The 43,850-nt window shown below is 73.6% G+C and carries 46 protein-coding genes and 1 tRNA gene; 23 read left to right on the top strand and 24 right to left on the bottom strand.

Annotation, left to right across the window (positions count from 1 at the left end; genetic code table 11):
- Positions 1-138: 138 nt before the first annotated feature.
- From ACWDVG_RS27445 to ACWDVG_RS27435, 3 genes are all read right to left on the bottom strand, one after another.
- Entirely contained in the window at positions 139-1,035 is an 897-nt protein-coding gene (locus ACWDVG_RS27445; RefSeq protein ID WP_451702933.1) for a DMT family transporter, read from the bottom strand.
- Between the two features lie 32 nt (positions 1,036-1,067).
- A complete protein-coding gene (locus ACWDVG_RS27440; RefSeq protein WP_451702932.1) occupies positions 1,068-1,775 on the bottom strand; it encodes an ArsR/SmtB family transcription factor in 708 nt (235 codons plus the stop codon).
- A gap of 158 nt (positions 1,776-1,933) precedes the next feature.
- Positions 1,934-2,599, bottom strand: a complete 666-nt coding sequence (locus tag ACWDVG_RS27435) for a TetR/AcrR family transcriptional regulator (RefSeq protein WP_451702930.1) — start codon at positions 2,597-2,599, stop codon at positions 1,934-1,936.
- A 67-nt stretch (positions 2,600-2,666) separates the two neighbouring features.
- Here ACWDVG_RS27435 and ACWDVG_RS27430 point away from each other — a divergent pair, with 67 nt between their 5' ends.
- The 3 genes from ACWDVG_RS27430 to ACWDVG_RS27420 all read left to right on the top strand — a co-directional run bounded on the left by ACWDVG_RS27430 (position 2,667) and on the right by ACWDVG_RS27420 (position 4,889).
- Positions 2,667-3,818 (top strand): acyl-CoA dehydrogenase family protein, encoded by a 1,152-nt coding sequence (locus tag ACWDVG_RS27430; protein WP_451702928.1) that lies wholly within the window; start codon positions 2,667-2,669, stop codon positions 3,816-3,818.
- A 94-nt stretch (positions 3,819-3,912) separates the two neighbouring features.
- Positions 3,913-4,200: a YiaA/YiaB family inner membrane protein gene (locus ACWDVG_RS27425; RefSeq protein WP_451702926.1), complete on the top strand. Its 288-nt coding sequence runs from the start codon at positions 3,913-3,915 to the stop codon at positions 4,198-4,200.
- Between the two features lie 59 nt (positions 4,201-4,259).
- Positions 4,260-4,889, top strand: coding sequence for a TetR family transcriptional regulator (locus ACWDVG_RS27420; protein WP_451702925.1), 630 nt, complete (start codon positions 4,260-4,262; stop codon positions 4,887-4,889).
- 70 nt (positions 4,890-4,959) lie between these two features.
- Here ACWDVG_RS27420 and ACWDVG_RS27415 read toward each other — a convergent pair whose 3' ends face one another.
- Positions 4,960-5,421 (bottom strand): MaoC family dehydratase, encoded by a 462-nt coding sequence (locus tag ACWDVG_RS27415; protein WP_451702923.1) that lies wholly within the window; start codon positions 5,419-5,421, stop codon positions 4,960-4,962.
- A gap of 105 nt (positions 5,422-5,526) precedes the next feature.
- Between ACWDVG_RS27415 and soxR the strand changes: the two genes are divergently transcribed.
- On the top strand, positions 5,527-6,012 hold the full coding sequence (gene soxR, locus ACWDVG_RS27410; protein ID WP_451702922.1) for a redox-sensitive transcriptional activator SoxR: 486 nt from the start codon (positions 5,527-5,529) through the stop codon (positions 6,010-6,012).
- 106 nt (positions 6,013-6,118) lie between these two features.
- On the opposite strand, the gene ACWDVG_RS27405 is transcribed toward soxR, so the two are convergent.
- From ACWDVG_RS27405 to ACWDVG_RS27395, 3 genes are all read right to left on the bottom strand, one after another.
- Positions 6,119-6,730 carry a hypothetical protein gene (locus ACWDVG_RS27405; protein WP_451702920.1) on the bottom strand — a complete coding sequence of 204 codons (612 nt, stop codon included), beginning with the start codon at positions 6,728-6,730 and terminating at the stop codon, positions 6,119-6,121.
- Positions 6,731-6,932: 202 nt separating this feature from the next.
- Complete coding sequence (locus ACWDVG_RS27400; protein WP_451702918.1) at positions 6,933-8,246, bottom strand: serine-threonine protein kinase; 1,314 nt, start codon at positions 8,244-8,246, stop codon at positions 6,933-6,935.
- Between the two features lie 200 nt (positions 8,247-8,446).
- Complete coding sequence (locus ACWDVG_RS27395) at positions 8,447-9,709, bottom strand: exo-beta-N-acetylmuramidase NamZ family protein (RefSeq protein ID WP_451702916.1); 1,263 nt, start codon at positions 9,707-9,709, stop codon at positions 8,447-8,449.
- Positions 9,710-9,951: 242 nt separating this feature from the next.
- On the opposite strand from ACWDVG_RS27395, the gene ACWDVG_RS27390 reads away from it, so the two are divergent.
- Together ACWDVG_RS27390 and ACWDVG_RS27385 are read left to right on the top strand one after the other, a co-directional pair.
- Positions 9,952-10,707 carry an SDR family oxidoreductase gene (locus ACWDVG_RS27390; RefSeq protein ID WP_451702934.1) on the top strand — a complete coding sequence of 252 codons (756 nt, stop codon included), beginning with the start codon at positions 9,952-9,954 and terminating at the stop codon, positions 10,705-10,707.
- An 85-nt stretch (positions 10,708-10,792) separates the two neighbouring features.
- Positions 10,793-11,386, top strand: coding sequence for a TetR/AcrR family transcriptional regulator (locus ACWDVG_RS27385; protein WP_451702915.1), 594 nt, complete (start codon positions 10,793-10,795; stop codon positions 11,384-11,386).
- 154 nt (positions 11,387-11,540) lie between these two features.
- On the opposite strand, the gene ACWDVG_RS27380 is transcribed toward ACWDVG_RS27385, so the two are convergent.
- Together ACWDVG_RS27380 and ACWDVG_RS27375 are read right to left on the bottom strand one after the other, a co-directional pair.
- On the bottom strand, positions 11,541-12,755 hold the full coding sequence (locus ACWDVG_RS27380) for an acyl-CoA dehydrogenase family protein (RefSeq protein WP_451702913.1): 1,215 nt from the start codon (positions 12,753-12,755) through the stop codon (positions 11,541-11,543).
- A gap of 6 nt (positions 12,756-12,761) precedes the next feature.
- On the bottom strand, positions 12,762-13,790 hold the full coding sequence (locus tag ACWDVG_RS27375; protein ID WP_451702911.1) for a phosphotransferase family protein: 1,029 nt from the start codon (positions 13,788-13,790) through the stop codon (positions 12,762-12,764).
- A gap of 165 nt (positions 13,791-13,955) precedes the next feature.
- On the opposite strand from ACWDVG_RS27375, the gene ACWDVG_RS27370 reads away from it, so the two are divergent.
- Positions 13,956-15,254 carry an enolase C-terminal domain-like protein gene (locus ACWDVG_RS27370; RefSeq protein WP_451702909.1) on the top strand — a complete coding sequence of 433 codons (1,299 nt, stop codon included), beginning with the start codon at positions 13,956-13,958 and terminating at the stop codon, positions 15,252-15,254.
- Between the two features lie 16 nt (positions 15,255-15,270).
- Here the strand turns inward: ACWDVG_RS27370 and ACWDVG_RS27365 are convergent, their stop codons facing one another.
- Positions 15,271-16,182 carry an MBL fold metallo-hydrolase gene (locus ACWDVG_RS27365; protein ID WP_451702908.1) on the bottom strand — a complete coding sequence of 304 codons (912 nt, stop codon included), beginning with the start codon at positions 16,180-16,182 and terminating at the stop codon, positions 15,271-15,273.
- 149 nt (positions 16,183-16,331) lie between these two features.
- Entirely contained in the window at positions 16,332-16,628 is a 297-nt protein-coding gene (locus tag ACWDVG_RS27360; protein WP_451702905.1) for a hypothetical protein, read from the bottom strand.
- A gap of 139 nt (positions 16,629-16,767) precedes the next feature.
- On the opposite strand from ACWDVG_RS27360, the gene ACWDVG_RS27355 reads away from it, so the two are divergent.
- Positions 16,768-17,697, top strand: coding sequence for an NADP-dependent oxidoreductase (locus tag ACWDVG_RS27355; protein WP_451702903.1), 930 nt, complete (start codon positions 16,768-16,770; stop codon positions 17,695-17,697).
- A gap of 24 nt (positions 17,698-17,721) precedes the next feature.
- Here the strand turns inward: ACWDVG_RS27355 and ACWDVG_RS27350 are convergent, their stop codons facing one another.
- Genes ACWDVG_RS27350 through ACWDVG_RS27330 form a run of 5 tightly spaced genes read right to left on the bottom strand, consistent with a single transcriptional unit; the run spans position 17,722 to position 20,470 of the window.
- Complete coding sequence (locus ACWDVG_RS27350) at positions 17,722-18,066, bottom strand: DUF202 domain-containing protein (protein WP_451702902.1); 345 nt, start codon at positions 18,064-18,066, stop codon at positions 17,722-17,724.
- Positions 18,063-18,455 (bottom strand): YidH family protein, encoded by a 393-nt coding sequence (locus ACWDVG_RS27345; RefSeq protein WP_451702900.1) that lies wholly within the window; start codon positions 18,453-18,455, stop codon positions 18,063-18,065. Before ACWDVG_RS27345 ends, ACWDVG_RS27350 begins: the two co-directional genes overlap by 4 nt.
- 9 nt (positions 18,456-18,464) lie before the next feature.
- Positions 18,465-19,019, bottom strand: a complete 555-nt coding sequence (locus tag ACWDVG_RS27340) for an NUDIX domain-containing protein (RefSeq protein WP_451702898.1) — start codon at positions 19,017-19,019, stop codon at positions 18,465-18,467.
- Between the two features lie 12 nt (positions 19,020-19,031).
- Positions 19,032-19,796, bottom strand: a complete 765-nt coding sequence (locus tag ACWDVG_RS27335) for a glucose 1-dehydrogenase (RefSeq protein ID WP_451702895.1) — start codon at positions 19,794-19,796, stop codon at positions 19,032-19,034.
- Positions 19,793-20,470, bottom strand: a complete 678-nt coding sequence (locus ACWDVG_RS27330) for a TetR/AcrR family transcriptional regulator (RefSeq protein WP_451702893.1) — start codon at positions 20,468-20,470, stop codon at positions 19,793-19,795. Before ACWDVG_RS27330 ends, ACWDVG_RS27335 begins: the two co-directional genes overlap by 4 nt.
- A gap of 94 nt (positions 20,471-20,564) precedes the next feature.
- Between ACWDVG_RS27330 and ACWDVG_RS27325 the strand changes: the two genes are divergently transcribed.
- Complete coding sequence (locus ACWDVG_RS27325) at positions 20,565-22,220, top strand: FAD-binding dehydrogenase (protein ID WP_451702891.1); 1,656 nt, start codon at positions 20,565-20,567, stop codon at positions 22,218-22,220.
- A 117-nt stretch (positions 22,221-22,337) separates the two neighbouring features.
- On the opposite strand, the gene ACWDVG_RS27320 is transcribed toward ACWDVG_RS27325, so the two are convergent.
- Both ACWDVG_RS27320 and ACWDVG_RS27315 read right to left on the bottom strand, forming a co-directional pair.
- Positions 22,338-23,735, bottom strand: coding sequence for a GntP family permease (locus ACWDVG_RS27320; protein ID WP_451702889.1), 1,398 nt, complete (start codon positions 23,733-23,735; stop codon positions 22,338-22,340).
- 44 nt (positions 23,736-23,779) lie between these two features.
- The gene (locus ACWDVG_RS27315) at positions 23,780-24,304 is read right to left on the bottom strand and encodes a gluconokinase (RefSeq protein ID WP_451702886.1); all 525 of its coding nucleotides are present in this window, start codon (positions 24,302-24,304) and stop codon (positions 23,780-23,782) included.
- 155 nt (positions 24,305-24,459) lie between these two features.
- Between ACWDVG_RS27315 and ACWDVG_RS27310 the strand changes: the two genes are divergently transcribed.
- The 4 genes from ACWDVG_RS27310 (at position 24,460) to ACWDVG_RS27295 (ending at position 28,676) form a co-directional block, all read left to right on the top strand.
- Positions 24,460-25,161: a FadR/GntR family transcriptional regulator gene (locus tag ACWDVG_RS27310; protein WP_451702883.1), complete on the top strand. Its 702-nt coding sequence runs from the start codon at positions 24,460-24,462 to the stop codon at positions 25,159-25,161.
- Positions 25,162-25,359: 198 nt separating this feature from the next.
- Complete coding sequence (locus tag ACWDVG_RS27305; RefSeq protein WP_451702881.1) at positions 25,360-26,826, top strand: amino acid permease; 1,467 nt, start codon at positions 25,360-25,362, stop codon at positions 26,824-26,826.
- Between the two features lie 135 nt (positions 26,827-26,961).
- On the top strand, positions 26,962-28,047 hold the full coding sequence (locus tag ACWDVG_RS27300) for an S-(hydroxymethyl)mycothiol dehydrogenase (protein WP_451702879.1): 1,086 nt from the start codon (positions 26,962-26,964) through the stop codon (positions 28,045-28,047).
- On the top strand, positions 28,047-28,676 hold the full coding sequence (locus ACWDVG_RS27295) for an MBL fold metallo-hydrolase (protein ID WP_451702877.1): 630 nt from the start codon (positions 28,047-28,049) through the stop codon (positions 28,674-28,676). Before ACWDVG_RS27300 ends, ACWDVG_RS27295 begins: the two co-directional genes overlap by 1 nt.
- Here ACWDVG_RS27295 and ACWDVG_RS27290 read toward each other — a convergent pair.
- Entirely contained in the window at positions 28,660-29,589 is a 930-nt protein-coding gene (locus ACWDVG_RS27290) for an RluA family pseudouridine synthase (protein ID WP_451702874.1), read from the bottom strand. The genes ACWDVG_RS27295 and ACWDVG_RS27290 overlap by 17 nt on opposite strands.
- A 51-nt stretch (positions 29,590-29,640) precedes the next feature.
- Positions 29,641-29,728, bottom strand: a tRNA-Leu gene (locus ACWDVG_RS27285).
- A gap of 205 nt (positions 29,729-29,933) precedes the next feature.
- On the opposite strand from ACWDVG_RS27285, the gene ACWDVG_RS27280 reads away from it, so the two are divergent.
- The 3 genes from ACWDVG_RS27280 (at position 29,934) to ACWDVG_RS27270 (ending at position 32,587) form a co-directional block, all read left to right on the top strand.
- Positions 29,934-31,259 carry a M20/M25/M40 family metallo-hydrolase gene (locus tag ACWDVG_RS27280; RefSeq protein WP_451702873.1) on the top strand — a complete coding sequence of 442 codons (1,326 nt, stop codon included), beginning with the start codon at positions 29,934-29,936 and terminating at the stop codon, positions 31,257-31,259.
- Positions 31,260-31,386: 127 nt separating this feature from the next.
- Positions 31,387-31,620 carry a chaplin ChpH gene (chpH, locus tag ACWDVG_RS27275; protein ID WP_123450641.1) on the top strand — a complete coding sequence of 78 codons (234 nt, stop codon included), beginning with the start codon at positions 31,387-31,389 and terminating at the stop codon, positions 31,618-31,620.
- 157 nt (positions 31,621-31,777) lie between these two features.
- The gene (locus ACWDVG_RS27270; RefSeq protein ID WP_451702871.1) at positions 31,778-32,587 is read left to right on the top strand and encodes a chaplin; all 810 of its coding nucleotides are present in this window, start codon (positions 31,778-31,780) and stop codon (positions 32,585-32,587) included.
- Positions 32,588-32,661: 74 nt separating this feature from the next.
- Here ACWDVG_RS27270 and ACWDVG_RS27265 read toward each other — a convergent pair whose 3' ends face one another.
- Complete coding sequence (locus tag ACWDVG_RS27265) at positions 32,662-32,850, bottom strand: DUF5703 family protein (RefSeq protein ID WP_015032473.1); 189 nt, start codon at positions 32,848-32,850, stop codon at positions 32,662-32,664.
- A gap of 48 nt (positions 32,851-32,898) precedes the next feature.
- Here ACWDVG_RS27265 and ACWDVG_RS27260 point away from each other — a divergent pair, with 48 nt between their 5' ends.
- Positions 32,899-33,588 (top strand): hypothetical protein, encoded by a 690-nt coding sequence (locus ACWDVG_RS27260; protein ID WP_451702869.1) that lies wholly within the window; start codon positions 32,899-32,901, stop codon positions 33,586-33,588.
- A gap of 59 nt (positions 33,589-33,647) precedes the next feature.
- Here ACWDVG_RS27260 and ACWDVG_RS27255 read toward each other — a convergent pair whose 3' ends face one another.
- Both ACWDVG_RS27255 and ACWDVG_RS27250 read right to left on the bottom strand, forming a co-directional pair.
- Positions 33,648-35,885, bottom strand: a complete 2,238-nt coding sequence (locus tag ACWDVG_RS27255; protein WP_451702867.1) for a helix-hairpin-helix domain-containing protein — start codon at positions 35,883-35,885, stop codon at positions 33,648-33,650.
- Positions 35,882-36,859: an aldo/keto reductase gene (locus ACWDVG_RS27250; protein ID WP_451702865.1), complete on the bottom strand. Its 978-nt coding sequence runs from the start codon at positions 36,857-36,859 to the stop codon at positions 35,882-35,884. The genes ACWDVG_RS27255 and ACWDVG_RS27250 overlap by 4 nt, the downstream gene beginning before the upstream one ends.
- A 129-nt stretch (positions 36,860-36,988) precedes the next feature.
- Here ACWDVG_RS27250 and ACWDVG_RS27245 point away from each other — a divergent pair, with 129 nt between their 5' ends.
- Together ACWDVG_RS27245 and ACWDVG_RS27240 are read left to right on the top strand one after the other, a co-directional pair.
- Complete coding sequence (locus ACWDVG_RS27245; RefSeq protein WP_451702864.1) at positions 36,989-38,038, top strand: LLM class F420-dependent oxidoreductase; 1,050 nt, start codon at positions 36,989-36,991, stop codon at positions 38,036-38,038.
- A gap of 224 nt (positions 38,039-38,262) precedes the next feature.
- A complete protein-coding gene (locus ACWDVG_RS27240) occupies positions 38,263-39,048 on the top strand; it encodes a ferritin-like domain-containing protein (RefSeq protein ID WP_451702862.1) in 786 nt (261 codons plus the stop codon).
- Positions 39,049-39,093: 45 nt separating this feature from the next.
- On the opposite strand, the gene corA is transcribed toward ACWDVG_RS27240, so the two are convergent.
- Positions 39,094-40,089 (bottom strand): magnesium/cobalt transporter CorA, encoded by a 996-nt coding sequence (gene corA / locus ACWDVG_RS27235; protein ID WP_451702859.1) that lies wholly within the window; start codon positions 40,087-40,089, stop codon positions 39,094-39,096.
- A gap of 65 nt (positions 40,090-40,154) precedes the next feature.
- Here corA and ACWDVG_RS27230 point away from each other — a divergent pair, with 65 nt between their 5' ends.
- The 4 genes from ACWDVG_RS27230 (at position 40,155) to mshC (ending at position 43,727) form a co-directional block, all read left to right on the top strand.
- The gene (locus ACWDVG_RS27230; RefSeq protein ID WP_451702856.1) at positions 40,155-40,844 is read left to right on the top strand and encodes a histidine phosphatase family protein; all 690 of its coding nucleotides are present in this window, start codon (positions 40,155-40,157) and stop codon (positions 40,842-40,844) included.
- Between the two features lie 67 nt (positions 40,845-40,911).
- Positions 40,912-41,502, top strand: a complete 591-nt coding sequence (locus tag ACWDVG_RS27225; protein ID WP_451702854.1) for a DUF3090 domain-containing protein — start codon at positions 40,912-40,914, stop codon at positions 41,500-41,502.
- Complete coding sequence (locus ACWDVG_RS27220; RefSeq protein ID WP_451702851.1) at positions 41,499-42,302, top strand: SCO1664 family protein; 804 nt, start codon at positions 41,499-41,501, stop codon at positions 42,300-42,302. Before ACWDVG_RS27225 ends, ACWDVG_RS27220 begins: the two co-directional genes overlap by 4 nt.
- Positions 42,303-42,497: 195 nt before the next feature.
- Positions 42,498-43,727 (top strand): cysteine--1-D-myo-inosityl 2-amino-2-deoxy-alpha-D-glucopyranoside ligase, encoded by a 1,230-nt coding sequence (mshC, locus tag ACWDVG_RS27215; protein WP_451702849.1) that lies wholly within the window; start codon positions 42,498-42,500, stop codon positions 43,725-43,727.
- Positions 43,728-43,850: the final 123 nt, after the last annotated feature.

Genomic DNA, 43,850 nt, shown 5'->3' with positions numbered 1-43,850 from the left:
CACCTACCCTCCCCTACACCCCCTCTTCCCCTCCCCGCCGTCCTTCCCTTGTGGTTTTTCCGTCCGCCGGGAGGCCGGGCCGGCGGGGGCCCCCGCGCGGCGGCCCCACCCCCGGGCGCCGGGCCCCGGGCCCGGCGATCAGACGGGCTCGGTCGCCCGGACCCGGCGCGGGCGCGACCTGGCCACGGCCACCCCCGCCAGGCACAGCGCGCCCCCGGCGAGGGTCAGCGCGCCCGGCAGCTCGCCGAGGAGCACCCACGCCATCACCACCACCAGCGCGGGGACGGCGTAGGTCGTCGCTCCCATCCGCCCAGCGGTCGTACGGGCCAGGGCGTACGCCCAGGTCGTGAACGCCAGCGCCGTCGGGAAGACGCCCAGGTACACCATGTTCAGCGTCGCCGGGAGCGGGGCCCGCGCCGCCTCCGTCACCAGCTGCCCCGCGAAGGGCAGACAGGCCGCCGCGCCCACCAGGCACCCGAACGTCGTCACCTGGAGCGCGCTGCCGTGGGCGAGTGCGGGCTTCTGGGCGACGACCCCGCCGGCGTACGCGACGGCCGCGAGGAGGCAGAGCGCGACGCCGAGCACCGAGGCGTGGCCCTCCCCCGACATCGACAGGCCCACCGCCACCGCGCCCGCGAACGACACGGCCATCCCCGCGACCAGCCGGGGCGGCAGCGACTCCTCGAGGAACCGGGCGCCGAGCAGCGCGATCAGGACGGGGCCGATGTTCACGACCATCGCGGCGGTGCCCGCGTCGACCTCCTGCTCGCCCCAGTTGAGGACCACCATGTAGACCCCGAACCAGAGCAGTCCGGACGTCAGGATGCCGGGCCAGGCGGCCCGCGGCGGCAGGCCCTCCCGCCGTATCAGCAGGACGGCCCCGAGGACCAGGGAGCCGGCGAGCAGCCGTCCGAGGGCGAGGGCGCCGGGGGAGTAGGCCGCGCCCGCGCTGCGGATGGAGACGAAGGCGGAGGCCCACAGGACGACGGTGACACCGGCGGCGGCGAGCGCGAGGCGGGAGGTTCGCTTCTGCATGGGACGACCGTAGGCCGTGGACCTTTCGGCGCTCACCGCAACGTCGCCGGGTCGATGCCGAGCGACCGGCGCAGGGCCCGCTCGCCGTCCGCGGTCACCTTCACCGCGCGCTCCGTCCCGATCCGTACGCACCAGGCGGCCTCCAGCGCGTGCGCGCAGAGCGCGGCGCCCGCGAGCCCGGCCAGGTGCGGCCTGCGCTCGGTCCAGTCGAGACAGCCGCGCGCGACCGGCCGCCTGCCCCTGGGTACGAGGGGGAGGCCCAGCTCCGCGAACCACGCGAGGCCCCGGTCCGTCAGCGCGAACCCGGTGTCCTGGCGCAGCAGTCCGCGCGTGGTCATCGCGTCGGTGATCGCGATCCCGAGCCGGCCCGCGAGGTGGTCGTAACAGGTCCGCCCCCGGGCCATCGCCCGCCCGGCGCTCGCGGCCCCCAGCGACCGGGGCGGGGCGGGCGCCGGCGGCTGGGACCGGGCGGCCAGGTCCTCCACCAGGTGCGCGACGCCGGCGTCGGCGAGGCGCACGTACCGGTGCCGGCCCTGGCGCTCCTCGGCGAGCACGCCGCCGGTGACGAGCCGGCCCAGGTGTTCGGTCGCCGTGGACGGGGCCACGCCCGCGTGCCGGGCGAGCTCGCCCGCGGTCCAGGACCGCCCGTCGAGCAGGGCGAGCAGGAACGAGGCCCGGGTCTCGTCCGCGAAGAGGGCCGCGAGGGCTGCGAGATCGTGTGCTGCCATGCCCCCCAGCATCCCGCACGTACGTTTCGGCCGACACCGAAACGTACCGACACGGAAACGCACCGGCGGCGAGACGTGCCCCGGTGTCGAGGCGTGCCCAGACGCCGAGACGTGCCGCGGTGTCGAGGCGTGCACCGGCACCCGGGCGCGCGCCCCGGCGCCGGGATCCGCTACTCGTCGCGCTTCGCCCAGTTCCCCCGGACGCCCGCCTCGTACTGCGTCGTCAGACCGTCGAGCAGGGCCCGCAGTCCGGTCGCGAAGGCCCGCTCGTCGACCTTCTGGCGGTGCTCCGCGAGGCGGTGGGCCTGGCCGAGGTGGGGGTAGTCGGCGGGGTCGTAGGCGGTCTCGTCGTCGACGAAGCCCCCGGCGAAGGACCCGAGCGCGGAGCCGGTGACGAAGTAGCGCATCAGCGCGCCGATGGAGGTGGCCTGGGCGGGCGGCCAGCCCGCCCGGACCATCGCGCCGAAGACCGCGTCGGCGACCCGCAGGCCCGCCGGACGGCGGCCGGGGCCCTGGGCGAGGAGCGGGGCGACGTGCGGGTGGTCGGCGAGGGCGGCGCGGTACGAGACCGCCCAGTCGTGCAGGGCCGTCCGCCAGTCGCGGCCGTCGGCCTCCTCGAACATCGACAGGTCGATCTTCGCGCTGACCGAGTCCGCGACCGCGTCGAGGATCTCGTCCTTCGTGCGGAAGTGGTTGTAGAGGGACGGGCCGCTGACGCCGAGTTCGGCCGCGAGTCGACGCGTGGAGAGGCCGGCGAGACCCTCCGCGTCCACGAGCGCTCCCGCCGTCTCGACGATGCGGTCTCGGCTGAGCAGGGGCTTGCGCGGTCGGGCCATGGCGCACATAGTAGGCCTGCACCATAAAACTAGCAGTGGTAATTTAACGCCGAGTGGGGTGGCACGCATGAATCTGGAGCTGAGCGAGGAGCAGGAGGCCGTACGGCGGCTTGCCGAGGACTTCGTCGCCCGCGAGGTCACCCCGCACGTGGTGGCCTGGGACCGGGCCGAGGAGGTGGACCGGGCGATCGTGAAGAAGCTCGGCGCCGTCGGCTTCCTCGGGCTCACCGTCCCCGAGGAGTACGGCGGCTCGGGCGGCGACCACCTCGCGTACTGCCTCGTCACCGAGGAGCTGGGGCGCGGCGACTCGTCCGTGCGCGGCATCGTCTCCGTCTCGCTCGGCCTCGTCGCCAAGACGATCGCGTCCTGGGGGAGCGAGGAGCAGAAGCGCGCGTGGCTGCCCCGGCTCGCCGCCGGAGAGGCGCTCGGCTGCTTCGGCCTCACCGAGCCGGGCACCGGTTCGGACGCGGGGAACCTCACCACGCGCGCGGTGCGCGACGGCGACGACTACGTCGTCAACGGCACCAAGATGTTCATCACCAACGGCACCTGGGCGGATGTCGTCCTGCTTTTCGCCCGCACCAACGACACCCCCGGCCACAGGGGCGTCTCCGCCTTCCTGGTCCCCACCGACACCCCCGGCCTCACCCGCCGCCCCGTCCACGGCAAGCTCGGCCTCCGTGGCCAGGCCACCGCCGAACTGGTCCTGGAGGACGTCCGCGTCCCGGCCCGCGCGATGCTCGGGCCCGAGGGGAAGGGCTTCACGGTCGCGATGTCCGCCCTCGCCAAGGGGCGCATGTCGGTCGCCGCGGGATGCGTCGGCATCGCGCAGGCCGCGCTCGACGCCGCCGTGCGGTACGCCGGGGAGCGCGAGCAGTTCGGCCGCTCCATCGCCTCGTACCAGCTGGTGCAGGAGCTGCTCAGCGACATCGCCGTCGACGTGGACGCGGCCCGGCTCCTCACCTGGCGGGTCGCCGACCTCGTGGACCGGGGCCAGGAGTTCGCCACGGCCGCGTCCCAGGCGAAGCTGTACGCCTCCGAGGCCGCCGTCCGCTGCGCGAACAACGCCCTCCAGGTCTTCGGCGGCTACGGCTACATCGACGAGTACCCGGTCGGGAAGCTGCTCAGGGACGCCCGCGTGATGACCCTGTACGAGGGCACCAGCCAGATCCAGAAGCTGATCATCGGCCGCGCGCTCACGGGCGTCTCCGCCTTCTGAGCCCCCGCCTTCTGGGCCTTCTGAGTATCCGGTCGGGGCGGCTGAGTACGCGGGCGGATGTGGCGTGGCCCACATCCGCCCGACCCTTGATCGCATGAGCGACTCTCCGGTCAAGCAGCAGAACACCGCCGCGTACTACGCGCAGGCCGTCCTCTCCTTCGGCATCGCCCTCGCCGCCGTCGGCATCGGCGTCTACCAACTTGAGGCCAGTGCCTGGGTGCGGGCCTTCCTCGCCGTCTCCGTCCTCTACCTCACCACCTCCGCCTTCACCCTCGCCAAGGTCGTCCGCGACCGGCAGGAGGCGGGCCAGATCGTCAGCCGCGTCGACCAGGCCCGCCTCGAGAAGCTCCTCGCCGAGCACGACCCCTTCCAGAAGCTCTAAGCGCTTGCTCAGCTTCGTTGTATGGTGTTCGTCCTGACGGGTCCGAGGAGGAGTGTGGGATGAGCGCGGCGGAGGAGACGCCCGGCGGCGAGGAGGACGTGCCGTGGGGCGAGGTCACGCCCGAGGCCGCCCGGCGGCTGCTGGTGGCGGCCGTCGAGGCGTTCGCCGAGCGCGGCTACCACGCCACCACCACCCGTGACATCGCGGGCCGCGCCGGCATGAGCCCGGCCGCGCTCTACATCCACTACAAGACGAAGGAAGAGCTGCTCCACCGGATCAGCCGCATCGGCCACGACAGGGCCCTGGAGATCCTCCGGGCCGCGGCCGACGGCGACGGCAGCGCCGCCGAGCGGCTCGCCGACGCCGTCCGCTCCTTCGTCCGCTGGCACGCCGAGCGGCACACGACGGCCCGCGTCGTCCAGTACGAGCTCGACGCCCTCGGCCCGGAGCACCGCGCCGAGATCGTGGAGCTGCGCCGCGAGACCGACGCGACCGTGCGGCGGATCATCAACGAGGGTGTCGCGGCGGGCCAGTTCGACGTGCCGGACGTCCCCGGCACCACGGTCGCCGTGCTCTCGCTCTGCATCGACGTCGCGCGCTGGTTCAACACCCAGGGGCGCCGGACGCCCGACGAGGTCGGCGCGCTCTACGCCGACCTCGTCCTGCGGATGGTCGGGGCCCGGACGTAGGAACGGGCCCCGGAGCGGGTGTGGGCCCGGGAGCGGGAGTGGCGGTGCGGGCGGGAGTGGGAGCCGGGGCTCAGAAGTAGTAGCGGGAGACCGACTCGGCGACGCAGACCGGCTTCTCGCCGCCCTCGCGCTCCACCGTCACCGCGGCGGTCACCTGCACGCCGCCGCCCGCCTCCTCGACCTTCGTCAGGACGGCGGTCGCGCGCAGCCGGGAGCCGACGGGCACGGGGGCCGGGAAGCGGACCTTCTCCGTGCCGTAGTTCAGGCCCATCTTCACGCCCTCGACCCGCAGCACCTGCGGGACGAACAGCGGCAGCAGCGACAGGGTCAGATAGCCGTGCGCGATCGTCGTGCCGAAGGGGCCGGTGGCGGCGCGCTCCGGGTCCACGTGGATCCACTGGTGGTCCCCGGTCGCCTCGGCGAAGAGGTCGATCCGCTTCTGGTCGATCTCCAGCCAGTCGCTGTGCCCCAGCTGCTCGCCGACCCCCGCGCGCAGCTCCTCGGCGGAGGTGAAGATCCTCGGCTCGGCCATGTTCCGTCCCCTTCTGTAGCGGCATACCCAACGGTCGGTATCCAAGCGCTTGCTCAGCATGTGCGGTGCGGGGGCCGCTGTCAACGGACCATTAGGGTTCGAGGGGTGCCGCAGATTCCAGAGAAGATCCACGAACTCACCGTCGGCCAGCTCTCCGCCCGCAGTGGGGCCGCCGTCTCCGCCCTGCACTTCTACGAGGCCAAGGGGCTCATCCACAGCCGCCGCACCTCCGGCAACCAGCGCCGGTACGGCCGCGACACCCTCCGCAGGGTCGCCTTCGTCCGGGCCGCACAGCGCGTCGGCATCCCCCTCGCGACCATCCGCGAGGCGCTCTCCCAGCTGCCCGAGGAGCGCACCCCCACCAACGAGGACTGGGCCCGGCTCTCCGCCACCTGGCGCGCCGAACTCGACGAGCGCATCACCCAGCTCGGCCGGCTCCGCGACCACCTGACGGACTGCATCGGCTGCGGCTGCCTCTCCCTGGAGACCTGCGTCCTGTCCAACCCCGACGACGTCATCGGCGAGCGCATGGCGGGCTCCCGCCTGATGCCGCTGCGCCGGCCCGCCGCACAGGACCCCACCGGTCGGTGACCCGCGGCCGCCCCTCGGTACGCCGGGGCGGCCGCGACCGGCTCCGCCCGGGACGCCGCGTCCGGCGCCCCGCGCCCGATGCCCGTCCGTCAGGAACGGGAGGCGGTCACGCGGCGGGGGCCAGCGTCCGCGAGCGTGGGGCGCCGGCGCGCGCCAGGGCACCGGGCGTCAGTACGGCTCGGGGCACGGTCACACCGCAGTCACCGCACGCGGGGCCGGTCCACGGCTCGACGCCCCCACCGCGCGGCCACGCGAAGTCCGCACCGGCGCAGACCGGGCACCGGTCGCCGGGACCGCGCTCCAGGGTCGCTATCAGCCGCCGCAGCACCTCCGGCAGCGGCTCCGACGGGTGCACCTCCGGATCACCGCACCGCACCACGCCGTTGCCGCCCCAGACGCGCCGGTGCCAGTCGTCGAGCGCGCCGAGCCCGCGCAGCCCGTCGTGCTTCTCGCGCCGCCGCCGGGCCGCGAACTCCTCCTCGTACGCGAACCACACGGCCCGCGCCTCCTCCACCTCGTCGAGCGCGGCCACCAGCCGCTCCGGGTCGACGTCCCGGTCCTCGGGACCGAAGCCGTGCCGTCGGCACAGGTGGTCCCAGGTCGCCCGGTGTCCGTACGGCGCGAACCGCTCCAGACACTTGCGCAGCGAGTACCTGCGCAGCGCCGTGTCGAAGCCGGGATCGCGCACCTGTCTCGCGAGACTCCGGAAACCGGCCATCCCTCGCCACCTCCGTCGCTGGTCCTTCCGCGGTATCAGAGGGACGAACGAGCGGCCCGCGATGTTCCATCGGAATGCGGATGGCAGCCATCACCGGTGCCGGCGGGGCGGGAGGGGTTCGGCGGAACCCGCGCCTCCGGCCCGGCGTCCCCGACGTCCGCGGACGTCGACGGCGTACGGACGTCAGGGGCGTCCGGGGACGTCAGCGGCCCGCGCGGGCCGCCGCGACCACCACGCGGGCCAGTTCCCCGCGCACGATGTCGCTGTGCGAGCGGACCACCTCCGCCGCGTCCACACTGACGCAGCCCGACCCGGGCACGCCCTCGCGCAGCACCGCGGCGATCGTCCGCTCCACCGTCCCCGGCACGGCCCGCACGCCGTCGTACCCGATCGCGCCCCAGCGCGGGTCGTCGAGGCCGAGCACCCCCGGCCCCGGGGCCCGTCCCGGCACCCCCGGCCCCGGGGCCCGTCCCGGCACCCCCGGCCCCGGCGTCCCCGGCGCGAGCGGCCCGGTGAGGGACGCCGAGTCGTTCGCGAGGCGCGAGGCGAGCGGGTACATCACCCGGAGCGCGCTGTCGTGGTGCGAGTAGCAGGCCACCACAGGTCCGCGCACCCGCCGCTGCAGGTCCCGCAGCGCCCCCGACCGGCCCGGGTCGTGCGGCAGCCGCGCCGCGAACGCGTAGTGCGAGAAAGCCCCCTGAAGGAGCGTCACCGAAGCCACCGGCCTGATCCCGGACGGCAGCCCCCGCAGGGCGTACGCGACGAGCCGGGCGCCCATGCTGTGCCCCGCGAGGTGCACGCGCAGCCCCGGCGCGGCGCGGCCCACGTCCGCGAGCAGCGGCCCGAGCCCGTGCTCGCCCACCCGACCGGCCCGCTTCTTCATCACGTAGTACGTGGCCTGGCGCAGCGCCTCCCCGGCCCCCTTCCAGTACCGCCGCAACCCCGGACCGAACCCCTCCTCGGCCCCGTCCGCCCCGGCCCCGCCCTCCAGCGCCGCGGTGAACGCGGCGCAGACCGCCACCGGGTCCGCGACCAGGAACTCCGGCACCGGCTCCCCGGCCCCGAGGGCCGCCTCCCGGCCCCCGCCCGTCACGCCGCCCGTCCCGCCCGCCACGTCCGTCAACTCCCGCAGCAGCGCCCCGAACTCCTCGAACGCGGCCTCCTCCGGCGGTGCCAGGTCGAGCAGCTCCGTCAGCCGCGCCAGCACCGGCTCCTTCTCCGGCAGCACCGTCACCAGCGCCCGGTAGTCGGGCACGGACTCGTCCGTGAACATCATCGAGGGCCAGATCACCCCCGCGTACGCGGGCTCCACGCCCGGCGCGAACAGCGCGGGGAACGGCGCGAGGAAGTCGGAGTAGAGGCGGGTGGCGCCGGAGGGGGAGTTGTTCCACCCGTGGGCGAAGACCACCAGGTCGGTGACCCCGCGGCGGGCCAGCGCCACCAGTTCGGCGGCCTGGCCCGCGGGACCGTCGCCGTCCTTGTCGAAGGTGAGCTCCCGGTACGGTTCCACACTCATCCCGGCCACGGCCCGACCGTCCCTCCACGTCGAGGCGGCCGCCGCACCCCTGGGCGCGCGGTGCGCGGGCGGCGGCTCCACGGCAAGGATGCCCGTCCGCGCCGCCCGTCAGACGTGGCCGCGGCCCGGCGCGCCGACCGTGTCGGACCCGCGGCCGCGCCGCCCGTCGGATGCGGGGCCCGCGCCCCGCCGGCCCCCCGTCAGCGGTAGAGCAGGTACTCCTCCCGCACCGCGCGGAAGGCCGCGAGGTCCGTCGCCCACGCGCCGACCACCTCGTCGACGTCCGCGCCCGCGTCGATCAAGGTCCGCACCCGGGTCGAACCGGTGAGCTTGTCGATCCAGTTGTCCGCCCGCCAGGCGAAGCCCGGCCAGGAGCGGCGGGCCGTGACGAGGAGGCCGATCCCGGTCCGTACCGGATCGAAGGCGTCCCGGTCGTGGACGTGGAGCTGGACGCCGCCCACCGTCCGGCCCTGGAACTTGGAGAAGGTCGGTGAGAAGTACGCCTCGCGGAAGCGGACCCCGGGCAGCCCCAGCGCGTTCGCGGCCTCCGCCCAGCGCCGGTCGACGCCCTCGGCGCCGAGGAGTTCGAAGGGGCGGGTCGTGCCGCGCCCCTCGGAGAGGTTCGTGCCCTCGAAGAGGCAGGTGCCCGCGTAGACGAGCGCGGTCTCCGGCGTCGGCATGTTGGGGCTCGGCGGCACCCACGGCAGCCCGGTCGCGTCGAAGAACTCCGAGCGCCGCCACCCCGACGTCCGTACCGTCTCCAGTTCGACCGGCCGGGCCAGGAACTCGCCGTTGAACAGCCGGGCCAGCTCGGCCACCGTCATGCCGTGGGCCTGCGCGATCGGCTCGCGGCCGACGAAGGTCGCGAACGCCCGGTCGAGGACGGGCCCCAGCGCGGCCCGCCCCGTGACCGGGTTCGGCCGGTCCAGGACCACGAACCGCTTCCCGGCCAGGGAGGCCGCCACCATGCAGTCGTACAGCGTCCAGATGTAGGTGTAGAAGCGGGCGCCGACGTCCTGGATGTCGAAGACGACCGTGTCGACGCCCGAGGCGGTGAAGACGTCGGCGAGCGGCTGCCCGCTCTTGAGGTACGTGTCGTAGACGGGCAGTCCGGTCGCCGGGTCGTCGTGGCGGCCCTCGGAGCCGCCGGCCTGGGCGGTCCCGCGGAAGCCGTGCTCGGGGCCGAAGACGGCGACGAGGTCGATCCGCTCGTCGGCGTGCATGACGTCGACGATGTGGGTGGCGTCGCGGGTGATGCCGGTGGGGTTGGTGACGACACCGACGCGCTCCCCGGCGAGCAGCGCGTACCCGTCCGCCGCGAGCCGCTCGAAACCGGTCCGCACCCGGCCGTGAGCCGGCCCCTTGCCCTCCCCGGGAGGTGCCGCCGCGGCGGTCGACGGGGCGGCGGCCACGGCGCCGAGCGCGCCTCCGGCGGCCAGCAGACTCCGACGCGACAGACTCATGCACCCTCCTCGGGGTCCCGCGGGGATCGTGACATGAGCACGCACGGTAGCGCTCCTGACGCCCCGCGGGAACGAGGCGTGCGGTCCTCACTCTTCCGCGCCACCCTTCCCTCCTCACATACCGACCGGTTAGTCTGCCCGCGTCGTCACAGCGGAGAGGTGGGGCCATGAGCGAGGACACGAGCGCCGGCACGGACGCGAGCGCGGGCGCGAACCCGCACACGCGTACGGCCACGGGCCGGATCAAGGGCGCCGGAGTCGTCGTCACCGGAGCCGGCGGCGGCATCGGCGCCGCCCTCGCCCGGCGGTTCGCCGCCGAGGGCGCCCGGGTCGTCGTCAACGACCTCGACCCCGACCGCACCCGCGCCGTCGCCGAGGAGATCGGCGCCCTCGCCGTCCCCGGCGACGCCTCCGCCGTCGTCGACGCCGCCCGCGACGCCCTCGGCGGCACCGTCGACGTCTGGTGCGCCAACGCCGGACTCTCCTCGCCCGGCGACGCCTTCGCCGACGAGGACGTCTGGGCAGCCGCCTGGGACGTCAACGTCATGGCCCACGTCCGCGCCGCCCGCGCCCTCCTGCCGGCCTGGCTGGAACGCGGCGAGGGCCGCTTCGTCTCCACCGTCTCCGCCGCCGGACTGCTCACCATGATCGGCGCCGCCCCGTACAGCGTCTCCAAGCACGGCGCGTACGCCTTCGCCGAATGGCTCTCCCTCACCTACCGCCACCGCGGCCTCAAGGTCCACGCCATCTGCCCGCAGGGCGTCCGTACGGACATGCTCACCGCCGCCGGATCGGCGGGCGACCTCGTCCTCGCCCCCACCGCCATCGAGCCCGAGGACGTCGCCGACGCGCTCCTCGACGCCATCGCGGCCGACCGCTTCCTCGTCCTGCCCCACCCTGAGGTCGCCGGCTACTACCGCAACCGCGCCACCGACCCCGAGCGCTGGCTCGGCACCATGAACCACGTCCAGCGCACGTGGGAGACGGGCACCCCCTAGCGTCCGACGCTGCAGATGGGAAGATCTACCCACGGGGACCCCCGCCGCCGGAGGCGGGGGCACGGACGAAGGAAGGCGGCGGAGCATGGCCAGGACGACGGACGGGAGCGGCACCCCCGTCCCCCAGAGGCTGCTGGCCGCCGCCACCCGGCTGTTCGCCGAGCGCGGTTACGACCGGACCTCCGTCCAGGAGATCGTCGAGGCCGCCGGGGTCACCAAGGGCGCCCTCTACCACTACTTCGGCTCCAAGGAGGACCTCCTCCAGGAGGTCTACGCCCGCGTCCTGCGCCTCCAGCAGGAACGCCTCGACGCGTACGCCGACGCCGACGCGCCCGTCGAGGAGCGGCTGCGCGACGCCGCGGCCGACGTCGTCGTCACCACCATCGAGAACCTCGACGACGCCGCCATCTTCTTCCGCTCCATGCACCACCTCAGCCCCGAGAAGAACAAGCAGGTACGGGCCGAGCGGCGCCGCTACCACGAGCGGTTCCGCGCCCTGATCGAGGAGGGCCAGCAGGCCGGCGTCTTCTCCGCCGCCACCCCCGCCGACCTCGTCGTCGACTACCACTTCGGCTCCGTCCACCACCTCTCCACCTGGTACCGCCCCGACGGCCCCCTCACCCCCGAACAGGTCGCCGCCCACCTCGCCGACCTCCTGCTCCGCGCCCTGCGCCCCTGAGCCGCCCGCGCCGCCGCCGCTCCCTCCGACGGGCACCGAACGCCGGGTCCGGCGCCCCGGCGGCGCCCCCCGTCGACGACGAGCGGGCCGCGGTCCCGACCGCGACCCGCTGGTCCTGCGCCCCCGCCGAGGCCCGGCCCGGCTCCGGCGCCGCCTACAGGTACTTCTTCAGCTCCCGCCGGGCCAGCGACCGCTGGTGCACCTCGTCCGGGCCGTCCGCGAGCCGCAGCGTCCGCGCCGCCGCCCACAGCTCGGCCAGCGGGGTGTCCTGCGAGACCCCGCCCGCACCGTGCGCCTGGACCGCCTTGTCGATGATGTCGACGACCGCGCGCGGGGTCGCGATCTTGATGGCCTGGATCTCGGTGTGCGCCCCCCGGTTCCCGACGGTGTCCATGAGCCAGGCCGTCTTGAGGACGAGGAGCCGCAGCTGCTCGATCGTCACCCGGGCGTCGGCGATCCAGTTCTGTACGACGCCCTGCTGGGCGAGCGCCTTGCCGAAGGCCGTACGGGACACCGCCCGGCGGCACATCAGCTCCACGGCCCGCTCGGCCATGCCGATCAGCCGCATGCAGTGGTGGATGCGGCCGGGCCCGAGCCGGGCCTGGGCGATCGCGAAGCCGCCGCCCTCCTCGCCGATGAGGTTCGCGGCCGGGACCCGCACCCCGTCGAAGACCACCTCGGCGTGGCCGCCGTGGTAGTGGTCCTCGTACCCGTACACCCGCATCGCCCGGCGGACCTCGACGCCCGGGGCGTCGCGCGGGACGAGGATCATCGACTGCTGGCGGCGGATGTCGGCGCCGTCGGGGTCGGTCTTGCCCATGACGATGAAGACCTTGCAGTCGGGGTTCATCGCCCCGGAGATGTACCACTTGCGTCCGTCGACGACGTACGCGTCCCCGTCCCGCCGGATGCGGGTCTCGATGTTGGTCGCGTCGGAGGAGGCGACCTCCGGCTCGGTCATCGCGAACGCGGAGCGGATCTCGCCCGCGAGCAGCGGTTCCAGCCACTGCTTGCGCTGCGCCTCGTCGCCGAACTGCGCGAGCAGCTCCATGTTCCCGGTGTCGGGCGCGGCGCAGTTGAGGGCGGTGGGGGCGAGCTGCGGGCTGCGGCCGGTGATCTCGGCGAGCGGCGCGTACTGGAGGTTGCCGAGCCCGGCGCCGTACTCCGCGTCGGGCAGGAAGAGGTTCCACAGGCCCTGCCGCTTGGCCTCGGCCTTCAGCTCCTCCACGACCGGCGGGGTGTCCCAGGGCGAGGCGAGGAGGGCGCGCTGCTCCTCCGCGACCGCCTCGGCCGGGTACACGTACGCGTCCATGAAGGCGAGGAGCTTCGCGCGGAGTTCCTCGGTGCGGGCGTCGTAGGTGAAGTCCATGGCGGGTCAGCCCTCCTGAAGGGTGGTCAGGCCGTGCTCGATGAAGACCGGGACCAGCGCGCCGATGCGGTCGAAGCCGGCGCCGACCGTCTGTCCCAGGGTGTAGCGGTAGTGGATGCCCTCCAGGATCACGGCGAGCTTGAACCAGGCGAAGGCCGTGTACCAGGAGAGGGCGGAGGTGTCGCGGCCCGAACGGGCGGCGTACCGCTCGACGAGCTCGGCGGCGGCCGGGTGGCCCGGGGCCTTCGCGGTCGTGGAGACGGGCGAGTCCGGCAGGTCCAGCGGCGTGCTGTACATGACGAGGAGGCCGAGGTCGGTGAGCGGGTCGCCGAGCGTGGACATCTCCCAGTCCAGGACGGCCCGGACGCGGTCGTCGGCGCCGACGAGGACGTTGTCGAGCCGGTAGTCGCCGTGCACGACGGTCGGCGGGGGAGAGGCGGGCAGGGCGCGCCCGAGGGCGGCGTGCAGCTCGTCGATGCCCGGCAGGTCGCGGCCGCGGGAGGCGTCGAGCTGCTTGCCCCAGCGGCGCAGCTGCCGGTCGAGGAAGCCCTCGGGCCGTCCGAAGTCGCCGAGCCCGACCGCCTCGGGGTCCACGGCGTGCAGGTCGACCAGCGTGTCGACGAGGGCGAGGACGGCGGCGCGGGTGCGCTCGGGGCCGAGGGGGGCCAGCTGCTCCGCCGAGCGGAACGGGGTGCCCTCGACGAACTCCATGACGTAGAACGGCGACCCGAGGACTGACTCGTCCTCGCAGAGGACGACCGTCTCCGGGACCGGTACGGCGGTGGTCGCCAGCGCGCTGATGACCCGGTGCTCGCGCCGCATGTCGTGCGCGGTGGCGAGGACGTGGCCGAGGGGCGGGCGGCGCACGACCCAGCGGCCGGAGGCGGTGCCGTCGGTCACGACGTACGTCAGGTTCGAGCGGCCGCCCTCGATCAGCCGGGCTTCGAGGGGGCCGGCCACCAGGCCGGGCCGCTCGCCGTCGAGGAAGCGGCGCAGGCGCTCGGGGTCGAGACCTGGCGGCGGGGCGGGACTCATCGTTGCGTACCTCCGGATCGGCTGCGGTCGGCGTTCATGATGACCGACCAGTCGGTATGTCGTCCAGGGGTGGACCGGTGGGTGCCGGGCGGGCGGTGGACGGGGAAGGGGAAAGAGGCGTCGACGGTCTGGTCGCACGGTCGCATGCATGAATAGAGTTCACATATGGATGAGAAGCCGCTCCTCGTCGACACCGTCCGACTGACCCCGATCCTCATCTCCGACCCGCCCCTGCTCAACACCCAGGGAGTCCACCAGCCCTTCACACCGCGCCTCGTCGTCGAGATCGTCACCCGCGGTGGAGTCGTGGGACTCGGCGAGACGTACGGAGACGGCGTCTACCTGACCGTCGCCCGCGCGCTCGCCGAGGCGCTCCCCGGCCGCGCGATCACGGACGTGAACGCGCTGTTCGCGCTGGCGAGCACGACGGACCCGGGCCCGGACACGGACCCGGACCCGGACCTGGAGGCCGGGGTCGACGCAGGTGGCCTGCGCGGCGTGCGGACCGCCGACAAGCTCCGCCTCTCCGTCGTCTCCGCCTTCGAGACCGCCTGCCTCGACGCCCTCGGCAAGACCCTCGGCCTGCCCCTCCACGCCCTCCTCGGCGGCAAGGTCCGCGACTCCGTCGAGTACAGCGGCTACCTCTTCTACCGCTGGGCCGCCCACCCCGGCGCCGAACCGGCCGACACCCACGGCGCCGCCCTCGACCCCGCCGACGTCGTCGCCCAGGCCCGCCGCCTCGACCGGGAGTACGGCTTCCGCTCCTTCAAGCTCAAGGGCGGGGTGTTCGCCCCCGACGAGGAGGTCGCCGCGATCCGGGCGCTCGCGGCCGCGTTCCCCGGCCGCCCGCTGCGCCTCGACCCCAACGGCGCCTGGTCCGTGGGGACCGCGCTCGCCGTCGCCCGCGCACTCGGCGAGGTCCTGGAGTACCTGGAGGACCCCGTGACCGGCACCGACGCCATGGCCGAGGTCGCCGCCCGCACGGACGTGCCGCTCGCCACCAACATGTGCGTGACCACCTTCGAGGAGGTCCCGAAGGCCTTCACGAAGGGGGCGGTGCGGATCGTCCTCGCCGACCACCACTACTGGGGCGGCCTCCACCGCACCCGCGAACTCGCCGCCCTCTGCCGCACCTTCGGCGTCGGCCTCTCCATGCACTCCAACACCCATCTGGGCATCAGCCTCGCCGCCATGACCCACGTCGCCGCCACCCTGCCCGGACTGCACCACGCCTGCGACACCCACTACCCCTGGCAGACCGAGGACGTCGTCACCACCCGACCCGTCTTCCGGGACGGCAGGCTCGCGGTCTCCGACGCCCCCGGCCTCGGCGTCGTCCTCGACCCCACCGCCCTGGCGGCCCTCCACCGCCGCTGGCTCGACGACGACGGCACCCTGCGCGACCGGGACGACGCGGCCGCGATGCGCCGCGCGGACCCGGACTGGGCACCCCGCCGCTGGTGACGGCAGGGACGGGGCGCTACGCGTGACAGGCCACCGGCACGCCGCCGTTCATCGCGGCCATGTCCCCGAAGACCGCCGCCGGGTCGAGCGGCGCCCCCTCCGGCAGCCCGGCAAGCTCCGCGTACGCCCGGTGCAGGTTCGCCACCAGCCGCTCGCTCTCGCGCCACGCGGCGAACTCCCCGAGGTCCGCCCGCCGCGCCGTCTCCAGCGGCGTGGCGCCCTCGGCGTATCCCTCGGCGGCCAGCTCGCGCACCCGGAGCAGGTACCGCTCGGTCGCGTCGTACGCCGACGGATCGGCCACCGGCCCGTGCCCCGGCACCACCGTCGGCGCGTCCAGCGAGCGCAGCAGCGCGAGCGCCCGCAGCGACCCGGCCAGCGAGCCCATCGGCAGGAACGGCGTCCCGCCGTGGAAGACCAGGTCGCCGGTGAACACCACGCCCTGCTCCGGGAGGTGGACGATCGAGTCGCCCGTCGTGTGCGCCGCGCCCGGATGGATCACCCGGACCTCGATCTCCCCGACGTACAGCGTCAGACGCTCGCGGTACGTGAGCGAGGGCGGCACGATCTCCACCCGGCCGAAGTCGGTCCGCGGCCACAGCAGGTGCAGCTGGTGCCCGGCGGCGAGCTGCTCCGAACGGCAGTTCTCGTGGCCCACGACCCGCGCCTCGGGCAGGAACACCCCGTTGCCGTACGTGTGGTCGCCGTGGTGGTGGGTGGTGACGATCGTCCGCGGCGGCGCGAGCCCCGCGTCGAGGACGGCCCCGCGCAGCAGCCGCGCCCGCCGCTCGGTGGCCGCGGTGTCGACGAGCAGCGACTCCCGCGCGTCGCCGACGAAACCGGCGTTGTTGAGGCACCAGCCGCCGTCCGGCTGGACGAAGGCGTGGACGTGCGGCGCGAGTTCGGCCACATAGGGATCGGTGGCGGGCACAGGTGTTCCCCCGGACGAGAGCCGACTGGACAGGGGAAGCGTGCCAGTCGGCCGGCGCCCGGGGGAAGGGCGACGGGCCGGGATGCGAGGGGCCGGGATGCGAGGGGGCGCGAGCGGGGGACCGGGGTGCGAGCGGAAGACCGGACGGCTCAGTGGTCGTCCCAGTGGTTGTCGTGGGCCGCGTGGCGGTGCCCGTCGTGCTCGTAGTCGAGGTGGTCGCCGTGCGTCACCGCCGTGTGTCCGCAGCCGGGCCCGTGGGTGTGCTCGGGGTGGGTGTGCGGGACGTGGTCGGTCGTCTCGCACTCGTCCCAGTGGCCCGAGTGCTCGCGGTGCAGATGTCCGTCGTGGGCGTAGTCGACATGGTCCCGATGGGTGACGGCGGTGTGCCCGCACGACGGGCCGTGGGTGTGCGCGTGCGTGGGGTGCTCGTGGTGGAGGAGGGTCATGACCGGGCCTCTGCCTCTGTGAGGGGGCGGCTGATGCCACCCAGGCTAGCCCCGTACGCGCCTCTCGTCCCGGTTCGTCGCTTTCCGTCGCGCGACTCCCGAGTTGCGGGCGTGCCGGGCCGCCCCGAGGGTCGTGCACATGAAGGCCATCAGCTACCGCCGGTACGGCGGCCCCGAGGTGCTGGAGTACGGCGAGGTGCCCGACCCGAAGGTCGGACCCGACGAGATCCTGGTCAAGGTGCGGGCGGCCGCCGTCAACCCGGTCGACTGGAAGGCACAGGCCGGTTATCTCGACGGCATGTTCGACGCGGTCTTCCCCGTCGTCCCCGGCTGGGACGTCTCCGGCGTCGTCGTCCGGCCGGGCGTCTCCGTCACCGAGTACGCCGAGGGGGACGAGGTGATGGGGTACGCACGGGAGGACGTCCTCGCCCACGGCACCTTCGCCGAGTACGTCGCCGCCCCCGTCCGCACCCTCGCCCGCAAGCCCCGCACCCTCGGCTTCGAGGAGGCCGCGGCCCTGCCGCTCGTCGGCCTCACCGCCTACCAGGCGCTCCACCAGGCACTCACGGTCGGCCCCGGCGACACGGTCCTCGTCCACGCGGCGGCGGGCGGCGTCGGCTCGATGGCCGTGCAGATCGCCCGCCACCTCGGCTGCCGGGTCATCGGCGCCGCGCGCGAGTCGGGTCTGGAGCGGGTCGCGGAACTCGGCGCGGAACCGGTCCGCTACGAGGAGCGGACCTTCGCCGAACAGGTCCGGGCCCTCGCCCCGGGAGGCCTGGACGCCGTCCTCGACACCATCGGCGGCCCGTACCTCCAGATCTCGGCCCGGCTGCTCGCCCCCGGCGGCCGCCTCGCCTCGATCGCCGACGGCGAGGTCCTCGCGCTCGGCGGCCGCTACTTCTGGGTCCGGCCCGACGCCGCCGACCTCGCCGCCCTCGCGGACCTGGCCGACGAGGGAGTCCTGACCGTACGGGTGGCCCGGACCTTCCCCCTGGAACGCGCGGCGGACGCCCAGCGCGCCAACGCCGAGGGCGGCCTGAACGGCAAGGTCGTGGTGACGGTCCCGTAGGGGTGACCGGGGCCGGTGCCCGCGTCACCAGATGAGGGCCGCCCCGCAGAGGGCGAACGCGAGCGTGCACAGCGCCGCGAGCAGCGCCCCCCGGTGGGAGAGCGGCGCGGGTCGCGCCGCCCCCAGGGACCGGATGCGGCGGTGGGCGACCGCCAGGAACCCGACCCACACCAGAGCCGTCAGCGCCAGCCCGGACAGCCGCGCGGCGCCCGCCCCGTCCTGGACGGCCTGCTTGACGGCCAGCACGGCCACCACCGTGCACGACAGGGTCGTACGCCGCCACGCGAGCCGGGTCCGCTCCGGCTGGAGCCCCGGGTCCCGGGCCGCCCCGGCGGCGCTGCCCCCCGCCCCCGCGCCGAGCCCCCTCATCCGGTCCAGCCGAAGACGACGACCACCACCATCGCGAGCGCCACGACGGCCACCACGAGGCTGAGCACCGCAGGGAACCGGGACACCGGCAGGTCCTCGCCGCGCCGCATCGCCCGCTCGCAGCGCACCCAGTGGTTCACGGCGCGCAGGGCGCACAGCACCCCGGCCGCGAGCAGCGCGAGCGCGAGCCCGACCCGGACCCCCCAGCGCAGGTCCGGCAGGAACTGGTCCACGGCGAAACCGCCGCCGACGAGCGCGAGCGCGGTGCGGACCCAGGCCAGGAACGTCCGCTCGTTGGCCAGCGAGAAGCGGTAGTCGGGGGTCTCGCCCTCGTCCCGGATCCGCTGGGGCGCGAACCACAGCCGCAGGCTCCGCACGAATTCGCTCACCCGCGCACCCTAACCGCCGGACCCGCGCCCGGCGCCCTCACCGACTCCGTCGTGCGCCCGCAGCAGCTCCCAGGCCGCGAGCCCGTCCGGCACCCATTCCCACGGGTCGGCCCCGCCCGGCAGCCGTGCGCCCAGCTCCTCCTCCGTGAGGAAGCCGTGCCAGGCGACCTCCTCCACCTGGGGGCGGACCGGCAGCTCGCAGACGACCTCGTAGACCGCCGACCACCACTTGCCGGCGACGCCGCCGGAGTCGTACAGGAACCGCAGGACCGGCTCGGGCCGGGGCAGCCCCGAGACGCCGAGCTCCTCCTCCGCCTCGCGCAGCGCGGCCTCGTCGTACGACTCGCCGGCGCCGACGACACCACCGACGAACATGTCGTACAGGGAGGGGTAGACCAGCTTCGTGGCCGTCCTGCGGTGCACGAAGTACCGCCCGCGCGGGTCCCGGACCCGGATGAAGACGCAGCGGTGTATCAGACCCCGCGCGTACACCTCACCGCGTGGGGCCCGCCCGGTCACCCGGTCGTGCTCGTCGACGACGTCGAGAATCTCTTCGGCGCTCATGGCCCCATGGAATCACTGCCCCATGACGTACGAGACCGTCGGGCCGGTCGTCCATCCGCCGTCCACGGCGAGCTCCGCGCCCGTCACGTACGAGGCCGCGTCCGAGAGCAGGAAGACGACCGCGCCCGCGATCTCGTCCGCCTCGCCGACCCGGCCCATGGGCGTGTTGGGGTACTTGCCCGGCCCGCGCTCGATGCCGACGGAGGCGGTCATCGGGGTGTACGTCATGCCGGGGTGGACGGAGTTGACCCGGATGCCGGCCGTGCCGAGCTCCACCGCGCCGATCTTCGTCAGGCCGCGCACGCCCCACTTGGAGGCACCGTAGCCGGCGGTGAGGGCCAGGCCCATCAGGCCCGCGGCGGAGGAGATGTTGACGATCGAGCCGCCCCCGGCCTCCTTCATCGCCGGTATCGCGGCCTTCATGCCGATGAAGACACCGGTCAGGTTGACGTCGAGGACCTTGCGGAAGTGCTCGACGGACTCGGTCTCCAGGAAGGCGCCCGTGGAGATGCCCGCGTTGTTCACCAGGCCGTGCAGCCTGCCGAACTCGGCCACGGCGTACGCGACGGCCGCCGCCCACTCCTCCTCCGAGGTGACATCGTGGTGCAGGAAACGGGCCCGCTCGCCGAGCGCCTCGGCGGTCGCCTCGCCGTCCTCGTCGAGCACGTCGGTGACGACCACGTTCGCCCCGGCGGCCACCGCCTGCCGGGCGGCCTCCGCTCCCAGGCCGCGGGCGCCGCCGGTGACGAGGACGGTCTTGCCGGTGAGGTCGATCATGAGGGGTCCTTCCGGAGAGGTGTGACGCTCCGGGGCCGCGGGGCCCGGAGGAGCGCGGTGGTGGTCCCGACGAGGTCGGCGAGGAAGAGCGGCTCGTCGGTGAGCGGCTCGGTGCCGTCGAGGTACTGCCGGGCGCGGTCCGCCAGGGCGGCGCCGACGACGGTGAGCGCCAGGTCGAGGCGCTCCAGGAGCAGCGGCTCGGGGAGCCCCTCGGCGGCGAGCCGGTCGGCGACCCGCTCGATCAGGCGCCAGGCGCCGGTGCCGGCGAGCGTGGGGTGCGGGGTGCGGGCGCGCACGCCGCTCTCGTGGCTGAGCTGCGCGGAGATCCGCAGGCAGCGGCGGCCCCGGTCGGTGCGCAGCTCGCTCGCCTCTGCGGTGACGAGGGCGGCGACCAGGCCGTGCAGCTCATCGCCTCCGCCCCCATTTCCCTCACGCGGGACGGCGTCGAGCAGCGGCGCGAGCACCGCTTCCGTACGGGCCTGGCGGCCGGCCATGACGGCGTCGAGGAGCCCGGCGCGCGAGCCGAAGTGGTACTGGACGGCGGACGGGTTGGCCTGTCCTGCGAGGCGGACGACGTCCCGCAGCTGCGCGCCGTCGACGCCCCGGGCGGCGAAGAGTTCCTCCGCCGCGCGGATCAGCCGCTCCCGGGTCTCGGGTCCGGATGTTCTGCCCATGACCCCATGCTAATGCTCGACATTAAAAAATGGGAGGGAAGGGAGGACGGCGAAACCGTTGACTCGATACATTCGTGTATCCAAGATGCGGTCCATGCCCCATGACGCCGATGTGATCGTGATCGGGGCCGGCCTCGCCGGTCTCGTCGCCACCGCCGAGCTGGTCGACGCCGGCCGCTCCGTGATCCTCCTCGACCAGGAGCCCGAGCAGTCCCTCGGCGGCCAGGCCCACTGGTCCTTCGGCGGACTCTTCCTCGTCGACTCGCCCGAACAGCGCCGCATGCGCATCAAGGACAGCCGCGACCTCGCCCTCCAGGACTGGCTCGGCACCGCCGGCTTCGACCGCCCGGAGGACGTCTGGGCCCGCCGCTGGGCGGAGGCGTACGTCGACTTCGCCGCCGGCGAGAAGCGCTCCTGGCTGCACGCGCGCGGGGTGCGGTTCTTCCCCGTCGTCGGCTGGGCCGAGCGCGGCGGCTACGACGCGAACGGCCACGGCAACTCCGTCCCCCGCTTCCACATCACCTGGGGTACGGGACCGGGCCTCGTCGAGCCCTTCGCCCGCAAGGTCCGCGAGGGCGCCGCCCGCGGCCTCGTCGACCTCCGCTTCCGCCACCGCGTCACCGCCCTCGGCCGCACCGGCGGAACCGTCGACACCGTCTCCGGCGAGATCCTGGAACCCTCGGACGCCGCCCGCGGCGCCGCCAGCAGCCGCACCGCCACCGGCGCCTTCGAACTGCGCGCCCAGGCCGTGATCGTCACCACCGGAGGCATCGGCGGCAACCACGACCTCGTGCGCGCCCAGTGGCCCGCCCGGCTCGGCACCCCGCCCGCCCGGCTGCTCTCCGGCGTGCCCGCCCACGTCGACGGACTGATGCTCGGCATCGCCGAGAAGGCCGGGGCCCACCACGTCAACCGCGACCGGATGTGGCACTACACCGAGGGCATCGAGAACTGGGACCCCATCTGGGCCCGGCACGGCATCCGCATCCTGCCCGGACCGTCCTCCCTCTGGCTCGACGCCACCGGCAAGCGGCTGCCCGTCCCGCTCTTCCCCGGCTTCGACACCCTCGGCACCCTCGAACACATCATGCGGACCGGCCACGACCACACCTGGTTCGTCCTCGACAAGCGGATCATCGGCAAGGAGTTCGCCCTCTCCGGCTCCGAACAGAACCCCGACCTCACCGGCAAGTCGATCCGCGACGTCCTCGTCCGCGCCCGCGCCGACGTCCCGGCGCCCGTCCAGGCGTTCATGGACCGGGGCGCCGACTTCGTCGTCGAGAAGGACCTCGCCTCCCTCGTGCGCGGCATGAACCGCGTCACCGGCGAGGACCTGATCGACGAGACGGCCCTGCGCCGCGAGATCACCGCCCGCGACCGCGAGATCACCAACCCCTTCACCAAGGACCTCCAGGTCACGGCGGTTCGCGGCGCCCGCCGCTACCTCGGCGACCGGCTCATCCGCACGGCGGCCCCGCACCGCATCCTCGACCCCGCTGCGGGCCCCCTGATCGCCGTCCGCCTCAGCATCCTCACCCGCAAGTCCCTCGGCGGCCTCCAGACCGACCTCTCCTCCCGCGTCCTGACCGAGACCGGCGACCCGCTGCCCGGCCTGTACGCGGCGGGCGAGGCGGCCGGCTTCGGCGGCGGCGGCGTCCACGGCTACCGCTCCCTCGAAGGCACCTTCCTCGGCGGCTGCATCTTCTCGGGCCGCGCGGCGGGCCGCTCGGCGGCCCGCTCGGTCGACTGAGCGACCGAGCCTGGGGCGCCGCCTCACGCGCGAGGGCCGGCCGTGGAGACGACGTACGCCTCCACGACCGGCCCCTCCCGCATCAGCCACCCCCCCCATGCACCGACCGCTCCCGCGCTACAGCACCAGCGACAGCAGCAGCACGAACACCAGCCCCACGACCGAGATGATCGTCTCCATCACCGACCAGGTCTTGACCGTCTGGCCGACGTTCAGGCCGAAGTACTCCTTCACCAGCCAGAACCCGGCGTCGTTCACGTGGCTGAAGAAGAGCGAGCCCGCACCGATCGCGAGGACGAGCAGCGCCGTCTCACCCGTCGACATGCCCTCCGCCAGCGGAGCCACCAGGCCGGCCGCCGAGATCGTGGCGACCGTCGCCGAGCCCGTCGCGAGCCGGATCGCCACCGCGATCAGCCAGGCGAGCAGCAGCGCCGGGATCGACCAGTCCTTGGAGAAGTCGAGGATCATCTGACCGACGCCGATGTCGATCAGGGTCTGCTTGAAGCCGCCGCCCGCGCCGACGATCAGCAGCACGCCCGCGATCGGGGCGAGGGACTTCTCGACGGTGGAGGAGAGCCGCTCCTTGGTGAAGCCGGCCGCCCGGCCCAGCGTGAACAGGCCCACTATGACGGCGGCGAGCAGCGCGATCAGCGGCGAGCCGATGACGTCGGTGACCTTCTGGACGCCGTTCTCCGGGTCGTCGACGACGATGTCGACGAGCGCCTTCACCAGCATCAGGACGACCGGCAGCAGCACCGTGGCGACGGTGACGCCGAAGCCGGGGCGCTTCTCCAGGTCCTCGGACGGGCGCGTCGGGATCATGTGCTCGGGGGCCGGGACGTCGACCCAGCGGGCCGCGTACCGGGAGAAGACCGGCCCGGCGATGATCACGGTCGGGACCGCGACGACGAGACCGAGGGCGAGGGTGACGCCCAGGTTGGCGCCGACGGCGTCGATCGCGACGAGCGGGCCGGGGTGCGGCGGGATGAGCCCGTGCATCACCGACAGGCCGGCCAGGGCCGGGATGCCGATCCGCATCAGCGAGTAGTTGCCGCGCTTGGCGACCATGAGGACCACCGGGATCAGCAGCACGATGCCGACCTCGAAGAAGAGGGGCAGGCCGATCACGGAGGCGATGAGGACCATCGCCCAGGGCATGGCCCGGCCGCCGGCCTTGGCGAGGATCGTGTCGACGATCTGGTCGGCGCCGCCCGAGTCGGCGAGGAGCTTGCCGAGGATCGCGCCGAGCGCGATGAGCACGCCCACGCCGGCCACGGTGGCACCGAGTCCGGTGGTGAACGACTTGATGGTGTCGGCGAGCGGGGCGCCGGCGAACGCGCCCAGCGCGAGCGACCCGATGGTCAGCGCGAGGAACGCGTGCAGCTTGAACGTGGTGATGAGCAGGACGATGACGGCGATGCCGGCGAGTACGGCGATGCCCAGCTGGGCGTTGCCGGCCGAGGTGATCGGTTCGACGGCGTCCGCTGCCAGGGTCTCGACGCTGAGACGGGTCACGGTGGGGTCCTTCGTACGGGCAGGGGGGAAGGGGACGGAGAGGCTCAGCCGGCCAGGCCGCGCAGGGCGGCCACGGCACGGGCGGCGATCTCCTCGGGGGTGCCGGAGACGTCGACGGCGACGCCGGCCTCGTCGTCCTGCAGCGGCTGCAGGGTGGCGAACTGGGAGTCGAGCAGGGCGGTCGGCATGAAGTGGCCCTTGCGGCCGGCCATCCGCGCCTCGATCAGCTCGCGGTCGCCGGTCAGATGGAGGAAGACGACTCCGGGCGCGGCGGCGCGCAGCCGGTCCCGGTAGATCCGCTTGAGGGCGGAGCTGCTCACCACCCCGCCGAGCCCGGCGCGACCGTGCGCCCACTCCCCGATGGCGTCGAGCCAGGGCCCCCGGTCCTCGTCGTCGAGGGGGACCCCGGCCGACATCTTGGCGACGTTGGCCGCCGGGTGGAAGTCGTCGCCCTCCGCGTACGGGAGGGCGAGCGCCCTCGCCACCAGCGGGCCGATCGTCGTCTTGCCGGTCCCGGCGACGCCCATCACGACGACGACGGGGGGACCGGTGCGGGGGGTGGTGCTCATGGGGGTGCCTCGCTGTCTTCTTCGACATCGATTCGTGGATCCGTCGCGCTCATGAAACCCATTGGGTACGACGTATTCAAGAGGCTGTGACATAAAAGTCGTACTTTTCATTCCCCGCTGTGATCGCCCGGGGGAGCGCGCATAGGCTGATCACCATGACGACACCGGCCCAGGGGCTCCACTCCCACGTCCTGGCCACCCTGGGCCTCGCGATCACCGCCGGGGAGTACCCCCCGGGCACCGTGCTGCGCACCGACGAGCTGGCCCGGCGCTTCGACGTCTCCCGGACCGTCGTCCGCGAGGTCGTGCGCGTCCTGGAGTCCATGCACCTCGTCGAGTCCCGCCGCCGCGTCGGCGTCACCGTCCTGCCGACCGCCAGCTGGAACGTGTACGACCCCCAGGTCATCCGCTGGCGCCTGGCCGGCGCCGACCGCCCCCGTCAGCTCCGCTCGCTCACGGTGCTCCGCTCGGCCGTCGAGCCGGTCGCCGCGGGGCTCGCCGCCGAGAACGCCACCCCCGAGCAGTGCCGCGAGCTGACCGAGTGCGCCCTCGGCATGGTCGCCACCTCGCGCGGCCGCCGCCTGGAGGAGTACCTCGTCCACGACATCGCCTTCCACCGGGTCGTCCTCAACGCCTCCGGCAACGAGATGTTCGCCCGCCTCGGCGACGTCGTCGCCGAGGTCCTCGCCGGCCGCACCCACCACCACGTGATGTTCGAGGACCCCGACCCGGCCGCCGTCACCCTCCACGTCCAGGTCGCCGAGGCAGTACGGGAACGGGACGCGGCCCGCGCCGAGGCGCTGACCCGCGAGATCGCGGTCGGCGCGCTCAAGGAGCTGGACGTCCTCGCCCCGTGAGGCGCCGCGGGCCCAGCCGCCTCCGTAAGTTCACCCGTGCGTAACCTCTGAACTAGCTCAAATACGGGCGTTCAGTGAATTCGCTCACAGTCAGTCACCCCAGCTTGCCGTGAGGATGTCCGCTGGCCGTGCCGAGAGCCCCACAAGGGCACGGCCGGGTACCGCACAGCCCACCCCCTCACGAAGGCGAACAACTCCATGAGTGACCGCGTCTCCACTGCGGCCGACCCGCTGTCCGCCACCGCGGCCCCCGGGCCGACGGCGTCCCCCCACATCGACGCCGGCGACGCCGGATACCGCAAGGACCTCAAGTCCCGGCACATCAACATGATCGCCATCGGCGGCGCCATCGGCACCGGTCTGTTCCTGGGCGCCGGCGGCCGCATGGCCAACGCCGGACCCTCCCTCTTCATCGCGTACGCGGTCTGCGGCGTCTTCGCCTTCTTCGTGGTCCGCGCCCTCGGCGAGCTCGTGCTCTACCGCCCCTCCTCCGGCGCCTTCGTCTCCTACGCCCGTGAGTTCATGGGCGAGAAGGGCGCCTACACGGCCGGCTGGCTCTACTTCCTCAACTGGTCGACCACCGCCGTCGCCGACATCACCGCCGCGGCCACCTACGCCCACTTCTGGTCGATGTTCAGCGACGTCCCGCAGTGGATCCTCGCCCTGATCGCCCTCGCGGTCGTCCTCGCCGCCAACCTCATCTCCGTGAAGTACTTCGGCGAGATGGAGTTCTGGTTCGCGATCGTCAAGGTCGCCGCGCTCGTCGCCTTCATGCTCGTCGGCATCTTCCTCGTCGTGACCTCGCACGACGTCGGCGGCCACACCCCCGGCTTCGGCAACATCACCGAGAACGGCGGCATCTTCCCCAACGGCATGATGCCGATGCTGCTGCTCATCCAGGGCGTCGTCTTCGCCTACGCCTCCGTCGAGCTCTGCGGCGTCGCCGCCGGCGAGACCGAGAACCCCGAGAAGATCATGCCGAAGGCGATCAACTCGATCATGTGGCGCGTCGGCCTCTTCTACGTCGGCTCCGTCGTCCTGCTCGCGCTGATCCTCCCGTACACCGCGTACTCCGGCGACCAGAGCCCCTTCGTCACCGTCTTCGACAAGCTCGGCATCCCCGGCGCCGCCGGCGTGATGAACCTCGTCGTCCTGACGGCCGCGCTCTCCAGCCTCAACTCCGGCCTGTACTCCACCGGCCGCATCCTGCGCTCCATGTCGCTGTCCGGCTCCGCGCCCAAGTTCACCGGCGTCATGAACAAGGGCGGCGTCCCCTACGGCGGCATCCTGCTGACTGCGGGCTTCGGCGTCGCCGGTGTCCTCCTCAACTTCGTGATGCCCGAGGACGCCTTCGAGCTCGTCCTCAACTTCGCCTCCATCGGCATCATCGGCACCTGGGCCATGATCATGGTCTGCTCGCTGCTCTTCGTGCGGCGCGCCAAGGAGGGCAGGCTCACCCGGCCCGCCTACCAGCTGCCCTGGGCCCCCTACACCCAGATCGTGACCCTGGTCTTCCTCGCCTCCGTCGTGGTCCTCATGTGGATGGACGGCGGCATCGGACGCACCACCGTCAACTGCCTGCCGCTCATCGCGGCCGCGCTCGTCGGCGGCTGGTTCCTGGTCCGCGGCCGGGTCCGCGCGACCGCCGCGGCGAACCGCGGCTGATCCTCCCGTCGTCCTCCCCCGACGGGACGGGAGCGAGACCCCCGCAGGGCACGACCTGCGGGGGTCTCGCGTTTCCTCAGGAGACAGTGGTACGCAGGAGCCGTACAAGATCAGCCCGGAGGAAGGACAGTTCACATGCCACAGCAGGTCCAGGGGGTCGTCGCCCCCGGCAGGAACGAGCCCGTGCGGGTCGAGACGATCGTGATCCCCGACCCCGGCCCCGGCGAGGCCGTCGTGAAGATCCAGGCCTGCGGCGTCTGCCACACCGATCTCCACTACAAGCAAGGCGGGATCAACGACGAGTTCCCCTTCCTCCTCGGCCACGAGGCCGCCGGGGTCGTGGAGTCCGTCGGCGACGGCGTCACCGACGTCGCCCCCGGCGACTTCGTCGTCCTCAACTGGCGCGCCGTCTGTGGCACCTGCCGCGCCTGTCTGCGCGGCCGCCCGTGGTACTGCTTCGCCACCCACAACGCCCGGCAGCGCATGACCCTCCTCGACGGCACCGAGCTCTCGCCGGCCCTCGGCATCGGCGCCTTCGCCGAGAAGACCCTCGTCGCCGCCGGCCAGTGCACCAAGGTCGACCCCACCGTCGCCCCCGAGGTCGCGGGCCTCCTCGGCTGCGGCGTCATGGCCGGCATCGGCGCCGCGATCAACACCGGCGAGGTCGGCCGCGGCGACACCGTCGCCGTCATCGGCTGCGGCGGCGTCGGCGACGCGGCCGTCGTCGGCTCCCGCCTCGCCGGAGCCGCGAAGATCATCGCGGTCGACATCGACGACCGGAAGCTGGAGACGGCGAAGGCGATGGGCGCCACCCACACCGTCAACTCCCGCACCACCGACCCCGTCGAGGCGATCCGCGCCCTCACCGGCGGCTTCGGCGCCGACGTCGTCATCGAGGCCGTCGGCCGCCCCGAGACGTACGAGCAGGCCTTCTACGCCCGCGACCTCGCCGGCACCGTCGTCCTCGTCGGCGTGCCCACCCCCGAGATGAAGCTCGAACTCCCCCTTCTCGACGTCTTCGGCCGCGGCGGCTCCCTCAAGTCCTCCTGGTACGGCGACTGCCTGCCCTCCCGCGACTTCCCGATGCTCATCGACCTGCACCAGCAGGGCCGCATCGACCTCGCCGCCTTCGTCACCGAGACCATCGGCCTCGGCGACGTCGAGAAGGCCTTCGCCCGCATGCACGAGGGCGACGTCCTGCGCTCGGTGGTGGTGCTGTGATGGCCGCCCGCATCGACCACCTCGTCACCTCCGGCACCTTCAGCCTCGACGGCGGCACCTGGGACGTCGACAACAACGTCTGGATCGTCGGCGACGACACCGAGGCGATCGTCATCGACGCCGCCCACGACGCCGACGCCATCCTCGCCGCCCTCGACGGCCGCACCCTGCGCGCCATCGTCTGCACCCACGCCCACGACGACCACATCGACGCGGCACCCGCGCTCGCCGCCGCCACCGGCGCCCGCATCCTGCTGCACCCCGCCGACCAGCCGCTGTGGAAGCAGACGCACCCCGACCACAGCCCGGACGGCGAACTCGCCGACGGCCAGGTCCTCACCATCGCGGGAACGGACCTCACCGTCCTGCACACCCCCGGCCACGCCCCCGGCGCCGTCAGCCTCTACGCCCGCGACCTGGGCACCGTCTTCACCGGCGACACCCTCTTCCAGGGCGGCCCCGGCGCCACCGGCCGGTCCTTCTCCCACTTCCCGACGATCATCGGCTCGATCCGCGAGAAGCTCCTCACGCTCCCCCCGGAGACGGTGGTGCGGACCGGCCACGGCGACGCGACCACCATCGGCGCTGAGGCGCCCCAGCTCCAGGAGTGGATCAACCGAGGGCACTGAGCCGCAGCCGGCTCTCGAACCGCATCGCCACGCCCGTGACCGGGTCGGTGAACTCCAGCGTCCGCGCCAGCAGCTGCAGCGGCCGCCCGAAGTCCTCCGGCCCGTCCTCACGGACCACCGGGTAGACCGGATCGTGCAGGATGGGCAGCCCCAGCGCGTTCATGTGGACCCGCAGCTGGTGCGTCCGCCCGGTCACCGGCACGAGCCGGTACCGCCCGAGCCCGCCCCGCCGCTCCACGAGCTCGATCCGGCTCTCGCTGTTCGGCTCGCCCGGCTCCTCCCGGGCGGCCATCACCCCGCGCTCCTTCACGATCCGGCTCCGCACGGTCACCGGCAGCTCCACCGCCGGATCGTACGGAGCCACCGCCTCGTACTCCTTGTGCACGACCCGGTCCCGGAACAGCGTCTGGTACGCCCCCCGGTCCTCCGGCCGTACGACGAAGAGCACGAGCCCCGCCGTCAGCCGGTCCAGCCGGTGGGCGGGCTGCAGCCGGGGCAGCCCCAGGTCGCGCCGCAGCCGGGCCAGCGCGGTCTCCGTGACGTGCCGCCCGCGGGGCATGGTCGCCAGGAAGTGCGGCTTGTCCACGACCAGGATCCGCTCGTCCCGGTGCACGACCCCGATCCCGTACGGCACCGGCGTCTCGGCCGGGAAGTCCCGGTGGAACCAGAGGTCCCGCCCCGCCGCGTACGGCTCGTCCCCGTCGGCCGCCCGCCCGTCGGCCCCGACGAACCGCCCCGCCGCCAGCATCTCCTCGATCCGTGCGGCTCCGACGGCCGCCCCGTACCGCTCGAGCAGGTACTCCCGCACGCTCGTCCAGGCGCCCGCGGGGTCCTCGGGCAGCCGCACCCGCACCGCGTCGATCCCGTCCCGCTGGGGGAGCGGAGAGGAGGGGGCCTTGGATCTGCGTCGCACCGGACCTACCGCCGTAACAAGAAGGACCCCACATGATGTGGGGTCCTTCGCTGGTGTCCGAGGGGGGACTTGAACCCCCACGCCCGATAAAGGGCACTAGCACCTCAAGCTAGCGCGTCTGCCATTCCGCCACCCGGACAGGTGATCTGTCGTCCGGCCCGCTGGGCCCTTCCGACGAGGAAAACCATAGCAAACATTCGAGGTGGTCGATCACCACCCGTCCGGCCCCCCGCGGGGGACCGGCGCAGGTCGGCCGAGGGGCGCCCTTGGGAGCGGGGAGCATCCGCGCGAGGATGGGGGCGATCGCAAGGAAGCACGTGGGGCACGGAGTGGGAGGAAGCAGCGTGAGCGAGTCGAACACGACCGGGAGCGTCAGGGGCGAGGACGAGGTCGTGGACCTCTGTCGCGACCTGATCCGCATCGACACCAGCAACTACGGCGACCACTCGGGCCCCGGCGAGCGGGCGGCCGCCGAGTACGTCGCGGAGAAGCTGGCCGAGGTGGGTCTCGAACCGAAGATCATCGAGTCGCACCGGGGGAGGGCCTCGACCGTCGCCCGCATCGAGGGCGAGGACCCGTCGCGCCCGGCGTTGCTCATCCACGGCCACACCGACGTCGTCCCGGCCAACGCCGAGGACTGGACCCACCACCCCTTCTCCGGCGAGGTCGCCGACGGCTGCGTCTGGGGCCGCGGCGCGGTCGACATGAAGGACATGGACGCCATGACCCTCGCGGTCGTCCGCGACCGGCTCCGCAGCGGCCGCAAGCCCCCGCGCGACATCGTCCTCGCCTTCCTCGCCGACGAGGAGGCCGGCGGCACCTACGGCGCCCGTCACCTCGTCGACAAGCACCGCGACCTCTTCGACGGGGTCACCGAGGCCATCGGCGAGGTCGGCGGCTTCTCGTTCACGGTCAACGAGAACCTGCGGCTCTACCTGGTCGAGACGGCCCAGAAGGGCATGCACTGGATGCGGCTCACGGTCGAGGGCACCGCGGGCCACGGCTCGATGACCAACAGCGACAATGCCATCACGGAGCTCTGCGAGGCCGTCGGGCGCCTCGGCCGCCACCAGTGGCCGGTGCGGGTGACCAAGACCGTGCGGAGCTTCCTCGACGAGCTGTCGGACGCCCTCGGCACCCCGCTCGACCCCGAGGACATGGACGCCACCCTCGCCAAGCTCGGCGGCATCGCCAAGATGGTCGGCGCCACCCTCCGCAACTCCGCCGCCCCGACCATGCTCGGCGCCGGCTACAAGGTGAACGTCATCCCCGGTCAGGCCACCGCGCACGTCGACGGCCGCTTCCTGCCCGGGTACGAGGAGGAGTTCCTCGCCGACCTGGACCGGATCCTCGGCCCGCGCGTGAAGCGCGAGGACGTCCACGGCGACAAGGCCCTGGAGACCAGCTTCGACGGCGCCCTCGTGGACGCGATGCAGCTCGCGCTGCGCGCCGAGGACCCGATCGCCCGCGCCGTGCCGTACATGCTCTCCGGCGGCACCGACGCCAAGTCCTTCGACGACCTCGGCATCCGCTGCTTCGGCTTCGCCCCGCTCCAGCTGCCGCCCGAGCTCGACTTCGCCGGCATGTTCCACGGCGTGGACGAGCGGGTCCCCGTCGACGGCCTGAAGTTCGGCGTCCGCGTCCTGGACCGCTTCATCGACGCCTGCTGAATTCGATCGCCCGTACGCACGTGACCGGAAAGAGTGAATGCACCCGGGGGCCGTAGCCCCCACCCGTCCCCCTCGTTACAGGTGATGCGGTCCGCGGCTGGGGCCGCATTGTCAACTAGGAGGAATAATGATCAAGAAGGTCGTCGCTGCTGCGGCTGCCACCGGCGGTCTCGTTCTCGCGGGCGCGGGCATGGCCGTCGCCGACGCGGGTGCCCAGGGTGCGGCCATCGGCTCCCCCGGTGTCCTCTCGGGCAACGTCGTCCAGGTGCCGGTTCACATCCCCGTGAACGTGTGCGGCAACACGGTCTCCGTGATCGGTCTGCTGAACCCCGCCTTCGGCAACACCTGCGTCAACGCCTGACGTTGTCCCTCGCCCCGTGAGGGTGTGAGCCGGTCCGGCCCCGGAGTGCGTGCCATGCACTCCGGGGCCGGTGGCCATTTCGGGCCCGGGTGTTCCGCCCGGTGGTCCTCTTGGAAGCCGAGAAGGCGATGAGCCGATAAGGCAGGGAAAGCAAGCAATGCGACAGGTCACACGCAAGGGCCTCATCACGGTCGCGGCCGCGGGAGGCGTTTTCGCCGCTCTCGGCGGCGGTTACGCGAACGCCGACTCCGGCGCGAGCGGTACGGCCACGAATTCTCCGGGCGTCGCGTCCGGAAACACCGTCCAGGTCCCGGTCCACGTGCCGGTGAACGCCTGCGGCAACACCGTCAGCGTCGTCGGACTCCTCAATCCGGCGATGGGGAACACGTGCGCCAACGTCTCGAAGCCCGGCAAGCCGGGCAAGCCCGGCGGCGGCTCCTCCGCCGAGGGGGGCAGCAGCAACTCGCCCGGCGTGGGCTCCGGCAACGTCGTCCAGGTGCCCGTCGACGTACCGGTCAACGTCTGCGGCAACAGCGTCACGGGCGTCGGCGCGCTGAACCCGGCGGCGGGCAACAACTGCGGCAACGGCGTCGAGCCGACGAAGCCGGGCAATCCCGGCAACCCCGGTAATCCGGGTAACCCGGGGAACCCCGGCAACCCGGGCAACCCGGGGAACCCGGGGAATCCCAGCAACCCGGGGAACCCCGGCAATCCGGGTAACCCGGGCAACCCCGGTACGCCCGGCAACCCCGGCACCCCGGCCACGCCGTCCACTCCGGGGACGCCGACCCCGCCCGGGACCGACGGCGGGTCGAACGAGCCCGGTGCCCACGGGATCACCCCGCCGCGTGCCGACGAGGAGCTCGCCGAGACCGGCTCCGGGATGCTCGGCGTGGCCGCCCCCGTCGGCGCCGGACTGCTGCTCGCGGGCTCGCTGATCTACCGCCGCGCCCGCCGCGCCGCCTGACCCGACGCGCGCACCACGCACAGGGGCCCCGCACAGCGCGGGGCCCCTTCTCGTCGTCTCACGGTCTCACCGTCTCACCAGGTCGCCCGGACCTGGCGGATGATCCGGCGCTTCAGCCGCACCCTGCGGCTCCCGTCACGGTGCAGGCTCAGGCGGTCCAACTCCCAGTGTCCGTACTCGGCATGGTCGGTCAGGAGCCGCGTGGCCTCCTTGCGGGAGACACCGCGCGGCACGTACACGTCGACAAATTCGTATTCCGGCATCGGTATCTATTGTGCGGGCACCGGCCCGGTACGGATAGCGTCTGTCCCATGTCTGATGCTGCGCAGCCCACCGCTGCCGAGGTACGTGCCGCCGCCGAGGCGGTCAAAGCCGCACTGGACCGTCACCTCGCGGCGGTCGAACGCCGCTCGGGAGACGACGACCCGGCCGTCTACGAGGCCTTCAACGCCCTTGCCACGGCGGCCGAGGCCTACGACGAAATCCTCTACGACCGCTACGACGAGGTGACCCCCTTCGAGATCCCGGGAGCCGACGACCGCCTCCCGCCCTACGCCGGACCTGACGAACCTCACGCCCTCAGCCTGCTGATCCGCCGCGACTACGCCGTCGTCGAACCCAAGCGGCTGATCGCGCAGGCCCGGCGCGTCACCGCGCTCGACCGGGACGCCGACGGGCCCTCCGGGACGGCGGCCGCGCTCGGCGTCGTCTTCGGCGAGTACGAGCCCGACGAGATCGCGTCGCGGCACAAGGAGTTCGGCCTGGAGGAGGGCGACTCCACGCTCTGGCTCAGCACGGCCGACGAACCGCCCGAGCCGGGGGAGTGGCTCGACAGTCCCTTCGAGCACGTCGACCCGGAGCGGGTCGTCTGCCGCTTCGACATCAGCTCCGTCTTCGATGAGGAGTTCGACGAGGACGCCGAAGAAACCGAGGACGTCGAAGACGCCGAGGCCGAGGACGCGGAGGACGTGGAGCCCGAGGGCGCCGCCGCCCGCTTCTGACGGGCGCCGCACGAGCGAGGAGGGCCGGGACACCCACGGGTGCCCCGGCCCTCCGTCCTTCACTCCTCGTCGGCGGCGAGCAGCCCCTCCAGGAGCGGCCGCAGCCGGGTCGTGCGCTCCGGGGCCGGCCGCTCGGCGACCGCCCGCGCGAGGGCCTGCTCCACCCCGTGCACCACCGAGAGGTGCCGCTCCGCCCGGCCGAAGGCCGTGTACACCCAGGGCCGGGTCAGCCACTGGCCCGCGTCGCCGGGCAGGACGACGACCACCGCGGGCCAGCGCCCGCCGACCGCCTGGTGCGCGGTGAGCGCCCAGCCGTGCCGCAGGGCCGACTCCACCCGCTCCTTCGGTACGACCGGCTCCTCGGTGCCGCAGCGCAGCCGCAGGCCCTCGGCGTCGGCCGAGAGGACCGTCCCGAGCACCGTCCGGCCCGGCGCGGGCGCGTACGCCACGCGGTCGCCCGGGTCGTAGCCGCCGAAGCGGCCGGGCCCCGGGTTGAGCCGCTGCTTGAGCGCCGCGTTGAGGGCGCGGGTGCCCGCGGAGCCGCCGTGGCCGACCGTGATCACCTGCGTCCGGTCCGCGGGCACCCCGATCGCCCGGGGCACCGAGTCCGCGACCAGCTGGACCGTGCGGTGCACGGCCTCGCCGGCGTCCCGGACCGGGACGATCACGACCTCCTTGCCCGGCGCCTCGACCTGGTTCAGCTCGCCGATGCCGATGCCCGACACCAGCTCGCCGATCGGGCCCGCGTCCGGGACCCGCGAGGCCACGCGCGGGCACACCCGGGCCGCGAGCACATCGGCGAAGACCCGTCCGGGGCCCGGGGCGCCGAGCACCTCCGGGTCCCCGCCGAGGACCAGGCGGCAGCCGTCGGGCAGCGACTCCACGAGCGTCGTCGCCGTCTCCACGTCCAGCTGCGGGGCGTCGAGGACGACGAGGAGGTCCAGGGCGAGGGCGCCGTCCTCGTCCCGGCCGGGGCCCGCCGCGCCGGAGAGCAGGGCGGTGAGGGTCACGGCGTCGGGGACCGCCCGCAGCCCCTCCGCGCTGTGCACGGCGACCAGGGTGCGCAGGCCGCGCGCGCGGGCCTCGGCGGCGAGCGCCACCGGTTCGGCGCGGGCCGCCTCGCCGCCCGTGTGGAGGACCAGCCCGTGGGCACCCGCCGCGCGGGCGAGTTCGGAGCCCTCCCAGGTCTCGGGGGTGGCCGTCCTGACCAGCCGGGCGAGCCCGTCGGCGAGGCTCTCCTCGGCCATCGCGTACCGGTCGAGGCCGAGCAGCACCGGCGCGTCCGGCTCCGGGGACGCCGCACCGGCGGACTCCTCCGGCTCCTCCGCCCCGTCGTCGTGCGCCTCGGTCTCCTCGGTCTCCTCCTGGAAGACCAGCACCGCGCCCTCGGCGACCGCGATCTCGACGGCCTTGTCCGGGTCGGGGACCCGGTGGCCCGCGAGGCCGGAGCGGACCGCGCCGGTCTCGACGGCGGTGTGTCCCTGCCGCGCCGCCTTCTCGAGGAGCCACACGGTGAGGGCGACGGCCCTGCGCGGGTCGTCGGGACCGCACTCGGCTCCGAGGAGCGCCCGCGCGAAGCGGTCGCCCTGCTCCGGCAGGACGCCCGGCACCGCGAGCAGCTGCCAGGGGTCGGCGCGCAGCGCGGCGGCCGCGTTGTCGCCGAGCGCGCGGGCCACCTCCCCGGCCAGTGACTCCGGAGCCCCGCCGCGGGCGAGCACCTCGCGCACCGCCTCGGTGGTCCCGGGGGCGGGCCCGGCCGGTCGTACGGCCTCGGACCCGGCGGCGTACGCGGGTACGGGTACGGGTGCGGGCGACGCCGGTGCCGCGGGCGGCTGCGGTGCGGGCTCCGGCGCCCGCGGCGGCTCCGCGAACACGGCGCTCGCCGCCTTGCCGCTCTCCACCGCCCGTACGGCCGCCAGCAGATCGGCCGCCGTCCCGCTCAGCTTGGCCCCGGCCGCGACGGGTCCGGCCTTCTCGGCCTTCCGCGCCTCGATCCGCGCCCGCAGCTCCCGCTGGGCCGCGAGCTCGGCCTGCGCCTCGCTCAGCTGCCCGGCCTCGCTCTCCTCCGCGCCCGCCCCCTCGGCCGTGGCGCCGGAATCCGCCTCCTTCTCCGTCCCCGTCTCCGCCTCCCCGTCGGCCCCGCCGTCCGCGCCGTCGACCTCCGGGGCGGTCGCCCCGCCCCCGGTGGACTCGGTGGGCTCCGTGGACTCGGCGGGCTCGGCGGCTGCCCCGGCCCCGCCGGGAGCATCGGCCGGCTCGGTGGTCTCGGTGACGGGCTCGACGGAGGGGTCGGTCACAGGGTGCTCCAGTCGTGATCCGGATAGCGGTGCACCGGGGCCGACACATCGTCGAGCGCCCGGCAGATCTCGTCAGGAAGACTAAGGGTCTCCACCGACAACGCGGCCGTGAGCTGGCGTGCCGTCCGCGCGCCGACGATCGGGGCGGTCACCCCCGGCCGGTCGCGGACCCACGCGAGGGCCACGTGCAGCGGGGTCGTCGCGAGGCCGTCGGCCGCCGTCGCGACGGCGTCCACGATCCGGCTCGCCGCCTCGTCGAGGTACGGCTCCACGAACGGAGCCATCGTCTCCGACGCCCCGCGCGAGTCCCCCGGGGTCCCGCCGCGGTACTTGCCCGTCAGCACCCCGCGCCCCAGCGGCGAGGACGGCAGCAGGCCTATCCCCAGGTCCAGCGCGGCGGGCAGCACCTCGCGCTCGACGCCCCGCTGGAGCAGCGAGTACTCCAGCTGCGCCCCCGCGAGCCGGGTCCGGTCGCCGCCGAGCTGCCAGGTGCCGGCCTTCGCCAGCTGCCAGCCGCAGAAGTTCGCCACGCCCGCGTACCGGGCCCGGCCGCTGCGCACCGCGATGTCGAGCGCCTGGAGCGACTCCTCAAGGGGCGTGTACGGGTCGAAGGCGTGCAGCTGCCAGAGGTCGACGTGGTCGGTGCCGAGCCGGTCGAGCGAGGCGTCGAGGGCCGCGAGCAGATGGCCGCGCGAACCGTCGGTGCGCCGGTCCGGGTCCGGCACGCTGCCGGCCTTGGTCGACAGGACGAGGTCCCGGCGCGGCACCAGCCGCTCCATCAGTCGCCCGAGCAGGTACTCCGCCTCGCCGCCCCCGTACACGTCGGCGGTGTCGACGAGCGTCCCGCCCGCGTCCCAGAACGCCTTCAACTGTTCGGCCGCGTCGTGCTCGTCGGTGTCCCGGCCCCACGTGAGGGTGCCGAGCCCGAGACGCGACACGCGCAGGCCGGTACGTCCGAGATGCCTCTGCTCCATGGCCGCGAGATTACTGGCCAGGGCACCACGCGGAGAGAGCCTGTGGACAACGGAGCCCTGACGGATGCGGGGACCGCGCGCTAGAGTCCCCGGCACAGGGACGTTACCGATGGGTAAGGGGTGCGTGGAATGCGGCTCGGCATCAACCTCGGCTACTGGGGCGCCGGCATGGACGGCGACAACCTCGCCGTCGCCCAGGAGGCGGACCGCCTCGGCTACGACGTGTGCTGGGCCGCGGAGGCGTACGGCTCCGACGCCCCCACCGTCCTGTCCTGGGTCGCGGCGAAGACCGAACGGATCGACGTCGGCTCCGCGATCATGCAGATCCCGGCCCGCCAGCCCGCCATGACGGCGATGACCGCCGCCACCCTCGACTCCCTCTCCGGCGGCCGCTTCCGGCTCGGCCTCGGCGTCTCCGGCCCCCAGGTCTCCGAGGGCTGGTACGGCGTCAAGTTCGACAAGCCGCTCGCCCGCACGCGCGAGTACGTCGAGATCGTCCGCAAGGCCATGTCCCGCGAGCGCCTCACCCACGACGGCGAGCACTGGACCCTGCCGCTCCCCGACGGCCCCGGCAAGCCCATCAAGCTCACCGTCCACCCGCAGCGCGAGCACATCCCCGTCTACATCGCGGCCATCGGACCCAAGAACCTGGAGCAGACGGGCGAGATCGCCGACGGCGCCCTGCTGATCTTCCCCTCCGCCGAGCACCTGGAGGAGACGGCCCTGCGCCCCCTGCGCGCCGGACGCGAGAAGGCCGGCCTCACCATGGACGGCTTCGACGTCTGCCCGACCCTCCCGATCGCCCTCGGGGACGACGTGGACGCGCTGGCGGACGTGTTCCGCCCGTACACGGCCCTCTACGTCGGCGGCATGGGCAGCCGCAAGCAGAACTTCTACAACCAGCTCGCGCGGCGCATGGGGTACGAGAAGGAGGCCGCCGAGATCCAGGACAAGTACCTGGCGGGCGACAAGACGGGCGCGGCCGCCGCCGTGCCCCGCACCCTGATCGACCAGACCGCCCTGCTGGGCTCGGTGGAGCGGATCGCCGACCGGATGACCGCCTACGCGGCGGCCGGCGTCACCACCCTCACGCTCTCCCCGGCCGGTTTCACCCTCGACGAGCGGGTGGCGGCGCTGCGGGCGGGCGTCGAGGCGATGGAGCGCGCGGGCCTCGCGTAACGGCGGCCGGAGAGCGGCGGGAACGTCCGCGGCCGTGGTGGGGGCTCGGGGGTCTTCCCCGCCACGGCCGTCACGCAGAACAACGCGTCACGACGCCGGCGGTTACGGCCCCGCCCCTCACTCTTTCGGCCGAGCCCCGGACCCCTCCTGTTGCCCGCCGTCCCGGACCGCATTTGACTCGGTCTCCCGGACGGACGTCCGCATCCGCAGGGAAGGTGGCGGCGATGCTCACGGCGAAGAGCGTGTTCCAGGAGATCATCGACGACGACGAGGCCTTCCGGCTCTTCTGCTCGATCGCCGCAAGCGGCGAAGCGCAGGGCGGCTGGGAGAACGCGCGGATCGCGGCCCTCGTCGCCCCCGGCATGCGCGAGCTGGCGCCCAAGATCACCCGGCACGGCGCCGACGAGGACAAGCACGGCCGCATCTTCCACGCGCTCATGCACAAGCGCGGCCTCGACCCCGTCCCCGTACCCCCCGACACCGACTACACGATGCTCCTCGAAGAGCGCGGCATCGGCCTCGCGCACTCCAAGCTGCGCGGCGACCGGCCGCTCACCGAGGAGGACGTCGTCGTCTACCTCTCCCACAGCCGGGTCACCGAGGAACGGGCCGCGGCCCAGATGCAGCTGCTGGTGAAGTACTTCGGGGACCACCCCGAGCTCGGCAAGGCCATCAGGATGATCTGCAACGACGAGGACAACCACCTCGCCTACTGCCACGAGGAGCTGCTCCGGCTCGCCCGCGCGGGCCACGGCCGGCTGATCCAGCGCACCCTGCGCGCCTCCGCGCTCGCCGAGATCCAGGTCTACCGGGACGTCAGCCTCGCCGTCATGGGCCACATGGGCCGCATCCTGCGCTGGCCCCGTCCCAAGGCCGCCGCCCTCGCCGCCGGGATCCACGGCGTGTACGCGTACGAGCGGGCCGCCGGCTGGCACCGCATGGTCGACCTCCGGATGCCCGAGCGGCTCGACGCCCTCGGCGGCCCGGCCACCCCGGCCCCCGCCTTCTGAACCACCGCGCGCGCCTGCCGGCCTCGTCGCCCCGCGACCCCCGACCTACATCCAGCCCCGGCGCTTGAACAGCCGGTACAGGCCCACGACGGCCCCCGCCATCACCACGATCACCACCGGGTACGACCCCGCCCAGTGCAGCTCCGGCATGTGGTCGAAGTTCATGCCGTAGATCCCCGCCACCATGGTGGGGACCGCGGCCATCGCCGCCCACGCCGAGATCTTCCGCATGTCGTCGTTCTGCCGCACCCCCATCTGCGCCAGATGCGCCGACAGGACGTCCGACAGCAGCCGGTCGAGCCCCTCCACCTGCTCGTTGGCGCGGGTCAGATGGTCCTCCACGTCCCGGAAGAACGGCCGCGCCTCCTCGTGCACGAACGGCACCGTGCCCGACGTCAGCCGCGACATCGGCGCCCGGAGCGGGCCGCTGGCCCGACGGAACTCCAGGACCTGCCGCTTCGCCGTGTAGATCCGCTCCGCCGTGTTCCCCGGCCGGCCGCCGCCCGCCGGGGTGAAGACGTCCGCCTCCAGCTCCTCCAGGTCCACCTGGAGCTCCCCGGCCACCTCCACGTAGTGGTCCACGATCGCGTCGCTGACCGCGTACAGCACCGCCGTCGGGCCGTGCCTCAGCAGTTCGGGGTCGGCCTCCAGCCGCCTGCGCACCGCCGCCAGCGGCGCGCCCTCGCCGTGCCGCACGGTCACCACGAACGAGTCGCCCATGAACAGCATCAGCTCGCCCGAGGAGACCCGGTCGCTCTCCGGCTCGTACAGCACCGGCTTGAGGACGACGAACAGCGAGTCGTCGTACACCTCCAGCTTGGGGCGCTGATGGGCCTTCAGGGCGTCCTCGACGGCCAGCGGATGCAGCGCGAACTCCGAGGTGACGTGGTCGAACTCCGCCGGTGTCGGCTCGTGCAGTCCCACCCACAAGAAGGCGTCGCCCGCCGCCCTGGCCTCCTCCAGGGCCTGCGAGAGGTCGGCGGGGCCGCCCGTCCGGCGCCCGTCCCGATAGATGGCCGAGTCCACGATCATGCGCCGCATTCTTCCCCGTCCGCCCCGACCCACGCATGCGCGCTCCGCTCGGGGCCTGTCCTACGCTGGCGGGCATGGCCACGCTGATCCTCGTCCGGCACGGACGCTCCACCGCCAACACCTCCGCGGTCCTCGCCGGGCGCACGCCCGGTGTGGCGCTCGACGAGCGCGGGGCCGCGCAGGCCGCCGCGCTGCCCGGACGCCTCGCGGGCGTACCGCTCGCCGCCGTCGTCTCCAGCCCCCTCCAGCGCTGCCGCGAGACCGTACGGCCCCTCCTGGACGCCCGGCCGGGACTCCCGCTGCACGTCGAGGAGCGGATCAACGAGTGCGACTACGGCGACTGGTCGGGGCGCAAGCTCGCCGAGCTGGGCGACGAACCGCTGATGGAGGTCGTCCAGGCCCACGCCTCCGCCGCCGCCTTCCCCGGCGGCGAGTCCATGCGCGCCATGCAGGACCGCGCCGTCGAGGCCGTACGGGACTGGAACGCGCGGATCGAGGCCGAGCACGGCGAGGACGCCGTCTACGCCATGTGCTCCCACGGCGACATCATCAAGTCGATCGTCGCCGACGCCCTCGGCCTCCACCTGGACCTCTTCCAGCGCGTCCACGTCGACCCCTGCTCGGTCACCGTCATCCGCTACACGCGCCTGCGGCCCTTCCTCGTACGCCTCGGCGACACCGGGGACTTCGCCGCGCTCGCCGCGCGCGAGACGCCCGGCGACGGGGGGACGGCGGAGGTCGGCGGCGGCGCGGGCGCACCGTGATCCCTTCGCGCAGTAGGGTGGACGCGCCGCAGTAGTACGACTGTCGAGACGCAAGGGAGCCGGGAACGTGTCCCGTCAGGTGTTCCTCTACGACCCACCGGAGCGTTTCGTGGCCGGTACGGTCGGACTGCCTGGCCGCCGCACCTTCTTCCTCCAGGCGTCCGCGGCCGGCCGGGTCACCAGCGTCGCCCTGGAGAAGACCCAGGTCGCGGCCCTCGCCGAGCGCATCGACGAACTCCTCGACGAGGTCGTGCGCCGCACCGGGGGCAACGCCCCCGTCCCCGCCGTCGCCCCCGCCGACATCGCGGACACCGCCCCCCTCGACGTCCCCGTCGAGGAGGAGTTCCGGGTCGGCACCATGGCGCTCGCCTGGGACGGCGAGGAACAGCGCATGATCGTCGAGGCGCAGGCCCTCGTCGAACTGGAGGCCGACTCCGACGAGGACCTCGCCGAGGCCGAGGAGCGGCTGCTCCAGGACGAGGAGAACGGCCCGCCCATGCTCCGGGTCCGCCTCACCGGCGCCCAGGCGCGCGCCTTCGCCAAGCGGGCCCTCGACGTGGTGAACGCCGGCCGCCCGCCGTGTCCCCTGTGCAGCCTGCCGCTGGACCCGGAGGGCCACGTCTGCCCCCGCCAGAACGGATACCGTCGCGGAGCATGAGCAGTCCCGAAGGACCGCGCGACGCCGAGCTGCTCGCGCGCGGTGAGCTGACCGTGCGCGGCCGCGTCCGCGAGGCCTCCAACGCCGTGCTGTACTGCTCGGTCGCGTACGGGGGCAGGGAAGCGGCCTGCGTCTACAAGCCGGTCGCGGGGGAGCAGCCCCTGTGGGACTTCCCCGACGGCACGCTCGCCCAGCGCGAGGTCGCCGCCTACGAGATCTCCGAGGCCACCGGCTGGGGGCTGATCCCGCCGACCGTGCTGCGCGACGGGCCGTACGGGGAGGGCATGGTCCAGCTCTGGGTCGAGGTCGACCCGGAGGCGCGGCTGCTGGCGCTCACCGAGGACGAGGAGGCGGCCGAGGGCTGGAAGGCGATCGGGCCCGCCGAGGTCGGCGAGGGCCGCACCGCGCTCCTCGTGCACGCCGACACCCCCGCGCTGCGGCGGCTCGCCGTCCTCGACGCCGTCATCAACAACGGCGACCGCAAGGGCGGCCATCTGCTGCCGGCCCCCGGCGGGCGGCTGTTCGGCATCGACCACGGCGTCACCTTTCACGTCGACGACAAACTGCGCACCCTGCTGTGGGGGTGGGCGGGCGAGCCGCTGCCCGGCGAGGCGGCGGAGGTCCTCGACGGACTCGACGCGGCGCTCGCGCCCGGCGCGCCCCTCGTCACCCGTCTGGCGGAGCTGCTCACGGCGGCCGAGGTGGACGCGCTGCGGGGCCGGGTCGGGGCGCTGCGGGCCGCCGGGCGGCACCCGGAGCCGTCGGGGCAGTGGCCCGCGATCCCCTGGCCGCCGGTCTGAGGGCCCTGTTCCGAGCCCGCGCGGCCGGAGGTGATCCGGGTCACAGGTTCGGTCGCGCTTTTTCGGCCAGATCCGTGCAGGGGCCATGAATGCCTCGGGGGATGCACGCACGCCCCCGACCCGCAAGAGCGCCTAATCGGTCAAGATCTTCGATCCGGTTCGTATCCGGAACACCTGTCCGGTTACGCTCGGGTCATGCATGCCTGGCCCGCTTCTGAGGTCCCCGCCCTGCCCGGCAAGGGCCGCGACCTCCGGATCCACGACACCGCGACCGGCGGACGAGTGACCCTCGCCCCCGGCCCCGTCGCCCGTATCTACGTCTGCGGCATCACGCCGTACGACGCGACCCACATGGGTCACGCGGCGACCTACAACGCGTTCGACCTCGTGCAGCGCGTGTGGCTCGACACCAAGCGGCAGGTGCACTACGTCCAGAACGTGACGGACGTCGACGACCCCCTCCTGGAGCGCGCCCTCCGCGACGGCATCGACTGGGTCGGCCTCGCCGAGCGCGAGACCGCCCTCTTCCGCGAGGACATGACCGCCCTGCGCATGCTGCCGCCCCAGCACTACATCGGCGCGGTCGAGGCCATACCCGGCATCGTGCCGCTCGTCGAGCGGCTGCGCGACTCCGGCGCCGCCTACGAACTCGACGGAGACATCTACTTCTCCGTCGAGGCCGACCCGCACTTCGGCCGGGTCTCGAACTACGACACCGAGCTGATGCGCCACCTCTCCGCCGAGCGCGGCGGCGACCCGGACCGGCCCGGCAAGAAGAACCCCCTCGACCCGATGCTCTGGATGGCCGCCCGCGAGGGCGAGCCGAGCTGGGACGGCGGCAGCCTCGGCAGCGGACGCCCCGGCTGGCACATCGAGTGCGTCGCCATCGCCCTCGACCACCTCGGCATGGGCTTCGACGTGCAGGGCGGCGGCTCCGACCTGATCTTCCCGCACCACGAGATGGGCGCCTCGCACGCCCAGACCCTCACCGGCGAGTTCCCGATGGCCACGGCGTACGTCCACGCCGGCATGGTGGCGCTCCACGGCGAGAAGATGTCCAAGTCCAAGGGCAACCTCGTCTTCGTCTCCGCGCTCCGCCGCGACGGCGTCGACCCGGCCGCCATCCGGCTCGCCCTGCTCTCCCACCACTACCGCGCCGACTGGGAGTGGACCGACCAGGTCCTCCAGGACGCCGTCGACCGGCTCGACCGCTGGCGCGCCGCCGTCTCGCGCCCCGACGGCCCGTCCGCCGACGCCCTCGTCGAGGAGGTCCGCGAGGCCCTCGCCGACGACCTGGACGCCCCGGCCGCGCTCGCCGCGGTCGACCGCTGGGCCGACCTCCAGACCGCCGCGGGCGGCACCGACGAGTCCGCCCCGGGCCTCGTCTCCCGTACGGTCGACGCCCTCCTCGGCGTCGCGCTGTAGCGCCGGACGTCCCCCACGACGCGGACCGCTCCCCCCCCACCATCCGGCGGGGTGGGGGGGACGGCCAGGCCGCCGGGGCGATCACCCCACTCTGAGACTCTGTCACCCCTGTACTACACTCAC

It is taken from the genome of Streptomyces sp. NPDC003327, from assembly GCF_053589515.1.
The sequence above is the reverse complement of the archived record's forward strand: the minus strand, read 5'-3'. Positions and strand labels throughout refer to the sequence as shown.

Bases quoted from the DNA above. Each gene is read 5' to 3' on its own strand.
- ACWDVG_RS27445 (WP_451702933.1), bottom strand. From the start codon at position 1,035: ATGCAGAAGCGAACCTCCCGCCTCGCGCTCGCCGCCGCCGGTGTCACC.
- ACWDVG_RS27440 (WP_451702932.1), bottom strand. From the start codon at position 1,775: ATGCTGGGGGGCATGGCAGCACACGATCTCGCAGCCCTCGCGGCCCTC.
- ACWDVG_RS27435 (WP_451702930.1), bottom strand. From the start codon at position 2,599: ATGGCCCGACCGCGCAAGCCCCTGCTCAGCCGAGACCGCATCGTCGAG.
- ACWDVG_RS27430 (WP_451702928.1), top strand. From the start codon at position 2,667: ATGAATCTGGAGCTGAGCGAGGAGCAGGAGGCCGTACGGCGGCTTGCC.
- ACWDVG_RS27425 (WP_451702926.1), top strand. From the start codon at position 3,913: ATGAGCGACTCTCCGGTCAAGCAGCAGAACACCGCCGCGTACTACGCG.
- ACWDVG_RS27420 (WP_451702925.1), top strand. From the start codon at position 4,260: ATGAGCGCGGCGGAGGAGACGCCCGGCGGCGAGGAGGACGTGCCGTGG.
- ACWDVG_RS27415 (WP_451702923.1), bottom strand. From the start codon at position 5,421: ATGGCCGAGCCGAGGATCTTCACCTCCGCCGAGGAGCTGCGCGCGGGG.
- ACWDVG_RS27405 (WP_451702920.1), bottom strand. From the start codon at position 6,730: ATGGCCGGTTTCCGGAGTCTCGCGAGACAGGTGCGCGATCCCGGCTTC.
- ACWDVG_RS27400 (WP_451702918.1), bottom strand. From the start codon at position 8,246: ATGAGTGTGGAACCGTACCGGGAGCTCACCTTCGACAAGGACGGCGAC.
- ACWDVG_RS27395 (WP_451702916.1), bottom strand. From the start codon at position 9,709: ATGAGTCTGTCGCGTCGGAGTCTGCTGGCCGCCGGAGGCGCGCTCGGC.
- ACWDVG_RS27385 (WP_451702915.1), top strand. From the start codon at position 10,793: ATGGCCAGGACGACGGACGGGAGCGGCACCCCCGTCCCCCAGAGGCTG.
- ACWDVG_RS27380 (WP_451702913.1), bottom strand. From the start codon at position 12,755: ATGGACTTCACCTACGACGCCCGCACCGAGGAACTCCGCGCGAAGCTC.
- ACWDVG_RS27375 (WP_451702911.1), bottom strand. From the start codon at position 13,790: ATGAGTCCCGCCCCGCCGCCAGGTCTCGACCCCGAGCGCCTGCGCCGC.
- ACWDVG_RS27370 (WP_451702909.1), top strand. From the start codon at position 13,956: ATGGATGAGAAGCCGCTCCTCGTCGACACCGTCCGACTGACCCCGATC.
- ACWDVG_RS27360 (WP_451702905.1), bottom strand. From the start codon at position 16,628: ATGACCCTCCTCCACCACGAGCACCCCACGCACGCGCACACCCACGGC.
- ACWDVG_RS27355 (WP_451702903.1), top strand. From the start codon at position 16,768: ATGAAGGCCATCAGCTACCGCCGGTACGGCGGCCCCGAGGTGCTGGAG.
- ACWDVG_RS27350 (WP_451702902.1), bottom strand. From the start codon at position 18,066: ATGAGGGGGCTCGGCGCGGGGGCGGGGGGCAGCGCCGCCGGGGCGGCC.
- ACWDVG_RS27340 (WP_451702898.1), bottom strand. From the start codon at position 19,019: ATGAGCGCCGAAGAGATTCTCGACGTCGTCGACGAGCACGACCGGGTG.
- ACWDVG_RS27335 (WP_451702895.1), bottom strand. From the start codon at position 19,796: ATGATCGACCTCACCGGCAAGACCGTCCTCGTCACCGGCGGCGCCCGC.
- ACWDVG_RS27330 (WP_451702893.1), bottom strand. From the start codon at position 20,470: ATGGGCAGAACATCCGGACCCGAGACCCGGGAGCGGCTGATCCGCGCG.
- ACWDVG_RS27325 (WP_451702891.1), top strand. From the start codon at position 20,565: ATGCCCCATGACGCCGATGTGATCGTGATCGGGGCCGGCCTCGCCGGT.
- ACWDVG_RS27315 (WP_451702886.1), bottom strand. From the start codon at position 24,304: ATGAGCACCACCCCCCGCACCGGTCCCCCCGTCGTCGTCGTGATGGGC.
- ACWDVG_RS27310 (WP_451702883.1), top strand. From the start codon at position 24,460: ATGACGACACCGGCCCAGGGGCTCCACTCCCACGTCCTGGCCACCCTG.
- ACWDVG_RS27305 (WP_451702881.1), top strand. From the start codon at position 25,360: ATGAGTGACCGCGTCTCCACTGCGGCCGACCCGCTGTCCGCCACCGCG.
- ACWDVG_RS27300 (WP_451702879.1), top strand. From the start codon at position 26,962: ATGCCACAGCAGGTCCAGGGGGTCGTCGCCCCCGGCAGGAACGAGCCC.
- ACWDVG_RS27295 (WP_451702877.1), top strand. From the start codon at position 28,047: ATGGCCGCCCGCATCGACCACCTCGTCACCTCCGGCACCTTCAGCCTC.
- chpH (WP_123450641.1), top strand. From the start codon at position 31,387: ATGATCAAGAAGGTCGTCGCTGCTGCGGCTGCCACCGGCGGTCTCGTT.
- ACWDVG_RS27270 (WP_451702871.1), top strand. From the start codon at position 31,778: ATGCGACAGGTCACACGCAAGGGCCTCATCACGGTCGCGGCCGCGGGA.
- ACWDVG_RS27265 (WP_015032473.1), bottom strand. From the start codon at position 32,850: ATGCCGGAATACGAATTTGTCGACGTGTACGTGCCGCGCGGTGTCTCC.
- ACWDVG_RS27260 (WP_451702869.1), top strand. From the start codon at position 32,899: ATGTCTGATGCTGCGCAGCCCACCGCTGCCGAGGTACGTGCCGCCGCC.
- ACWDVG_RS27250 (WP_451702865.1), bottom strand. From the start codon at position 36,859: ATGGAGCAGAGGCATCTCGGACGTACCGGCCTGCGCGTGTCGCGTCTC.
- ACWDVG_RS27245 (WP_451702864.1), top strand. From the start codon at position 36,989: ATGCGGCTCGGCATCAACCTCGGCTACTGGGGCGCCGGCATGGACGGC.
- ACWDVG_RS27240 (WP_451702862.1), top strand. From the start codon at position 38,263: ATGCTCACGGCGAAGAGCGTGTTCCAGGAGATCATCGACGACGACGAG.
- corA (WP_451702859.1), bottom strand. From the start codon at position 40,089: ATGCGGCGCATGATCGTGGACTCGGCCATCTATCGGGACGGGCGCCGG.
- ACWDVG_RS27230 (WP_451702856.1), top strand. From the start codon at position 40,155: ATGGCCACGCTGATCCTCGTCCGGCACGGACGCTCCACCGCCAACACC.
- ACWDVG_RS27220 (WP_451702851.1), top strand. From the start codon at position 41,499: ATGAGCAGTCCCGAAGGACCGCGCGACGCCGAGCTGCTCGCGCGCGGT.
- mshC (WP_451702849.1), top strand. From the start codon at position 42,498: ATGCATGCCTGGCCCGCTTCTGAGGTCCCCGCCCTGCCCGGCAAGGGC.